Genomic DNA, 55,596 nt, shown 5'->3' with positions numbered 1-55,596 from the left:
CAACGTGTGGACCGCGGCAAAGATCAAGGTATCCGTCCTGCTCGTATGTTGAAATAACAGCATCAGCAGGCAGGTCATTGATAAGTTCAACCTTGTATGGTTCGTCAGCAAAAAGCTTGAGGGCTTCTTCTTTAGAAACTTCTTTACGAACAAATTCAGCGCCAGAAGCGAGAATCTTGCGCATTTCCTTTTCTACAGCAGGAAAGTCAGCTTCGGTGATTTTATGGTCGGTCGGAAAGTCAAAATCGTAGTAAAAACCGTTGTCGATAGCAGGACCGATTGCGATTTTAGTTCCCGGAAAAAGATTTTTAATTGCTTCAGCCATAACATGAGCACATGAGTGGCGAACGATCTGTAATTTTTCATTTTCAGCCATAAAAATATCCTCTGTTTTTCGGTGGTTGAACGGGTCAAAAATCTTGGGTTGAACCTGCTGAAACCACCAATTTTATATAACTTTATAAGAATACAATTTTACAGCGAAGTTTTCAATTATGGCAGTTACGGGGTCATTTTTAGTTCCAGCCCAGGCTGAAACTAAAAACCGGGCTTTCCGCAATTTTACAATATTTTTAATTTTGCGGAATATAATTCACTTTCTGTTCCGTAAAATTGAATTTTTCTTGAAAATGCGGAACAGCAATTGTATAATTAAGCCATGAAAGTATTGGAAAGAACGAATTTTTTACAAAAACTGATAAATTCCATAAACACACCTGACATCAAAGTCATTACAGGAATCCGTCGATGCGGAAAATCCAAACTTCTGGAAATGTTCATTGAATATCTTAAAATCAACATTTCAAACGCAAATATCATTCACATCAATTACAACCTTTTTCAGTTTTCAACACTAAAAAATGCTGCCGCACTGAATGAGTATGTTGAAAATCTCTATTCACCAGAAAAAGAAAATTTCCTCTTGATTGATGAAGTCCAACTTTGCAAAGATTTTGAACAGGCAATAAATTCGTTTCATGCGTCAGAAAAATATCGCATCTACATAACAGGCTCAAATGCCTTCTTGCTTTCCAACGATCTGGCAACATTGTTTACAGGAAGAACTTTTTCTGTAGAAGTTTTTCCTTTCAGTTTTAAAGAGTTTGTCTCGTATTTTGAATGCCAGGATTTACAGCAGGCCTTTGACCGATTTGCAATGGAAGGCGGAATGTCAGGTTCCTATTTGTATGAATCAATTGACGACAAATACAATTACTTAAATGAAGTTTTTGAAACCTTGATTGTCCGCGACATTCAGCAGAAATATAAAATCAAAAATGTTTCGCTTTTAGACACTTTGAATGATTTTCTTGTGGACAATATTTCGTCGGAAGTTTCAGCTAGAAGCGTCGCAAACACACTTACATCAAAAGGAAGCAAAACAGACGACAAAACAGTTTCATCCTACATCAAATATCTTTGTGCCTCTTATGCATTCTACAAAATCCGCCGCTATGACATAAAAGGAAAAAAATATCTTGCGAGTCAGGACAAATACTATCTTGCAGACCATTCTTTTAAATACGCAAAACATGGAACTAAAAACCTGGATTACGGAAAAATCTACGAAAACATAGTTTGCATGGAACTGTTACGCCGCGGTTATGAAGTTTACACAGGAGTTCTTTATCAAAAAGAAATTGATTTTGTAGCCATCAAGCGTGACGAAAAAATCTACATTCAGGTAAGCGATGACATTTCCCGCCCAGAAACAATGGAAAGAGAAACTGCACCACTTTTAAGCATAAAAGATGCCTACCCTAAAATGATAATTGCAAGAACAAAACATCCGCAGTATCAGTATGAAGGAATTGCCGTTTGGGATATTGCGGAGTGGTTGATGAACCGATAATAAATTATATGTCGATATAGTAATTTGGAGAAAATAATGGCAAAAAATAATATGAAACAATCTGTAGAACCAAACATTGCAGATCTTGCAAATGGCTGGATGAAATCATATAAACTGAATTACAAACTTGAGCAGGAATCAATTGGAAATTCTGAAATTGATAAGGCTCTTGATGAATATTTTTCTAAAAATGGTGGCGTTGGTGGAAACAGACCTGATGCAAAAATTTTACTCCAAGATAAAAATTGCGATTATTATCCAATCTTGATTGAATACAAAGGTTATAAAGATAAACTTGTAAAATTGGATAAAGAAGGTCATGTAGCTAATAAGAATTCTAAAAATGAACCTGACTTCAAAAATATAAATTCTTATGCCGTGAACGGTGCTGTTCATTATGCAAATGCAATTCTTCATTACACCAATTTTACAGACATTATTGCCATTGGAATGACTGGTTTTAAAAATGATTCTGGAAAACTGGAATATTCAATTGGTGTTTACTATGTTTCAAAAAGCAATTTTGGTGTTGGACAGAAAGTTGATGAATACACAGATTTTTCATTCCTTAAAAAAGAGAATTTCGATGCCTTTATTGAAAAAGTAAAAGCACTTTCTCTTTCTGATGAAGAAAAGGAAAAGTTAAAAGAAAAGCGTGAACAGGAAATAGGTGCTAGTCTTGTAAAACTCAATAATGATATTTATCAAAACGAGAAAGGACTTGGCGAAAATGACCGTGTTTATTTAGTAGCTGCTTCAATTATTGCAACTCTTGGTATTCCTAAGAAAGTTTCTCCTCTTGAAAAAGATGATTTAAAATCTTCTTTGGAAGAAGGAAACCGTGATGGCGATATTGTACTTCGTAAAATAAATGCATTTTTGAATGAAAAGCAGATTCCAAAAGATAAAAAAGATTTGATTGTTAGAACTCTGGCAAATACTTTAACTACAGAAAATATTAATAAAGTTGAAAATGGAGAAAGTCAGCTAAAGCGTGTATTCTCAAAAATTGTAGATGATTTGGGAATCTATTATAAAACAGATTTAACAACTGATTTTACTGGAAAGCTTTTCAATGAAATGTATAGTTGGCTTGGTTTTACGCAGGATAAATTGAACGATGTTGTTTTGACTCCTTCTTATGTTGCAACTTTGCTTGTAAAACTTGCCCGTGTTAATAAAGATTCTTTTGTATGGGATTTTGCAACTGGTTCAGCAGGTCTTCTTGTTGCGGCTATGAATGAAATGCTTGATGATGCAAAAAAGACTCTTAAATCTCCAGAAGAAATAAATAGAAAATCGGCAGAAATTAAAGCAAAACAGCTTCTTGGTTTGGAAATTCTTTCAAATATTTATATGCTGGCTACTTTGAATATGATTTTAATGGGTGATGGAAGTTCAAATATTTTGAATAAAGACTCATTGAATGATTTTGATGGAAAATACGGTTTTGGAAATACTAAAGATGCTTTCCCTGCTGATGCCTTTGTCTTAAATCCTCCATATTCTGCAAAAGGCAATGGAATGATTTTTGTAGAAAAAGCTCTTTCTATGATGAAAAAAGGTTATGCTGCGATTATTATTCAAGGTTCAGCTGGAAGCGGAAAGGCTGTTGAATACAACAAGAAAATTCTTGAAAAGAATACCCTTCTTGCAAGTATAAAAATGCCTATAGATTTGTTTGTTGGAAAATCCAGCGTTCAAACTTATGTTTACGTTTTCCAGATTGGTCAAAAACATCAAGAAGATGACACTGTTAAATTTATTGATTTTTCAAATGACGGTTACACACGAACAAACAGAAAAAAAGCCAGTGTAAACCTGAGAGATACAGACAACGCAAAAGGCAGATATGCAGAACTTGTAGATTTGGTTCGTTTTGGAAAAAAGAAACTTAATATTTTTACAGAACAGGAATATTACGAAGGAACAATTGACCCTCAAAAAGGCGATGACTGGAATCAATCTGCTCCTGTAGACACAAAACCAACTTTGGAAGATTTTAAGAAAAACGTTGCCGACTATTTAGCCTGGGAAGTTTCAAACATCATCAAAAACACCGCAGAGAACGACCGCCTGGGAAAATAGATTCCCCACTTAACGAAAAACTGAAAAATGTTAAGTGGGGAGAATTTAAGCTTGGAGATTTGTTTGAGATTTTAACTTACAAAAAACGATTTGACGCAAATAAAGTCGAATTAGTAGAAAATTGTGGTCATCCATATGTTGTTAGAACATCTTGTGGAAATGGACAAAAAGGATTCATTGATGAAGATGAAATTTATTTGAATGAAGGTAATACTATTTCTTTTGGACAAGATACAGCAACAATGTATTATCAAGAAGTTCCTTATTTTACTGGTGATAAGATAAAAATCCTGAAATCTAAACTGTCACGATTTGGAAAAACAAATGCTCAATTCTTTTTGGCAACTATGCGAAATTCTTTTAAAAATTTTACTTGGGGAAGTTCAAGTTTTAATGTTTCTATAATTGCTAATCAAAAAATCCAACTTCCCCTAAAAGAAAAATCGTTTGATTTTTCAAATCCGTGTGACAATATAAAAAACATCGACTTTGATTTTATGGAATCCTTTATACGCGAACTCGAAGAGGAGCGTATACGCGAACTTAACGCATGCCTTTTAGTCACAGGACTAAAAGACTATGCGTTAAGTGATGAGGAAGAAAACGCATTGGAAGCATTTAAGACAATGCAGTGGGGTGAATTTCGAATTGGAAATTTGTACAAAAAGTTAGAGCTACATAATAAAAATTTTGATAAAAGAGAAGATACATCTTCTGAGCAAACAAAAGAATATTCTTTACCAATTGTAAATGCAAAGCATGGTGATAATGGAATTATGTTTTATGGAAAGGAGAAAGTTTTTGATTCAGCAGAAATGACAATAGATATCGTTCAGAATGGTGCTATTGCAACTGGTGATGTTTATCCACAACCTCAAAGAACAGGAATACTTTGGGATGCGTATTTGATAAAAGCATTAGAGCATAAAGACTCAAAAGAGACATTATTTTTTATGACTTCTTCAATTCAAAAGTCCATAAAGCAAAAATTTTGTTATGAGTTTAAAGCAACTTGGGATAGAGTTCAAAAAGAGAAAATCTATCTTCCCACAAAAGACGGAAAACCAGATTATGCAATAATGGAAACATTCATAAAAGCAGTTGAAAAACTTGTAATAAAAGATGTTGTTTTGTATGCGGACAGCAAGATTGAAGCGACAAAGAATGTTGTAAAAAAAGATGTAGAATATAAAATTAATGAAGAAAAATATCTTTTGCATGTTGCTCAGGAGAAAAAGTGAAAAAAATGACAAACGAAGAATTAGATATAGCTAAAACTTTGGCTGTAAATGTATACAACGATGTACTTTCTCCGATAGCAAAACAGGCTGGCACAACTTTAGAAGAAGTTGGTAACCTCGTTTTTGCATTATTTCGTTATCCTGCAAAAATACTTACTTTAAGGATAGTAAATTGGTTTAAAAGAATTGAATCAGAAATTAATAAAGAGAATTTAATTGAAGCTGATCCAGCTATCACAATTTCAACTTTGCAAAATTTGGCGTTGCATCAGGATGAAAGTTTCTTAGGTGAAATGTTTTTTAATATTCTAAAATCTTCTGTTGATAAAACACAACAATGTAATTTAAGTCCTGCATTTCCAAAAATACTTGAACAATTGACAACAGATGAATGTATTTTCCTTGTTTTATTAAATGATAAATCCTATAAATTTAATAGAAACTTTGATTTGAATATTAGGAATCTAGCAACAAAAAATATTCAAATATTGTTGAATGAACTTCCTATGGAAAAATTCAACTTTCCTGAGAACTTATGGATTTATAAAGAACATTTGGAACATTTAAATCTACTAAAATATGATGATTATAAAGAACCTGACATGTCCGATGGTGATTTTGAAAATAACCAAAACATTACTGAATATGCAGAATTTAGATTAACTGAATTCGGAAAAATGCTTTGTAAAATCTGCGTTTCCGACAAATGCTATTCAATGTTGAATCAATTAGAAAATAATAAAACGAATGGTAGAAGAGAAGATTGAAAAGTGAAAAATGGCTGTAAGAGAAACCAAATGTAAAACGAACTTCTATTCTGCACAGATGAAGCAGGCAAAGCATCGCCTTCAATTGATTTAGTTTTCCGAATTGCAGAAGCTCTTTCCATCCACCCAGCAGACCTTTTCCTTCGCGACGCATCAAAAGCCCAAAACCGCGAACTATTTTCCAAATACCACGAATTGCTTTTAAATTGCGAACATCTTCCTGAATGCCATCAGAATACAGTAAACCAGCTGGTAAAATCCCTGGCGGAATCTGGCAACAGCACTGAATACAAGACTTCACATAAATAGATCAAGCAAAACTATCATTTTTTATCGTTCATACACGCCCGCAATAAAAAACGCCCGAGTTATAAACCCAGGCGTCTTATGTCATTAATCATTCTTTTTTATGTTTTCTAGTTCTTCTGCCGTAAATCCCGTACTCTTTAAAATAATCGAAAGGTCAACATTGTTTGCAAGCAGAATTTTTGCCGTCTCAACCCTTGCATCGTGGGCACCCTGGTCTATACCCTGCGAAAACCCATCATCATAGGCATAGCTTGCCTGGAGTTTTATTTCCTGTTCTACTGTCATGTGTTCTTTCCTCCATTCGCGAAGATTCTGGGTAAGATGCACCTGGTCCTCAATTGCTCTTGTAAGGTCATCATTTGCCTTGCGTCCATAAAAATATTCAAGCAGTGCACGGCGTTCTAAATTATTTTCCTTTTCCCAAGCCTTTACATTGTAGAATACTTTGCGACATTTGTCATTTAATGAAACCGACGGTTCTTCGATACAAGTATTTTCAAATGTATAAATGGGCAAGCCTTTTCCAAACAGATCGAAGAGACATATAAATAGAATGTAGGATTCCGGTAGATTCCTGTATAGATTTCCCTTGTCCAGAAAGGAAATGTCCTGCAGTCCCTGATAGTACCTAGTCCTTAGAGGCAGATCCTTTCTGTCATCACACTGCATCTCAAGAGTGAATGTCCTGTCGGAATCCTTTACATAAACATCCAGTCGTATTCCTTTCGAAAAAGGATCAGCACGCAGGTCTTTTTCTCGTTCCAGATACTCGATTTTTTCAATATTGATACCAAGCATTCTTTCGATGAATGAGCGGCAGATGTATTCATTTTTCATGACCGTTGCACACATGAAGTTGTCGGTAATCCTGATTTCTTTTGACATTTTTATACCTCGACTAAATTAGATTTCGGAGAACAAATTCCCCTAACCTATATATAACCGCTGAAATTATAAAAAGTGTAAAATCCGTAAAAAAAAGACATGTATAATGCCAAAAAGAAAATTACATTTTCCTAAAAAATAATTTCCATGCCACCGTCTTTTCACTATACTTTCACCATGAACATTTTTGTAACACGACATGGCGAAACTGAATGGAACACCCATTGGAAACTTCAGGGCCGAAGCGACACCGTACTCAATGAAAAGGGAAAGGAACAGGCTGCCCAGACAAAAATCGGTTTTGAAAACGCCGGGCTTTCTTTTGACAGGGTTTATTCAAGTCCATTAAAACGCGCCGTAGAAACAGCAATGCTCATGACAGGCAAAACAGAAAGCGAAATCATTAAGGATGACAGGATCATTGAATTCTGTTTTGGCAAGGCTGAAGGAAAGACACCGGCAGAAAGGGAGGCCGATCCTGAACTGAAGGACTTCCATAATTTTTTTGATGACCCTGAAAACTTTGTTCCCCAGGAAGACTGCGAGTCCTTTGATTCTGTGCTGACACGCACCGCCGCATTCTGGGAAGATGAAATCAAGTCCCTTGAAAATTCCGGAGTACAGAATGTTCTTGTCGTAACCCACGGTGGAACAATGCAGGCTCTTCTTCTTCACATCGACGGCCGTGAACTTAAAGACTACTGGAAATCAAAAATGGCAAACTGCACGCTGAACAAAATCGTCCTTGAAAACGGAAAGTTCAATCTGGAATACACGGGAAAAGTTTTCTACCAGGAAGATAAAAATTCCGCAGAAGGATTTTTTTCAAAGCCGTGTCCATAGAAAGTGCTGCTGCGCCGATTGAGCCAGTCGAAATCAAGCAGAAAAAATACCGGTAGTTTCGACCAGCTCAACCACCGCATTCCGTATAGCAATACAATTTACGGACATAACCTTTTTCAAAATAATTTCGGAAAAAAGCTGATGCCAGAAGTTTTAATCGGAACAAGCGGCTACGATCATCCAGAACTTAAGGGAAGTTTCTATCCCGCTGACTTGTCTCGCAAAGATTTTCTTTCATTCTACTCAACAAAGTTCAACGCCCTTGAACTCAACAGCACCTTTTACGGAATGCCTACTGCTGAAAGAATAAATTCCTTTTACGAAAGAACTGAAGGCAGAATCAAATTCACCGTAAAGCTTACAAGAGTTCTTACCCACGAAATCGACGGCCTTTGGAAAACCCACGCTGAAGAATTTAAATCCGCCGTGTTTCCCTTAATTGAAAAAAACTCCCTGGCAACGATCCTCGTTCAGTTTCCGGAAAGTTTCGGCTATTCAGAGAAAAACCGTTTTTATCTTTCTGATCTTTTGAAGGAACTTTACCCACTGCCATGCGTAGTGGAATTCCGCCATAAGGACTGGATAAAGGATTCAGTTTTTGAAGGCCTTGCAAAGCGAGACACCGGGATTGTTTTCTGCGACATGCCTCAGTTAAAGAATCTTCCAAACGGATTTTCACTCAAGACGCCGTTCATTGGCACCAACGCCTACATCAGGCTCCACGGAAGAAATGAAAATGGCTGGTATGCACACACTGCCGAAGGTGAAGAAACCCATCGATACGACTACGAATATTCAGCACCGGAACTCAAAAGTTTCATTCCCATAATCGGCAAGGCAAGGGATGAAGGAAAAACTGTCCAGCTGTATTTCAATAACCATCCAAAGGGGACAGGTTTTAAAAATGCCCTGGAACTTAAAGCAATGATTGAAGGAGAAAGTCTTTAGGACTATCATTTAGTTATGGAACAGGAAATGAATCAGGTTCAGAAAGAAATACTGAAGGCTATGGAACTGCATCCCGACAAAGCTCTTTGCACGGAAGCTTTTATTGTAAAAACCATCCGCGAAAATGCAAAAATTGATGGCAAGAATAAAGCAGGCCTTTCTTTGCTGGATGTTGAAAAAGTTGTGGAAGTTCTTGGTAATAAAGAAAACTTCTACTCAATCCATATAAATTCCGCCAACGACATTCTTGTAAAAAAGGATTCGGAAACAAAACTTACGGATGCCGATTCAAAACACAGAAGGCTTGCCTCTGAAAAATCCATGAGCGTTTTATCCAGCAAGGATTTTTCACAGACCAAAAAATCAAAGGGCAAACCGAAATTCAAAAGGACGGAAAGCAAGAAGCTCAATGTAAATGATTTTGCAATTGATTGAAAAAAGCCGGAAGCAATAGTTTCCGGCCCCTTTATTTTTAACCATCCTGCCTGTTTTCCACCGCAAGGTTTTTAATCCATTTTCCTTTTTTAAGCCAGATGGCGGCAATGGTAATCTTTACAAAATCCACAAACTTAATGCTTATGTACATCATTACCGGTCCTGCAGAAGTGCAAAAAGCCATAATGAAAATCCCAGGCAGGATGATGCCAAGATTCGTAATCCCATCTACAATCATTCCCATCATCGTATCCCCGCCTGCCCTTGAAATTGCAAACTGTGCATTTACATAAACCCATGCAGGCATAAAAAGTGCCATTGTAAAAACCATTTTTGAACAGATGCCCTGGGAGTCAATGCTCAGCCGTTTGAATACAACTGGAACAAGGAACATTGTCATGAGCCCAAAGACAGTCATGATGCATCCAAAAATGACAGCCCCGGTCAAAAGCCAGCGTTCCTTCTGCCTTGCTTCTTCAAGCTTTCCCTGTCCAAGGGTATGCCCAAGAATTACACTTGTTGCTGTTGTAATTCCGCCGAAGGCAACAAAGAAAAGATTGGCGATTGCAAAACTTGCGCTCATGCCGGAAACTACGTCAGCACCTCCCCTTCCGTTGTAAAGGGCAGTGGTTACTGTTTCTGAAAGAACCCATACCATTTCTGAAAATAAAATTTTCCATCCTTTCTGCAGAATCTCAAGTATGAGTTTGAAATTTATCTGCACCAGGTCGATTATGTGAATTACAAAGGCCGGTTTTTTCACATAGAGATAGACTATGAAAATAACCATCTCAACCAGACGCGCAATGATTGTTGCAATGGCGGCACCCCTTACTTCCAGTCGGGTAAAACCAAGATTGCCATATATCAAAACCCAGTTGAAGAAAGTATTTACCAGAGTTGCTATGACAGAAATTATTAAAGGTGCCTTTACTTCACCAATTTCGCGGAAGGAAGATGCAATGACCGTTGAAACCATCATGGGAATTCCTATCCATGCCATAAGGCGCATGTAGGCAACACCCTGATCAAGAATCAGATCAGCCTGAGTATTACCTTTTACCATAAGGCTTAGGAACTGACGCGGAATAACAAGACAAACATATTTGAAAAGAATGATGGCAAGGATTCCCATCATCAGCTTAAAGCAGAAGGCCTGCTTCATTCCCTTTTTATCTCTGGCACCGGAAAACTGTGTCATGTAGATTCCACCCGCCATGCAGATTGTATTCAGGAATACCATGAATCCAAAGAGAAGCTGCCCCGTAATGTTTACACCGGACATCTTTATGTCCCCAAGGCCGGAAACCATGAAATTGTCAATGAGGGAAACCATCGTCTGTATGAGCGCCTGAGCCATGACAGGAACCGCTATTTTCAAAGCATCCTTGTAAAAAGACACAGGTCCAAGATATTTGTTAAGTCCTAAAGTTTTCATAATCGGTAAATTCTTTCCTATGATTTTCTATTGGTTGGTTACTTCCACCACTGTTCCCTGTAGTTCTGAGGATTTAAGATGTCCACAGTCTCGCAGAGGTATGGAGTAATGTAATCCAGTTTCTTTTCTTCCGCCGCCTTCACAAAACGCAATACGGAATCATCCCAGCCGTTGGTGCTTAAGACGATGGCTCCCCAGTGGACAGGCATGGCAAGCTTAGCGCCCACATCAATGGCTTCCTGCACGCTTTGCTCTGGGAATGAATGGATTGAAGGCCATCTGACATTGTACTGACCGCATTCCATGACTGCCAGGTCAAAGTCACCGTACTTTTCATGTATCTTCTTAAAGTGCTCCCCATAGCCAGAATCTCCGCTCAGAAAAATCTGACGGTGAACATCCTTAAGAACATAGCCGTTCCATAAAGTTTCATTTCTACCAGTAATCCATCTGCCACTGAAATGCTGGGCAGGCGTTGCGGCAATCATGATTCCGTCTGACTCGATTTCCTCCCACCATGCCATGTTGGAAATTTTTTCCATGTCGAATTTCCATTTACGCAGATGGCATTCAACTCCAAGAGGCACGACATATTTATTTACCTTTGGCGCAAGTTTTTTCAGCGCCCTGTAATCCATGTGGTCATAGTGGTCATGGGTCAAAATCAATATATCTATTTCTGGAAGTTCCTCTATCGTTATGGAAGGATTTGAAAATTTCTTAGGACCTATCCAGGTCACAGGAGAAATTCTTTCGCTGAATACTGGATCCACAAGAATGTTCTTTCCATGCATCTGCATAAAAAGTGAAGAATGACCAAGCCATGTTATGGAAAAATTACTTTCATCAGGATTATTATCTATCTGCGGTTTTCTTACTGGAAGCTCAAAATCAGGTCTTGTGCCGTTCCCTGACATTCTGGCTGAATCATTGTCTTCCACTTTTTCCATCACGCTTACTTCAGGATCATTGTGAAAAACTTTGCCATCATAGTTGTAGGCACGTTTTTTATAGTTCTCCCTGTCAGCCTTGCTGGCTTTTCCTCCGACAGACGGAAGAAAGGGAACCGCAAAGGAAATTCCTGCGGCTATGAGAATCAATGTGATAAAAACTATCAGGTTTTTCATGTTTTAAAAATATCAGAAATCCGATGTTTGTTCATTACAGGAAAGGCTCACTTCTATGCCGCAAACCAGTCTTCCATCTTTAAGAAAGTTTTTTCCGCCATGTACGAGAAATCTTCCGTATTGTGGGTGACGAGAACCATTCCGTTTGAAATGGCTGTTGCCGCAATCTGGCTGTCATTATAGGGAAGCTTTTTTCCTGCCTGTTCCGCATTGCTTTGAACCTCACCGCAGATGGAAGCCGCAAACTCATCGTAGGGGATTATCTCAATGTTGTTCCTCAAGTTTTCAATAAATCCCATGACAGTATTCTTTCTTTTTCCATCAGGCATTCTTGAAACACTAAAAACCAGTTCCTGCCATGTGACTGATGAAATGGCACAATAATCCTTACGGACATTATAGTAATCAAGAACCTTCTCATTAGGTCTTTCCTTGGAAAATTCCGACACGATGTTTGTATCAAGCAGGTATATTTTTTTCATTTTCTTCCCCTTCCCTTTTCAGTCTTCAAATATTTTTCTGTTTGGATCAGGATAATATTTTGGCATTGGAGGAATTCCCTCATCATCCAGAAATCCTTCATTTTCTTTGCGCCATTTTGTCAACCAGCTTTCTGAGCTGCTTTTCCTGAATTTTTTTTCATAGTCATCATAGCTGATGATTATGGCAACAGGCTTGTTGTAACGAGTGATCTCAACAGGCTCTCCCTGTTCCGCCATTTCCACATAGGCTGAAAAATTGTTCCTTGCTTCATAGATGGATGTCCTGCACATACGGCACCTCCTTGCTGACACTTTCAAAATAGTAAATGTCACCAAGATAGTCAACCTTTAAAATGTTGGCTAACATTTTAACAACACATCGCCATCTCCTGTTTTCCAGCGATTGTTCATCTTCACGCACAAAACTATAATGAAAGCAGATGACGGACATACTCATAGGCACAAGCAGCTACGACCACCCAGAACTCGTCGGAAGCTTCTATCCCGCCGGCCTCAGGAGAAACCCACCGCTATGACTATGAATATTCAATTGAAGAACTAAAAAGCTTCATACCCATGATCAATTCCGCTCGTGATGAAGGGCGGACAGTCCAGCTTTATTTCAACAACCATCCAAAGGGAACGGGATTCATGAACGCAATGCAATTGAGTAACCTTTTGGATTTAAGTTTATTTACATAATAAACGAGATAATTATGATAAAGGACATAATCAAAGACCACATAGTCAACGACCTGATCAACGGAGATCTTCTCGAGATTTTCAGGGAACAGAACAAGCCCTTTCAGCAGATGATGTCATTTTACAAATGCGCCACCATGGAAGTTGAAACAAAATTCAAGGTGCTCAACGAAGAATTTTCCCTTGAATATGACAGAAACCCGATTGAATCAATCAAAACAAGAATCAAGTCACCTGAAAGCATCATATGCAAGCTTAAAAAACGAAACCTGCCTATAAGCGTCGAATCGATTACTGAGAACATAAACGACATTGCAGGTGTCAGAGTAATCTGCTCATTTCCAGAAGACATTTACCTTCTTGCCGAGTGCCTTGTAAAGCAGGATGACATTACCCTCATTGAAAAAAAGGATTACATCCAGCAGCCGAAGTGTTCGGGCTACAGGAGCCTTCACCTGATAGTCGAGGTTCCCATCTTCCTGGCGGAGGAAAAGAAACCTGTACGTGTAGAGGTTCAGCTTAGAACCATAGGAATGGATTTCTGGGCAAGTCTTGAACATAAGCTCATGTATAAGAAATCAGTTCCTGAAGATGTTGCGGCGGAACTTTCCCGTGAGCTTCTAGACTGCGCAAACATCAGCGAAAGCCTTGACCTTAGGATGCAGAAGATACGAAACCAGCTTGCACAGTACGACGACGAAAGCTAAAGCAGCAGATCCCTAAGTCTTTCATAGACCCTGTCGGCATAACGCTGTTTGATTTCCTTTCTTGAAAGACGGCTGACATCTTCCTTTATATGAAGATCATGGAATTCATTTCCAAACATTATGCAGCAGAAGGCTTCTCCCAGCACGCTGTCCTTGTTTGCAGGATCCACATTGCCTGTGGTCCCTGTGATCCCAATGGCAATGTCTGCCCCGTAGATTCTTTTGACTGTCTCCGCCATGGCACGTGCGCACTCAGCAGAATAGACTCCATGTTCTTCAATAATCTGCGCTGGAACTCCCGCCGCAACCTTCATCTCATTGCTGTATGTGACAAGACTCCCCTTGAAGACCGCGGAGGCTCCTGAAGTATCAGTAAACATGGACGCAAGAAGTCCACTGGTGCAGCTTTCCATGAAAGTGATGGAGAGATTTTTTTTTATGATTTTTTCTGTCACAGTCTCTGCGGTGTTCATAATCAACTGTCCCTAGTTTCCATGAGGTTATATTTTATGATTATCATTTGAAAAAAAAGAAATGACAAGCATGCTTGAGGTTCGAGCCAAACTGCATCTTGCAACCCATCTCCACCCTGAGGCATCGCCTCTGCATTTACTGTGGAAAGGACGCACCCAGCAGGACATGGCAAGGATCTCTACGAAAGCTGATTTTTATAACTCCTTATATTATTTTTCATTCAAAACCTTATCCAACCATTCAAGAAATACCTCACCGCTCCCAGGTGCCACATCCTTGGGCTCAACCCAGAAATGCCCCCTCTTTTCATATTCCGCATATACTGAATTCCTGCAGTATTTTTGCAGCAAAGGACCTGTGGTGCACCCCTGCTCATATATTCCCTTATCGTTCCTTGAAATGCCAAACCAGAATTGGATCGGAAGAATCTTGAGAAGTTCCCTATAGGTTATCTGATAATACCCGCTGCCAGAGATGACTGCCTTGAAAAGACGAGGTTCATAGCAGGCAAGCTTAACGGCGTAGTAAGCCCCCTGGCTGTGTCCAAAGGCAATGACATTCTTTCTGTCGATGCACTCATTCTGAATCATTACATTCTGTATGAGCATGCTTGTGTCATGGCAGTCGCTGTAATATCCACAGCGTGCAAGAAGAACAAGGACGGCACAATGACGGATATCCTGAATCTTTTTGTCGGTGAACATCCTTCCGTAGCGGCCAAGAGAAATTCCCTTGCTTTCACTTCCGTGGAAAATGACGACCATCGGCAGCCCTGCGCTTTCATTATGGCGGTCGTCTTTGAATTCAGGAGGTATATATAGAAAATAATCATAACCTGCATAGGTCTTTCGGAAATCCCATTTATCAGTTTCACATTTTTCCTCTGCCCAATAATAGTCAGGCTCAAAGGTAAGTTCTCCCAAAGTCCTTCTGGTATACAGAGCCTTTACAGCCAAAGCGAGAGCTGCAGACAAAAACACAACGATTCCTACGATGATAAAAATGATCCTGGTTCTTCTTTTCATATCTTCAATCATAATAACCTAATTTCGTTTCATGCTGAATGTAAATTCTGCAATTACTTTGTTATTATCCGCAAAACCGTGCTTTTTGGTTCAGCCTATGGTAAAATTGATGCATATGCCTTTTATTATCTTGAGGGCAATATTTTTCAATACAGGAGTCCAAAATGAAAAACCTTGGAGCAAAACCAATGATCTACCCTATGCCAGTCTTGATCCTTGCCACTTACGACAAGAACGGAAAAGCAAATGCAATGAACGCAGCCTGGGGCGGAATAGTTGAAGCAGACCAGATTTGCATATCCCTTTCAAAACACCTTACCACCGAAAATATCGATTTGAACAAGGCTTTTACCGTAAGCTTTGCAGATGTCGAGCATGTTGTTGCCTGTGATTATGTCGGAATCGTAAGCGGCAACGATGAACCTGAAAAAATGAAAAAGGCAGGATTCACTACACGGAAAAGCGAATTCGTCAACGCACCTGTCATCAATGAACTTCCTCTATGCCTCGAATGTGAATTCCTTAGAATTGACGGTGACTCGGCAAAGGATGAAATGCACTACATCGGAAAGATTGTAAACGTCTGTGCCGACGAGAAAATCCTTGACGAGACAGGAAACATCGACCTTACAAAGTTCCATCCGATCTGCTACGATCCAAGCGGTCACGGATACCATGAGATCGGAAAGAAAGTTGGGCAGGCTTTTAGCGACGGAAAGAAACTTTCCTGAGTTTTCAGTTTGCAAATTCTGAATTTTATTTTTATATTGGGATTATGATTAACTTTATTATTACGGTAATGCCATGGGTTTGGATCGGAGTACTTGTTGTTTCCATCATACTGGAAGCACTTACACTTGGACTTACAACAATCTGGGCAGCCATAGCCAGTGTTCCTCTCATATTTCTTGCCCGCACTTCGCTCCCCTTGAAGTGGCAGATCCTCATCTTTGTTTTCCTGACTGCAGGGCTTGCAATCTTTACAAGACCGTTCGTCGTCAAGTTCCTTAAGTCTGGCAAACAAAGCCCAGGAAACATCAACAGCCTGGACGGGCAGACAGTTCTTTGTGTTTCGCCTATCGCTGAATTCAAATTCGGAGAAGTAAAGACAAAGAACGGTGTTGTCTGGACAGCCAAATCGGAAGACGGAAATGAAATTCCTGCCGATTCAATATGTATCGTTTCAAGGGTGGAAGGAAACACCCTTGTCGTAAAAATCAAAACCACAGGAGAATAGAAAATGATTTATCTTATCGCAGCACTTGCATTCATCGTGTTCCTTCTTATCGTCACAAACATCCGCATTGTTCCACAGAGCCATGCCTATGTCATTGAACGACTTGGAGCATACAGCTCAACATGGCAGGTTGGACTCCATGTAAAGATGCCACTCATCGACAGAATGGCAAGCAGCATGAGCCTTAAGGAAAAGGTCCTTGACTTTCCTCCTCAGCCTGTCATCACAAAAGACAATGTTACCATGATGATCGATACCGTCGTCTATTTTCAGATTACGGATCCTAAGCTCTACACCTATGGCGTCGAGATGCCGATCAACGCCCTTGAAAATCTCAGCGCGACAACACTGCGCAACATCATCGGTGAACTTGAACTTGACCAGACACTCACAAGCCGCGATGTAATCAATACAAAGATGCGCTCAATTCTCGACGAAGCCACAGACCCTTGGGGAATCAAGGTCAACCGTGTCGAGGTAAAGAACATTGAGCCTCCACATGCAATCCGCGAGGCAATGGAAAAGCAGATGAAGGCTGAACGTGAACGCCGCGAACAGATCCTCATCGCAGAAGGACACAAGCAGTCTGCAATCCTCGAAGCAGAAGGAGAAAAGCAGTCCAAGATCCTTCAGGCGGAAGCTGCAAAGGAAGCTACTATCCTAGCCGCAGAAGCTGAAAAAGAAGCCGCAATCAAAAAGGCAGAAGGTGAAGCAGAAGCAATCCGTTCAGTTCAGGAAGCAACGGCAGCAGGTCTCAAGATGATCAAGGAAGCCGGAGTTGACGAAAATGTAATCCGCTTAAGAAGCCTTGAAGCTTTTGAAAAGGCAGCAGACGGAAAGGCAACAAAAATCATCGTTCCAAGCGACATCCAGAATTTCAGCGGTCTTGCAGGAGCAATTTCTGAGGTGGTAAAAAAATGAACGTTCACAAAAAAACATTTTACAAAATCCAAGCCGAAGGCATCATTGCAAAAATGAAGGCACGCGGAATGGAAGCTTTCTATTGCGACAACATTGAAGACGGCAAAAAAAAGGTTCTTGAACTTATCGGAGACGCCGGAAAATCCGTTGGCTACGGCGGATCAATGACCATCGATGAATGCGGTCTAAAAAACGACATTGCTGCCGCAGGCCACAACCTGATTAAGCGCGAAGAACTTTCTGTGGAAGAGGCAAATGTAAAAAACATCAATGCCGACACCTTCCTCATGAGTTCCAACGCTATCACATTGAATGGTGAACTTGTAAACATAGACAAAAGGGGCAACAGAGTCTGCTACCTTATTTACGGACCAAAGCAGGTAATCATCCTTGCGGGAATGAACAAGGTTACTGCTAATGTAGACGATGCCATCCGCCGTGTCCGTGCAGAGGCAACACCGCCAAATGCAGTACGTCTTAACCTGAACACACCATGTTCAAAAAATGGCCGCTGCGTTGACTGCGTGGGTGACAGCCTTTGCGCCAACATCGTAACAACAAGAACAAGCTGCCCACCTGGACGAATCAAAGTTGTTCTTGTTGGCGAAGAATTGGGATATTAAAAGAAAGCCCCAAAATCACATGAACTGTGTTTTTGGGGCTTTTCGTTTTATTCAGCAAATAAAAACTTTATTTTGTAAGATTAATCATGGTGTCGGTCAATTCTTCATAATACCAGGTACAATCATTTCTGTTGAACCAACCGTGACGTTCTGCTTTATTATTGCTGTTCGGATAAACAACCATATTGTCCCAAAGAATTACTGGAATACCTGCGGTTTTTGCTTTTGTGAAGTAATCTGTAATCCATTTTTTGCGGTCGTCTGTGTTGTTTTTGTCTGAAGCACTCGCCTCGCCCATTACAACACCGTAACCTTCATCAATGAAATTTGTCTTTATCTGTTTAAAAAGATATGTCAGTTCATTTGCGACTGAATCATCAAAAGTATCAACATCGCCCATTGCAAAATTGTATGGATCGTAAGCGTGGGTTGAAACGAGAAGCCTGCTTGTTGCACTATCTGTTGGAATTGTCCAGCCTGCAATATTCCAAGGACTTGCGGCATAAGCTGGAACCATCAAAAAGCGATTTTCGTTTCCGTTTACACTACGAATTGTTGAAATACAAGTTTCTTCGTAAGCTTTGATAATTGCATTGTAATCAGAAAGGTCACTTGGAGCTTCAAAACCGTTGTTTACACCGTCTCTGTAACGTGGTTCGTTTAAAACTTCAAATACAAGGCGATTATCGTATTGTGCAAAAGTTGTTGCGATTTGTGACCACACTTTTGTAAGATAAGTTTTTGATTTTGTCTGCAATTCCGAATCTTTATCTACACAATAGCCGTACATTGAATTCATTTCGGAACGAGTCAAATCATCGTGATGAACGTTCAAAATAACATACATATTATTTGAAATCGCCCAGTCAACGATTTGTTTTACACGAGACATCCAATTTGAATCAATCGGATAGTTTCCGTTATCAGCTGTAATGTGATTGTGCCAGGAAACTGGAATGCGAATTGTTTTAAAGCCTTTTGAAGCAACAGCATCAATCATCGCTTTTGTTGTTGCAGGCATCCCCCATGATGTTTCTGTACTAAGACCTTTATTTGTTTTTACAGCAGTTGAATCATGAGCATCCAAAGTATTTCCCAAGTTCCAGCCTATGACCATTGCTTTTGCCATTGCAAGTGATGTAGTTGGGAGGTCGCCTGCTGCCGGTGGATGATTGTTCTGTTCTTCTTCAACATAAATGTCTACAGAAGTAATGCACATTCCAAAACCAATGAGAGTAAATCCATTTGTCTTTATGGCTGCCCATTCTGATTCTGATGGAATGTAACTGAAAGTCTGTGCCGTTGAAGATGGTTTGTTAGTAATCTTAACAGCATACAAGGCATCAGCAGATGTTGAAGTTCTATCAATTGAACAATTTGTCTCCCTTCCTGCATAAAGCTCAGATGCTCCGCTCATGAACTTACAGTTATAGTAGCTCTCAGTTTCAGAATTTGATTTGTAAGTAAACTGAATTTCTGTAGAAGATGTAGCTCTTGAGAAAGCAGAAGCTTCTATTTTTAACTGAGATGTACCGCTCCAGCCTAAATCCTTTGTTCCTGTGAATACACTTACTTTTGTTGGAACACTTCCATTCTGATTTTCATTGTTGTCGTTGGAAGATGAGCCATCTGCACAAGACAAAACAGTAAAAGTTGTACCAAATGTGAATAAGGCACAGGCTGTTAATGCCAGAAACTTTGAAATTTTCATTTGTCCTCCTGTAGTTCAACTTTTTTATTATCCCTTGAGAACTTGATTTTCTCTCTAATAAATTTACTATTTATGTTAAATTTAATTAAAAAAAAACAAAAAACAAGAAAGAATATTAAAAACTACTGAAGGACAAGCCCTTTTTATATCTGGCCTTATCAGTAAGCCATATTAAAAATTTCAATCATATCGTCATAGGCCAGCGGCTTGTAACCTGCAAGTGTTCTTGTCTTGCCTCGGCTGCACTTAAACGCCAATGGCTCCAGGTCTTCTTTTTTTACCCCCAGTTCCCTAAGGCTCACTGGCATACCGATGGATCTGTAGAAATCCTCCTGCATCTTTATCGCCTTCAAGACAGTTTCTTCCTTGTGTTCAAAATCAATGTCCACATTCCACACATTTTTTGCATACTGAAGGAAACGATCCAGGGAATCCTTGTAGACATATCGTGCCCAGCTGCACCACAAGGCGGCAAGCCCTGCACCATGTGCTACTTCCGGATACATTCCGCTAACCTCGTGCTCAAACTGATGAACCGTAAGCTGGAAAAATCTTCCGCACTGGGTAAGCCCGTTATGGGCAAGGGATGATGCCCACATCATGTTGGCACGGGCCTCGTAGTTTTCAGGATTCTTGATGCATTCAACACCTGCACTGTTGATGGTCTTTATTACAGCTTCCGCAATGGAATCCGTAAGCTGTGTATCGGATCCAGGACAGAAGTAGCGTTCTATCGTGTGCATTGCAATGTCTACAGTTCCACATGCCGTTTGATAAGCATTGACTGAATATGTAAGCTCAGGATTTTCAATGGCAAAGTTCATCCTGTTAAAAGGGCTTCCATATCCGCGCTTGTCACCGTCCTCTGGATTTGTTATTACGCAGGAATTGGACATTTCGCTTCCAGCAGCAGAAAGGGTAAGGACACATCCTTTCTTCAATGTGGCCTTTGGCTGTGCCTTTCCAAGGTTGAAATCCCATACATCAACATCAGGATTTGCAACACCGTTTGCGATGGCTTTTGAAGAATCCAATACGGAACCTCCGCCGACTGCAAGGACAAAATCAACTCCTTCCTTTTTGCAAAGTTCAATTCCCTGACGCACGAGAGGAAGCTCTGGATTTGCCTTTACTCCTCCAAGCTCAACCCAGGCAATTTTTTCCGCATCAAGGGCTGCTGTTACCTTATCAAGAAGTCCGCTTTTTTTTGCAGAGCCACTTCCATAGTGAACAAGAACTTTTTTTGCGCCCAATGCTGCAACATATTTTCCTACATTCTCTTCTTCTTTTTTCCCAAAGTACACCTTAGTCGGTGTGTCATAAATAAAATTATCCATAATGAAATTGTAAAAGACATTTCCGCAGAATGCAATTGATGACACACGACAAAAAGCTTGAGCAGTTTGTCAGCGATGTCATCCTCAGCAATCCTACAAAACGAAGGGAGAATCCACAGTAATTACACTGAAGACGTCATTTTCACGACTGTTGATTGCGGCAAAAAGCTTTTCCTTTAATTCATTTTCATTCAGCCTGCAGTCATGGGGACGAACTATATCAAAGATAAGGTTGGTATGTTTTTCACCAGGCACCATCCTGACATCATGGATAGTAAACCGTCTGTCAATCTTATGGGCCTCTTCCAGAGCAATACTCTTAAGAACCTCAAGCCTTTTGTTGTTCGTGTCGATCGGGTCCATGTGCATGACCACACTGCAGTTGAATTTCTTAGACAAAGCAAATTCCGCGCAGTCGATGACTTCATGAAGGTCAAAAATATTCTGGTCTCCTGGAACTTCTGCATGGAGTGAAATCATCATCCTTCCAGGACCGTAGTCATGGATTAAAAGATCATGGATTCCCACAATCGGATTGAACTTCAAGGCTTCCTTTTCAATCTCATCCACGAATTCCTTTTCTGGCGGAAGTCCAAGAAGAGGATTGATTGTATCCTTGCATGATTCAATTCCACCTTTGAAAATAAAGATAGCAACGACAAGTCCTCCAATGCCGTCAACAGGCAGACTTGTAAAATGTCCTGCAACAACAGAAAGAATTACAACGCTTGTGGAAATCATGTCGCCAAAACTGTCCTTTGCGACAGCCTCCATTGCTGGCGATTTTATTTTCTTTGCAACGCTATGGTTATAGAGGTACATGTAAAGCTTTACTAGGATTGCAGCACCCATTATGCAGATGGAAAATATTCCGCCGTCAACGCGTTCAGGGTGAATTATCGAAACAACAGAGGACTTTACAAGTTCAATTCCCATAAAAAGAATCAGAAAGGAAACGATGAGCCCCGAAATGTATTCAAGTCTTCCATGTCCAAAAGGATGGTCTGCATCAGGTTTTTTTCCCGACAATTTGAAGCCGATCACCGACACAAGGGAAGATGCCGCATCACTCAGGTTGTTGAAGGCATCGGCAAGAATTGCAACGGAATTGGTAATGAGCGCACCTGTAAGTTTTGCCGCAAAAAGAAGCAGATTCAGAAATATCCCAAAGGCGGAACATAGGATTCCATACTGCTGGCGTACTATCGGATTCATGTAATCCTTTCGATTTTTAATGAAAATTCTTGAAAGTAAGTTTATCATATCTACATTATAGACCTTTGCTTCCTAAAGGAGAATGCCATGAAAAAGACAATTGAAATTAAAGCTGAACGCGCACAGTTTGTAACCATGACGGACATTTCATATGCCCAGGTTGACCAATGGTACGGCCACTGCAAGAAGGATCTGAAGCTTGACCTCATCTATCCTGAAGACCACACCAAGAAACGCTATCCATGCATAGTCTGGATTTGCGGAGGAGCCTGGCTTACAATCAACAAATCTGCACACCTTGCATACCTTTCCAAACTTGCCCTTTCAGGTTTTGTCGTTGCAAGCGTAGAATACAGAACAAGCAACGAAGCTTTCTTTCCATCGCAGATTCAGGATGTAAAGGCAGCCATCCGTTACCTTAAGGCAAATGCTGAACGTTATAGAATCAATCCAAAAAAGTTTGGAGTCATGGGAGAATCAGCAGGCGGACATCTTTCTTCACTTGCAGCTCTGACAACGGCAAAGAAATTTGATGTGGGAGATAACCTGAATCAGTCCAGTACAGTCCAGGCGGCTTGTCCATGGTACCCACCTGCAAACTTCAATTCATTTCCTCTTCCACCCGAGGAATATGGAATGGCAGCCCCAGAAAATCTTCTCCTTGGATGTGACCCAAAGAAAAATCCTAAGGCTGTAAAGGAAGCAAACCCAGTGGACTACATCACAAAGAAAGCCCCTCCTTTTCTGATCATCCACGGAAGCGACGACCATACTGTTCCTCATGCCCAGGGAAACGAGCTGCATGATGCCCTTGAAGCAAAGGGCTGCGATGTAACCTTGATTACCATAAAGGATGCAGACCACGCCGACATAAGGTTCTTTCAGGATCAGGTCTGGGATGAAATCATAAATTTCTTTACTTCAGTCCTAAAGTAACCACCCATTTCCTGCTGGTGTTGATGCTGTAGCCGAGGACAAGGTCTCCTATGGGAGTTGAAAAGGCCGCATAGGAACCGACACCCGCTTCAGGCTTTCCGCCAGCAAGGAATTTATTGTCAGGAGCGGCAGTATCGTAGAAAGGATCATAGCTATCGGATACTCCAACCTTGCCCTGTAATATCAGATAGAACGGCATTCCTATGAATGAAAAAATCCTCTGTCTATAGGAAACCTCCGCTATCTGGAAATCCCTTTTCAGCATCCCGAGTGGATATCCGCACATTCCTTCGATTCCACCGTAGTCGTTGTAGCCGATATTGAGTTCATAAGGAAAACGATTCCTGCAAAAGGAAAGTCCAAACCCAATCGATGTATTGTCTTTTTTGAGTTCAAAGCGCTGTTCGTAGGCAAACCGCAAAGAATAGTTCATGTCAAACTCTGGATTCTCGCTGTTGCTTTTACCGTAATAAACCGCCGATTCAACCTGAATGCCCCTGAGCTTCATGAAATTATTGTGAAGGGTTGTGTATATGATCTCATTGTATCCATAGGTGCTTCGGAACCAATGGTCCTGAGAGATCACCATGTCGGCTTCATTTGCCACACCAAGCCTTAAGGTAATCATGTCCGTATACTTGAACCTGAGGCCTAGGTTTCCAATGACACCACGGTCAGAATCAACAAGCCTGTCATTGAAAAAGAAATAGTTCTTTGGCTCAAGACTTCCATATTTAAAATCTCCGCCGATTTCACCGCTTACCTTGAATCCATTTATTGAGGCAACCTTTGGATAGAAAGTCGCATCGGCATGAACGATGTTTCCTGTCGTAACTCGTACCATTGCATCCACAGGATCAACAAGATTTATACCCACGGTGGAAGCAGGGTTGACCGTCACATATTTCTGGGCTGGAAGATTCGTTATGGAAACTGAAGGTGTTCCGCTAAGGAAAATCTTACTCAGCTCCTGATCATAATGGTTTGCCTTGAGGATAAGGTCGTATTCATCTGTTCCTTCAACTTTTTCAACACTGTACGAAAAATTGGAAAGATGATACTGGTTCTTCTTTTCCTTAAGTTCCATGGTAAGCTTATCTTTTGTTTCCCAATCAAGAATCTTGCCTTCAAATTGTTCAAAATCCCTCAATCTAGGTAAAGGTCCATCCTGAGAAAAAGACACATCCTTTATGATTACCTTTCTGATCCTAAGGTCAGGCAACCTGTCGTAATCGCTTACCCTATCATAATCAGGAACACTAATTGGATATCCCTGCTTTGAAAGATTGACCGCAATCTCGTGGAGCTTTTCCTTGTTTTCTTCAACACATTTTTCACCTGCGGCAACTATTTCCAAGGGATGAAAAAAATCAACGGTTCCATATTTTTTCAGATCTGGTTTTAGAACCAGAGTTGCAAGATGATACTGCTCAACAGCATTTGAAGAAATTATGAGGTTGATGATCTGTTCCGTTACGGTCACAAAGTCGGAAAGTGTGTTGGGATCCGTATCAAGAATGCTTGCAACATCCATGGCAATGACAATGTCGGCTCCCATTTCCCTGGCAAGCTGAACAGGAAGATTGTTCCTCAAGCCACCGTCCATGGCAAAGACTCCATTACCCAAGGGAGCAGGAGTAAAAATTCCAGGAAGAGAAATGCTTGCACGGACAGCATCCACCAGCGATCCGCTTTTTAGTACAATCTGCTCTCCTGTGGAAACGTTGGTCGCAATACATCGGAAAGGTATCGAAAGCTTATCAAAATCATCTACATTAAGAACACGGCTAAGATGGTTGCTCAGTTCCATGACGATGTTCTGGTCTCCGATAAGTCCAGGTGCTGAACCTATCCTCTTATTGTTGATTGAAAATGAAAGCGCCGTATCAGAATTGCTTCGTGATGAAAATGCTTCTGGAGGAACACGTTCAAGGGAAACCGGCCGTTCGCCAAGAACCTTAAGATAGTCCATCGAAAGAAGGATTTCCCTTATTTCTTTTGCAGAATAACCAGCGGCATATAGGGAACCGATGAGAGCACCCATGCTGGTACCAAGAATCATGTCAGGCTTGATTCCTTCCCTTTCAAGGGCCTCAAGAAGGGGAATCTCCGCAAGTCCTTTTGCTCCGCCTCCACTCAAAACAAGCGCCACCTTTGGTCTTGCAAAAACGAGGGATGAAAGAATAAGAATTATATATATAGAAAACAACCGTTTTATCTTCATTCCTGTAATATACCACAAATCACAGGCAGTGTCTTTTTTTCCTTTGTCAAGACCTTTGCATTCTTTACGAGGCACTGTTTTTTACATAAAATATTTGACCTATGGAATTTACAAAAGAAACAATTGACGCACTTCAGATCAATGAAGTTGAAATCATGAAAAAGGTTGCTGAGGAACTCAATATCCGTGTTCCACAGGTTAGCGCAGTAATCAGCCTGGTCCAGGAAGGCTGTACCATTCCTTTCATCGCCCGTTACCGCAAGGAAAAGCACGGTTCTCTTGATGAACTTCAGGTTCGTGAAAGCGACCATCTTTTCAATTCTTACAAGGCACTGGAAGAAACCCGCCTTGCAGATGTCCGAAAGGTTTTTGAACAGGGCAAGCTTACAGAAACTTTATACAACGCCTTCATGTCGGCAAAAACCCTTGCAGAGCTTGAAGACCTCTATGCTCCATTCAAGAAAAAGAAGAAGACTCGTGGCATGATCGCCATTGAAAAGGGACTTGAAGCCCTTGCCGATGCAATGTACGAACTTGATGACGCAGCACTCCTTGCAAAGGCGGCAGAATTCGTAAAGACCGACAACGAGGATGCTTCACTCAACGTTGAATCTGCAGAAGATGCAATCGACGGAGCAAAGGACATCGTTGCGGAACGCATTTCACAGGACAGCAAGAACCGCGAGGCTCTCCATGATCTTTACATGTCTACAGGAACAATGGTTACAAAGGGAATCGTTCCAGAAGGTGTTGATCCAGAAAAGGCAGAGCGTGAATCTACATACAAGATGTATTGGGATTATTCTGAACCACTCAACCAGGTAAAGCCACACAGAATCCTTGCCATCAACCGTGCAGAAAAGGAAGGCGCACTCGAAGTTACAATCGATGTTGATGTAGACGCAGCAATCAAGCTCATACAGAAAAAATTCAAGCTCAACAACAAGGCCATGGGAGAAGCAATTGAAGACGGAATCGTTCGTTCTTTGAGCCCAGCCGTTATCCGCGAAATCCGCAGCGACGAATTTGACGAAGCAGACGAACACGGAATCGGTATCTTCAGCGAAAACCTGAAGAACCTCCTCATGACACAGCCAATCAAGGGAAGCCGCGTTCTCGGCATCGACCCTGGTATCCGTACAGGAACAAAGTGTGCAGCCCTCGACGAAACAGGAAAATACCTTGGTTACTTCAAGTTCTTCCAGGTAACGGACCCACAGGACAGCTACAACCAGATCAACAACGCCATAGATAAGTACGACATCCAGGTTGTCGCAGTAGGTAACGGAACAGGAAGTCAGGAAGTTCAGGCAATCGTTACAAAGGTTATCAGCGAAAACTACAAGGACAGCGACGTCGTATTCACAGTCGTAGATGAATCAGGTGCTTCGGTTTATTCCGCATCTGACGTTGCCCGTGAAGAATTCCCTGAGCTTGACCTTACGATCCGCGGTGCCATTTCCATGGGCCGCCGCCTTCAGGACCCTCTTGCAGAGCTCGTTAAGATTGATCCAAAGGCCATTGGTGTTGGACTTTACCAGCACGACGTAAACCAGAAGAAGCTTTCAGACAAGCTCGATGAAGTTGTTGAATCCGTTGTAAACAATGTCGGCGTTAACCTCAACACGGCATCAGCTTACCTCCTCAAGTACGTTTCAGGAATCAACAGTTCCCTTGCAAAGAAAATCGTTGCTTACCGCGATTCAAACGGAAAGATCACAAGCCGCGAAGACCTGCGCAAGGTTCCAGGACTTGGACCAAAGGCATTCGAACAGTGTGCAGGATTCCTTAAGATAGCAGAAAGCGAAGAACCACTGGACAACACCTGGGTTCACCCTGAAAACTATCCTGTTGCAAAGGAAATCCTTCCTCTTGTCCAGAAGAACGAAAAGATCACTGCGGAACTCAAGAAACAGCTTGCAGAAAAATACGGTGTTGGTGAAACAACAGTTGCCGACATTGCGGAAGAGCTTGCAAAACCAAACCGCGACCCTCGTGACGGCTACCCTGCTCCTATCATGCAGAAGGGTGTCGTAAACTTTGAGGACCTTAAGACAGGCATGAAGGTAACGGGAAAGATCAAGAACGTCGTTGACTTTGGTGCCTTCGTAGACATCGGTCTCCACGAGACAGGACTCATCCACGTTTCAGAGCTCAGCGACAGCTTCGTTTCAAACCCAATGGATGTAATCAAGGTCGGTGACGTAAAGGAATTCACAATCATTGACCTGGACATGGACCGCAAGAGAATCAGCCTTTCACTCAAGAGCGATGCCGCAAGCCGCCTTACAGGTGAAAAGGGTTCTTCAACTTCAAGCGGAACTTCAACAGGCAAAAAGCGCATTGTCGTAGTAAAGAAGGGAACTGGAGCAAGTGGTGCAGCAGGTACAAAGCCAGCCGACCGCAAGCCAAGGGAACGCCAGAACTACGGCAGCGACGATGGCTATTCATACAACCCATTTGCCGCTTTGTTAAAGAAATAAAGAAAGCAAAATCATGCTGCAAGAATTGCGAAAGCAATTCTTGTCGGGTCCGCGAAAGCGAATCCCAATTTGCCGCATTGTTGAAAAAATAAAGCAAGCAATTAAAAACAAGGACCTAGGTCAACAAAACCTTCAATGATTTTAGATTTGTTCAGTGTACACTGAACAATGGAATTAATTCATTGGAGGTTTCTTTTAAGCTGGATTGCCTTAGTAGTTGGTGTATTTCTGATTTTAACGTCGTTATTTTAATGGACGATTGATAAAACATAATCACAATTTACATACCGAGGTCGTAAACAATTTCACGACCTCGATTTCTTAGAACAAATCCCCAATCTTATAAAGAATCAGCTGCTTTTTATATTTTTCATCAATTTTTTTATATCCTGATTTAGAAAAGAATCCATACTTGGAACAAATCAGCCCTGTATTGTTCACCTGCTGTATTTCATTCCAAATTAGATTTTTATCCAGTTTTTCATCTTTGAATTTAGCTTCGTAAAAAATGTATGAACCCTCATTTTCTGTAACAATATCGAACTCACCGTTTTTGTGATTCACTGGATCATCGTACCAATATTTTCCTATCCTTTCAAAAGAATCTTCCAGTTCCCCGGAACGATTTTTACGAATCAGAAACTGCCTGCAAATCTGTTCAAATGCCTTTGGCACGTAATGTTCTTCAAAATCCTTCTCAATGAACTTGTCATAAAAAGCATCAGAATCCATTACTGCAAGACGGGAAAGATTTCTGTAAATGTATTTGAAATAAAACAAGGTCAACTGATCAGAAACATAATATCCGGCTTTTTTCTTATTGTTTTCATCATTAATCGGAGACTCTTTTACAACAACATCCATTTTAATAAGCTTATCAAGAACATCAGCCAAAGTTGGCGAACTTGAAACCTGCGACTGTGACAGAATATCCTTAAACCTCACAACACCTTTTGCAAGAGTCTCAAAAACTTCATAGGCATTCTGCATTTTAGAAATTTCCGATTTAAGGTACATCTGAACTTCATTTTCAAATCGACTGTCAGGACTTGCAATCAAATCAATTATATTTTCGCGTACAGATTTTGATGAATCAATAAGCCTGTTATAGTAAGGAATTCCGCCAAAAACTGAATACAGCCGAACTTTATCCGCATCACTAAAATCTTTATAGAACAAAGACGAATCATAATAATCCATAGCCTTAAGATTCATGATCAGATCAAAGCGACCATAAAGGGGATTTTCTTCGGAAAGCAAAGACTTCATTGTTTCTACATAGGAACCGCAAAGTATCAGCTTTAATTTTGATTTTGACTTGTTGTTGTCAATTAGAGACTGAATTATGCTATCAAGTCCATCAACCACTTTCCTGATATATGGATATTCGTCAATTACTACAATCAATTCCTTTTGTTCAGCTTGCCTATAAAGAAACGAAAGTGTCGATTCAAAGGAACCCAAAGCCAACGGAGGAAGTCCAAAAGTTTCTGCTATGATTTCTGAAAATGACCCAACGTTATTAGATTCTGAGGTTTCCTTGCATTCATAATAGATTGAAGTTTTGCCGTTTCCTTTTAGGCAGTGCTTGATCAATTCAGTTTTACCCACACGGCGCCGGCCATAGACTAAAGCCGCTTTATTTCTATCTGAACTTAAAAACTTTTCGATAGATTTGACCTGTTCTTTTCTTCCTAAAAATGAATCTTCTTCCATAACCTGAACCTCTATTTTTACTCGAACAAAACCGAGTCGATTCTTTCCGAGTAAAATAATAACCCCAAAAGGAACTGTACGTCAATAAAATATGAATGACCAACAGAATCATCAACATTGGAAATTGAAAAGAAATAAGGTAAAAAAATCCGCTTTCATAAAAAAATATGGAAGCAGATTTTTTTTGCCTGCATGCATTTAAAAACATGGGGTCTGTCCCCCATGTCACAAGTGGCATTAAGAAAACCAAGAGTGTTGACGATTAAGCCAGAAAAGTCTATTCCGACAAAGAATAATGATAAGACCCCTTATCACGGACATAAATTGACGTACACTCAACAAGTTCGCCGTATGCATTATAATCATCGAAGATATAGTAAAGCATAGACATGTCCTTACCATTTTTACACTGAAGTATTCCACTGTTGTTTACAAAAGAAAAACTTTCGTAAAAGTTGTCACCATCAATAAGATAAACATGATTCCCCTGCATGTAAGAATCATCATAGTCATACATGAATTGATAACTGAAAACACCAAGTTCTTTGCCGTCAACAAGCCCGAGTTTATCATAGCTGATGTAATTGCCTGGATTTTCAAAAAGAGTATGTTCACCGGTGGAGTCAATGAACCTCTTCTTGTTTCCGGTTTTAAGATCGTAGAATTCATAGTAATCCGTCATTTCATTCTGTTTGCGCTTTATAATTACATTGAAAAAACTTTCTGTATTTGCGGCACCTTTAGTGATGGTGATGGCATTATTTGAAATGCAGTCTCCGGAAAGTATGCCTGTGCTGTTTGATTCTGAATTTAAGCTTTCAACAAGATAGTAATTGTAGGAAGTGTCATCAATTGTTTTTTTATATTGATCATCGAACATCTCAAGAATTGCAATAGATTCAGACGGAGACAGCGAAACCATTTCGCCCGTTACAGTTACAAGCTCACAGTTTTTTATTACTCTGTTAAGCCATATGCTTGTGTCCATTTTCAGCGGAATATTATTCTGGATGTAAATGATTTTACCTGAATCCAAATCTCCATCATAATTTTCTGAATCGGATTTTGAAATCTCTTTTATCAAAGCCTCATATTCCTTCAGCTCAAAGGAATTCATCATGTGTTTTTTTACGCTGGAATTTTTTGATTCATCCGCCATCTGCAATGCTGATTTACCCTTAGCATCTGTCCTATTCTTATCTGCATGCTGTTTAAGAAGATAATCAATTGCATCGGTATTTTCATTGACAACAGCTTCCATAAGAGGAGTCTTTCCATCATCAAGAGTAAAGTCTACACCAAGTGAAGTTATCAGAACGTTTGTTTCCCATTCAACTTCCCTGCCATTATGATATTTTTCAAAATCTGTAAAATCTTTCTTATAAAGATGGGGAATTATTTCCAGCGGATTTATTCTAATTGTATCTAGTGTTTCATTTTCAAGAATGATTCTGTACTGCCTTAAAAGAAACCGGTATGCCATATAGTTTAGCCCGGGATTGTTTTCTGCCACGGCTCTTTTTATCAGACGCTCGGAAAATGAATTTAGGTAATTTATATCATCCAGAGTCAATTTCCCAGGAATATACAAGTTGAAATCCTTTACATAATTCCAGACGGGTTTAATATCATCAAAAACAATATCGCAGACTTTAAGGTCAAAAGCAATGAATTCCAGTGGAATCCAGCTTTTCAGACCGGAATCTTTTACCTCCACAAAAGCAAATGGCCTGATTTCATAACCTTTGGTGCTTAAATCAATATCCTCAGTAACGAAATCAAGAATCAAAAGCTCTTTACCATATTCAAGCTGGAATTTTTCACCGTTATCATCAAGAACATTTCCGCTTCCAAAGTTTGGTTCCATGTAAAGGGATGCATTGTCACAGGCTCTTGCACTAAGCCCAATAAGCGGAGATTTTATCACGGTTTCGCTTTCCGGTTGTGGTAATAATTTCACCTCTGCTTTTTTTACGCAACCAGAAAACAAAAGATCTATAGCAATGATGATGGAAATATTTTTAACTTTCATAAAATATTTATTTTGATCTCCTGTATGTGTTTTTTTTTCTTTTGTAATGCCAACAATGGCCAAAACTTGATGAAAGCACTATAAGTTTAGTTTATAAAAAAGTATCTTATGGTACAATGTAATAATTGGGAGCTGATGATGAAAACAGTAACTTTAGGTTCACCAGGAATTACTTCGCCACAGAATGCTTTCGGAGCACTTTCAACTCAGCGTGATGATTTTGATATGGCAACAAAGATACTTCTGAAAATCTTCTTTATCTACCCCATTTGTATTTTTTCTCAATTCCTACTATTATGTTAGAATGAACGTTGTACTTGGTTCACCAGCAGCGCCTGGTATTGGAATCGGAAAAGCTTTTATTCTTCCTGAAGAGCAGGAACGAATCATCCCAAAACGCAAGATTTCTCAAGAAGAAGTTGAACCTGAATGGAAGCGATTTACTAATGCCTGCAAGGATGTTCAGAACGAACTTAATTCCCATATCCAGGATGAAAAAATCAGTAAGGACCAGCACGATGTACTCGAAACCTACCTTATGATGATCCAGGACCCCGTGTTCATTACTGAACTCAAGGCCTACATGGACAAGGAACTTTTCAACATAGAATTTTCCATCAACCTTAAGGTAGCCGATTATGCAGACATGCTTCGCAACAGCGGTAACGAATATCTTGCTGAACGTGCGCAGGATATTGAAGATGTCTTTAACCGCGTAATCGATGTTCTTCTTGACTATCACAGCTTTGACATTGAACAAATTCCGGATGATTCGGTCATCATCGGAAGAACAATGAAGACAAGCGACACCATAATCCTGAGCAAAAGAAAAATTGCAGGTCTTGCCCTTACGGAAGGAAGCAGCGCCTGCCATGTTGCAATCCTTGCAAAAAGCTATGGAATCCCGGTTGTAGTTGCCATCGACAACGCAGCCCACATTGCAAGTCAGGGTGACACAGTAATCGTTGACGGAAACATAGGCGAAGTAATAGTTCAGCCTGACATTGCTACAATCACAAGCACAAATACAAAAATCCTTGCAGAAGAAAAATACAGGGAACAGCTTAAAAAATACAAGGATGTCCCATGTAAAACTGAAGACGGAACTGAAATAAAGCTCTATGCAAACATCGGTACTCCAGATGAGGCAAGGACTGCCCTTGAAAACGGTGCGGATGGAATCGGCCTTTTCAGAACTGAATTCCTCTTTATGGATGCCGCCCAAAAGACAAGCAAGGAAACAGGTGCCTATTCAAATTCAATGAGCGAAGAAGCCCAGTTCCAGGCATATAAGCAGGTCCTTGAGACAATGGGCGATAAACCTGTCACCATCAGAACTCTGGATGTAGGTGGAGACAAGCTTGTTGACTCTGCGGAATTCCCAAACGTTCAGGAAAAGAATCCTCTCATGGGACTTCGTGCAATCCGCATGTCTCTTTATTGCCCTGCTGTTTTCAGAACGCAGCTTAGGGCACTTTACCGTGCAAGCGTATACGGCAATCTCCGCATCCTTCTCCCTCTCATCACCGATGTAAGTCAGGTTGAGACTGCTCTCGGAATCGCAAGGGGAATTCGTTCATCCCTTGAAGAAGACGGAATTCCATTCAACCCTGATGTTCCAATCGGCATCATGATCGAGACGGCAGCCGCCGCAATCTGTGCAGATGTTCTTGCACCTCACGCAAAATTCTTTTCACTTGGAACCAACGACCTTACTCAGTATATTCTTGGAATCGACCGAGAAAACAAGGCCGTCAATCCTCTTTACAACGAGTTCAGCCTTGCGGTTTTAAGAATGATAAAGAGCACGATTTTCAACGCAAATAAATTCAGCCTTCCACTTTCAGTGTGTGGAGAAATGGCAGGAAACAAGGAAAGTGCCATCATCCTTACGGGCATGGGAATCAGAAGCCTCAGCATGGCTCCATCCCACATCCCTGTCATAAAGGAAACACTTTCTCACTTCTCGATTTCTGAACTTGAAAACCTTTCAAACCGTTCAGTTCAGTAAAAGACAGGCAAAGACAAAAGGAATAAAATGAAAAAACAGAAGAAAGCAAAACCGGATTTTTCAAAACCAAAGCCGGTACAGGCTGTTGTAGAAGCAGAAGAAACCGTAGAGCAGCCTCAGGAAGAAAAAACAGAAAAAAAAGCTAAGACTGATGACGAAATCAGAAGCCAGAGAAAATCTCACACAGACAAATTCTATCCAGACAAGGTATACAACAACCTGCCTCTCATCGTAATTGCAGGTCGTCCAAATGTCGGTAAATCAACTCTCTTCAATGCACTTACACATACAAAGCGCGCAATTACTGATCCTACTCCAGGCGTTACCCGTGACCCTGTTGAAGGAACCTGCTTCCTTGACGGGAAACCAGTTCACCTTATGGATACAGGTGGATACAAACTTACCCGTGACTTAAAGAGCCGTGAAAGTGAGATGGATGACCTTGTAGTTGAAAAGACAATTGAGATGATCGACAGGGCAGACAGAATTCTCCTTCTCCTTGATGCAACTGAAATCACCGGTGAAGATGAAGAACTCATCCAGCGCCTACGTCCGTATTCTGAAAAGCTTATTGCGGCCGTAAACAAAACTGAAGGTGGTAGAAACGAGCACCTTGCTTACAACTACATGCAATTTGGTTTCAAGGAAATCTCATTGATTTCTGCAAGCCACGGTGACGGACTTTCAGCACTTCAGAAAAAAATGGTTGAAGGTCTGGACTTTAGCAATGTAACTGAAGGTGAGGATGAAGACCGTCCAATCCGCATTGCAATCCTCGGAAAACCAAATGTTGGAAAATCAACATTGAGCAATGCCCTTACTCATACGGAAGCTTCAATTGTTTCTGACTATGCAGGAACTACCCGTGATGTTGTTGAAGGAAGTTTCCGATACAATGGTCGCGACATCCAGATTCTTGATACAGCTGGAATCAGGCGCAAGAAGAAGGTTACAGAAAATGTTGAATACTATTCTGTTAACCGTGCCATCAAGACCCTGGACGAATGCGACATTGCCTTCATCATGATCGATGCAAAGGAAGGCCTTGCCGAACAGGACAAGAAAATTACAGCCCTTGCTTTTGAACGTGGCCGTGGCGTAATCTTCATTCTGAACAAATGGGATCTTCTTGAAGACCAGAGCAACAAGGCAATCCGCGAAACAAAGGACTGGATCCAGACAATGTTCGGACAGATGAACTGGGCTCCAATCGTAACCATGAGCGCAAAAAATCATGACGGCCTTAAGAACCTGATGAACACTGCCCTTGAAATCTACAGCCAGCTTACACGCAAGGTGGACACAGCCGCAATCAATATGGCACTCAGGGACTGGCTTGCAAACTATCCGCCTCCAGCAACAAAGGCTATCCACTTTAAGATCCGCTACATTACTCAGACAAGCGTGAACCCTGTAAACTTCTTGATTTTTGCTACACGCCCTGACAATGTTCCGCTTACCTATGTTTCATATCTTAAAAACAGAATCCGCGAAGACCTTGGATTTGACCAGATTCCGGTTCAGATTGAAATGAAGGCTAGCCGCCAGAAGTGGGAAAAGCGCGAAGAAGAACGCAACCAGCAGGACAAATAGTGGCTCAGTATTCTATCGGACAGATTGAAAAAATCTCTGGCGTAAAATCTCACATTCTCCGTTATTGGGAAGAAGTGATTCCAAGCATTACGCCTAAAAAAGAAATGTCCGGCAGAAGAGTCTATTCCCACAAAGATCTTGAGATAATCCTGCGATTGAAATATCTCATCTACACCAGAAAATTCACCATTGAAGGTGCACGCAACCAGATTATCCAGGATGCCCAGAACGTTCAGAAAAATCCTGATGCCGTAATGGCAATCCGTGAAATCCGTGCAGATCTAAGCGAACTGTATTTTACATTGCAATCATTAAGGAAACAGTAATGGCAGAAAAAATTGAATTGAAGTGGTATGAAAAAAAGCAGGGAATCCACATCAAGCAGAAAATCACTGCGGAACAGAAAAAAATAGATGCCGATGAAAAACAGCGCAGAAAGATTGAAGAAAAGAACAATTCCGAAAAACAGCAGAAACAGAAAAAAGAAAAGATAGAAAGAATCCAGAAACAGCAGAAGAAAAACTTTACTGCTGAAAGGATTTCATCCCTTTTTGACCCGACTGGAATTCCAAAAGATGCGGCTTCAATCATAGAAAAATTCGACGACATAGTGTCTTCCACACATCCTTTGAATTCAAAGCAGCGTGCACTTTTACCTCAGCAGATAGCAGCCCTAAGCCATAACCTTACGGACCAGCGCGGAGAACGCCGCATGGGATACATGAACGAAACAACCGCCTTGAGCGCATATGTTCATTATTTCCTCTGGTGGAACCTTGTTCGCCTTGTAAAACTTTTTTCAAACCTGGACAAATCTTTTTTTGATTTTAAGGAAGAATGTACTTTCGTTGATATCGGAAGCGGTCCTTTGACAGTTCCAATTGCACTTCTCCTTGCCAGACCGGAACTCAGGAAAAAGAATGTTACTTTCTACTGCCTTGACATTTCGCAGCAGGCACTTTCTTTTGGCGAAGACATTTTCCTTTCCGTTGCAGCACGCCTTGAAACTACTTCATGGAAAATCATCCGCGTAAAGGGAACCCTCGATTCATCAGTAAAGGACAAGGCAGATTTGGTAACCTGCGCCAACATGCTCAACGAGCTTCACGACGACGCAGACATGCCTCCTGACTTCCTTGCAAAAAAATATACTGACCGTTTGATTTCTTTTGTTGATGCAAAAAATACAAAGGCAAGAATTCTTTCGATAGAACCTGGCGACCCAAGGTCTGCAAGACTTGTAAGCCTCATGCGCGATGCCTTCATCAGAAAGAATTTCATTCCGGTTGCTCCATGCTGCCACTCGGAAACCTGTCCAATGGACGGAAAGAAAGGCGGCAAGTGGTGCAACTTTGCATTCGCCGCAGACAATGCCCCTGCAGACCTAAAACGCATTTCAGAAAAAGCCGACCTTGCAAAGGAAAGGGCAGTTCTTTCCTTTGTTGCCGTAGAACGTGGAGAACAGAAAGAAGAAAACCCATCCTTCATCACCATGAGAATCGCAAGTGATCCGATTAGACTTCCAGGTCACAGAACAGGTTACTATGCATGTTCTTCAAAAGGACTTCTTCTTGCCGTTACAAACCAGAAACTTTTCAGCGGAGAATTGATAAAAGTACCTGCACCAAGAAGACCAATGCCAACGGACACTAAATCTGGTGCGCTGATCATTGACCTTTAGAAAAGTTCCTGCACTTCTGCAAAAAGTATTCTAGGACTCTTGTATCTTCTCCCAGTTCTGGATGGAAGGAAATGCCCATTTGATTTTTGTATTCAACGGCAACAATTTTTTCATCCACTCTTGAAAGAACCTTCACATCCTCTCCAATTGCAGTGATTACAGGAGCCCTGATGAAAGTCATCTCGACATCACAAAGAAAACCAAAAGCCGACGTAGTCCTAAAGCTTCCCAGTTGTCTTCCGTAAGCATTCCGTTCAACAGTCACGGGAAGTGTCTGAAAATGTCTTGCTTCATCATTGCTTATGTTGCGGCTCAAAAGAATCAAACCTGCGCAGGTACCAAGAACTGGAAGCCCGCCTTCAATCAATTCTTTCAGCTGGTCAAACATTCCAAGTTCCTTTATCAGTTTACCTTGAACCGTACTTTCACCACCGGGAAGAATGAGGCCGTCCAGATTGCTTATGTCATTTTTATTTCTAAGCTCAACAACCTGACAGCCTAGTTTTTCAACCATCTTCTCGTGTTCAATGAAAGCCCCCTGAACAGCAAGAACACCTATCGTCATCATCTGCCCCTTTCTTCCATAATCAATTTGATTTCATTTTCATTTATGCCAACCATTGCTTCACCCAGATCTTCCGAAAGTTCTGCAATAAGTTTTGCATCCCTATAATTCGTAACGGCCTTAACGATTGCTGCAGCACGCTTTTCAGGATTGCCAGATTTAAAAATTCCTGAGCCTACAAAAACCCCTTCTGCACCAAGCTGCATCATCAAGGCAGCATCAGCTGGAGTTGCAACCCCACCCGCAGCAAAATTCACTACTGGAAGTTTTTTATTTTCGTGTACATACAGAACAAGTTCATAAGGCACCTGAAGATTTTTGGCAGCTTCAAACAGTTCATCCTCCCTCATGGAAGAAATCCTTGCAATTTCGGAATTCATTTTCCTCATGTGTCTGACGGCCTGAACAATGTCGCCAGTTCCAGGTTCACCTTTCGTTCTGATCATGGAAGCACCCTCGTTAATTCTGCGCAAAGCTTCTCCAAGATCTCTTGCACCACAAACAAAAGGAACCTTGAAATCCTTTTTGACGATATGGTAGACATCATCTGCTGGAGAAAGAACTTCAGACTCATCTATGTAATCAATTTCAATTGCTTCAAGAATCTGGGCTTCAACAAAATGTCCAATGCGGCACTTTGCCATAACAGGAATTGAAACTGCTTCTTGAATTCCCCTGATCATTTTTGGATCGCTCATTCTTGAAATTCCGCCTGCAGCCCTGATGTCGGCAGGAATCCTTTCCAAAGCCATTACAGCACAAGCCCCTGCCTTTTCTGCAATCCTTGCCTGCTCTGGTGTCGTAACATCCATAATCACTCCGCCTTTCAGCATCTGTGCAAGACCCTTGTTCAAATCGAATTGTGTATCCTTCATTCTGTTCACCTCTCTAAAAAAGGCTATGTCCGAAATTGTGTTGCTGCGCCGATTGAGCTCGTCGAAATCAAGCACACTAAACTAAATAATCGGTAGTTTCGACTGGCTCAACCACCGCATCCAGTATAGCAACACTTTATGCTGACATACCCTTAAAAAAATATGTTGAAATATTGCGAAAAAACTGATATTAAATAAATGTTCAATTTGAATAAATTTTAGATGCCAGAGAATTTCAGGACAAAATGCTTACCTACGACTTTTCAAATCTTACAGGACCACTTTACAGGGAACTCTACCAGAAAATACGGCAGGACATACTGAACGGAACCATCAAAACAGGTGAAAAGCTGCCTTCAAAAAGAACCCTTGCGCAAAATCTTGGTGTCAGTACCATTACGGTTGAAAATGCCTATGACCAGTTGATAAGCGAAGGCTATTTATACAGCGAAGTAAAGCGCGGATATTTTGTAAGCGACATAAAGAAAATTGCGGTGCCAAAGGTAATTCAAAAGCCTGAACTCAACATCATGACCAACGAAAAAAAATCCTGGTACTTTGATTTTTCTTCCAACACCGTGGAAGCAAAAAACTTTCCTTTCTCAGTGTGGGCAAAATTAAGCCGTGAAGTCCTGTCTGACATGCAGTCGGAGGTCCTGCAGATTTCACCAAGCAACGGAACGGAATCCTTGAGAAAAGCAATTGCAAATCATCTTCTGTCTTTCCGAGGAATGAGCGTAGATCCAAACCAGATCATCATTGGCGCTGGAACCGAAAACCTTTACGAAATACTCATCAAACTGCTGGGTGACAGAAAAACTTACTGCATTGAAAATCCAGGCTACATAAAGATCAGAAAAGTCTACGAAATAAACAAGGTCAATTATGTATCTGCAAACCTTGATGAAAATGGAATCAGCATTGAAGAACTTAAAAAATCAAAGGCAGATATTGCTCATATAAGCCCTAACCATCACTTTCCGACTGGAATCACAATGCCAGTTTCACGCCGCTACGAAATCCTAGGCTGGGCTAACGAAAAGAAAGACAGATATATTATTGAAGATGATTACGACAGCGAATTCCGCCAGAACGGAAATCCCATTCCAACCTTGCAGAGCATCGATGCCTTTGGGAAAGTAATCTACATGAACACCTTCTCAAAATCCATTGCATCAACAATCCGTATCAGTTACATGGTTTTGCCAGAACAGCTTGCAAACCTTTACTATCGAACCTTGAATTTCTATTCCTGCCCAGTACCGACCTTTGAGCAGTATACCCTCTCAAAATTCATAGACGAAGGATATTTTGAAAAACACATCAACCGCATGAGGCTTTATTACCGCCGAAAAAGAATTACGGTTTTAAATATCCTCAAAAAAAATCTTTCCGACAGAGAATGTTCAATCATTGAAAGCGACTCAGGGCTCCATTTGATTTTAAAACTCAACTGCAGCATTTCCGACGAAGAACTTAAAGCTTCCCTTCTTGAAAAGAGCATAAACATCAACATGCTTTCGGAATACTACATCTGTCCAAAAGAAAACCTCCAGCACATGTATCTTCTGAACTACTCAAACATCAACCTTGAAAAGTTTGAAAAGACCATGAAGGTGCTGAAGGAAATTATTGCAAAATAACATTAAAACTAATTATGATTGAATAAGGAATTAAAAATGGAAAAAGAACTTGAATTGTCCACTATAGAATCTCAGGTTGCTGATGCAGTTCAGCAGGTCATTGATGCTCACCCGATAGCGAAGGGGTCAATTTTTGTAATCGGCTGTTCTTCAAGCGAAATCGGCGGTGGCCTCATTGGTCATGCTTCAAGCGAAGAAATCGGAAAAGCTGTTTTTAACGGCGCAAAGAAAGCCTGCGATAAAAATGGCATTTATCTTGCCGCCCAATGCTGCGAACATTTAAACCGTGCCCTCGTAATTGAAAAAGAATGCGCGGATAAATTCAGCTATGAGGAAGTCTGCGTTGTGCCTTGGCTTAAGGGAGGCGGATCTTTTGCAACGGCTGCCTACCACGGTTTAAAAAATCCTGTGGTTGTGGAACACATCAAGGCTGCTGCTGGAATCGACATCGGAAGCACACTCATCGGAATGCATTTAAAGGATGTTGCGGTTCCATTCCGACTTAAGGACTGCCACATCGGGAAAGCCTATGTGACTGCCGCCTACACAAGACCAAAACTCATCGGCGGCGAAAGAGCAAGGTACGATTAGTCTTTGTAAAGCATCGCAAGCTTGTCTTTATAAAGTTCTGCAACGCGGTAGCGCATCATTTCCTGCTTTGCAGAAAGTTCAACGCCAACTTCAAACGGCTTTGTAATCAAGGCAATCTTGTTGATCCTTTCGTAGCTCTTGAATCCGTTCTTTGCACTTACTTCTTCAAAAACAATACTTTCAAGAAGCTTTTTGATAGATTCCATTCCGCAGAGTTCTTCAAAAGAATTGAACTTGATTCCGTTTTCATTTGCATAGGTTTCAACAGCATCCTGTTCAGGAAGAATAAGTGCAGTCAAATATTTCTGGTCAACGCCCTTGTCATTTACGCCGAATACAACCGATGTTGCAATGAAAGACGATTCGTTGATCTTTGCTTCGATTGGAAGAGGTTCAATATTTTCTCCACCCTGAAGAACAATCGTATCCTTCTTGCGTCCACGGAGAGTTATTTCGCCGTTAACTGAAAGGATTGCAATGTCACCTGTGTCAAACCATCCGTCAACAGTCATTACTTTTTCAGTAAGGTCAGGTCTCTTGTAGTAACCCTTCATCACGCAGTTACCCTTGATCTGCAATGTTCCCTTGCGACAGCGGCCAAGTATGATTCCGTCATCATCAACAACACGGGCTTCAATTCCGCGGAAAGTTGTACCTACATTTCCGAAAATTGGATCCGCAATAGGACGAACGCTGACGATAGGAGCTGTTTCTGTAAGTCCGTATCCTTCTACGATTTTGATTCCTGCTGCCCAGTAAAAATTGTCTACGGCTGGAGGGAATGCACCGCCACCAGAAATTCCTGCACGGAAATTCTTTCCGACCATTGCTTTTATTTTTCTGAAGATGATGAGCTTTCCAAGAAGCCTCAACGGATACAAAAGGAGCCAAGGCCAAACAAGAACAGGCCACCAGAACCCAAGGTAATCGTTGCCGAATCTAGACTGCTTTCTACGGAGTTTGCGGTCAATCTTACACCACAAGACTGCTTCGCTTACAAAGAAACGGAACATCAGTAGTGTAATTCCACCCGCTTTCCTCATCTTGCGCCAGATGCCATCGTAAACTGCTGTCCAAACTCGAGGAACTGCAGGAAGCAAAACAGGATTGAGTTTCTGAAGATCCTGAAGAAGAATTGTACCGATTGGCTTTGTATAACAGAGGGTTGCACCCTGACAGATTACGATGTATTCAACTGCACGCTGGAAGGCATGCCATACAGGAAGAACAAGAAGTGCCCTTTCGCCAGGGTTAAGGAAAATGCGTTCTGTAACTTCATCAAGCTGGCAGAGAATGTTTCCGTGGGTAAGCATTACTCCCTTTGGTGTTCCTGTTGTTCCTGATGTAAAGATGATTGTTGCAAGATCATCTATCTGTCCCTTTTCAAGTTCCTGTTCAACCGTATCAGGATGAGCCTTTCTCCATTCATGACCTGCCTTAAGAAGATCCTGAAACTGAAGGCACTTGATTCCCTGGGCCTCGCAATTTGCCTTCATTTCGTCTGAAACAGGATCAAAGGCAATTGCAGTATCAAGAGTAGGAACATTTTTCTTTATGTTGAGGAGTTTCTTTATCTGTGCTTCGTTTTCCGTAATGCAGATTTTAACTTCAGAAAATGAAAGGATGTATGAAAGGTCGCTTTCTGTTGCATCGCACCCGCGTGGAGTATCGATGGCACCGATGGAAAGAAGTCCAACATCAGCCTGTTCCCATTCTTCACGGTTGTCTGCAATGAGTCCGATTCTGTCACCGCGCTGAACACCAAGGTCAAGGAGTGCACCTGAAAAATCCATTGCGTTCTGGAACATGTCATGGTAGTTGACTTCCCTGTAGCCTCCATCTTTTGTATGGGAAAGCTGTGCCGAAACTTCAGGCCATTTTTCTGCCGCCATCTTTACAAGGCGTGGCAATGTGTCTCCAAAGCGTAATGCGTAGTCCATTTTATTCTCCCCCTTTAGGTGAAAAATGACAAAAACTCAATTTTTGTAGAGTATAAAAACTATCCTATAGATATACAATGAAATTTCGGCTGAATTCGGCTCAAAATTTAAGCAAAAGTCAGTATTTTATAATATTTAGACAGTATTTTTTGCAACCTTACCCGCGCTTTCCGTGTCTAATATAAATCCGCCTCATCTGGCGAAAGCCTTGTCAATTATTTACCCTTCATCAAAACACTTTCGCCACAAGAATCGCCCTGCGATTCTTGTAAGTTCCACTAAATATTGGCACGGTTCCGTGCGTAAGCCGATCTCCCACAAAAAAATTCAGACGGCATACACTTCAACAGAGAAAATAGATGCTCTATAAAAGCTTCAAAAATCGGCGGAGCAAAGGTTCGCATTAAACTGCGACTTGAGACGCAGTCTCACAGGCGAAAGCCTTGTCTATATATTTGCCCTTCATCAAAACACTTTCGCCACAAGAATCGCCCTGCGATTCTTGTAAGTTCCACTAAATATTGGCACGGTTCCGTGCGTAAGCCGATCTCCCACAAAAAAATTCAGACGGCATACACTTCAACAGAGAAAATGAAAGCTCTATAAAAGCCTCAAAAATCGGCGGAGCAAAGGTTCGTGACAAACCACGACTTGAGACGCAGTCTCACTGGAGTGGGCTTGTCACGGTTCTTTGCGTAAGCCGATTTTTGAATATTTTCTAAATAGCATTCATTTACTTTCCGATATAAAATGTATGCCGTCTAAACAGAACAGTTATGCAAAACCTGACTACTGGTCTCAGAAAGCCTTCAAGGAAGGTTACCCTGCAAGAAGCGTCTACAAGCTCCAGGAAATCGACCAGAAATTCGGAATGCTCAAGAAAAGCAGCGTAGTCCTTGATCTTGGCGCAGCCCCTGGCAGCTGGACAACATGGCTCCTACGCAACATAAGCGAAACAGGAAAAGTAGTCTCATGTGACCTTAACCCCCTTGCAAAGGATGTGAGGGCAGACAACCTTGTATTCTTCCAGGGAGACCTCCTGAGCGAGGAAATCCGTGAAAAAATCAAGGCGGAAGGACCGTATGACCTGGTAGTATGTGACGCCGCTCCTTTGACGACAGGAAACCGCGTGGTAGATACCCTTCGGTCGAAAGCTTTGGTCGAAATGGCAATCTGGTATGCCCAGACAATGCTCAAGCCAGGCGCAAATTTCTGCGTAAAGATATTCCAGAACGGCGACCAGCAGAAGCTCCTAATGAAAATGAGGGAAACCTTTACGCAGGCAAAGGGATTCAAGCCAGAAGCCTGCCGCCAGGAATCCTTTGAGACCTATCTCATCGGTCTTGGAAAGAAGTAAAAAACTGAATAATAGCTGAATGTATTTGAGGTAATAGAGATTATGTGGTACAATAGTTACAAAATGAAGGCTTATTTAAAATATGGTTTGGTATGCGGAACCGCAATCTGTGGAATTGCCGCATTCGTAACAGGCATCACATTCGGAATCGTTCACTTCAGGAATTCAGTCGGCCGCGGTGGTTTTGACGCACAGGTTTCAAACCACATCGAAAAAGAACTGGTTGCAGAATCTTCCATAGAGGGGCTCGATCTTGCCGCAGACGAACTTAGACAGGTCGACAGCGAACTATCGTACATCTCATACCGCATCAAAAAAGGTGACATGATCGGCTTTATCGCAGATGAATTCGGTGTTACTCAGGACACGATCATCAGCGTAAACAACATCCACTCCTCACGCCTCATTCAGATTGGTCAGTACCTTAAGATTCCTTCAATGCCAGGAATCCTCTATACAGTCCACAACGACGGTGAAACAATCGCTACAATTGCAGAAAAATACAAGGTAGAGGCTGAAAAATGTTCATCAGTCAACAACATCAGCCTTGACGAATCCCTTAAGGCTGGAAAACAGCTTTTTGTTCCTTATGCTGAACTGGACTGGGTGACAAGACAGGAAATCAACGGAGACCTTTTCACAAGACCTATCAAGAACCGCTACTACTTCACTTCAATGTTCGGATGGCGTAAAAATCCTTTCGACGCATCAAAAAGAACATACCACGGCGGAATCGACATGGCTTGCGGTACAGGAACCAGTGTCTATGCGGCTTTGCCAGGAAAGGTAGTAACTGCAGGCTGGAGCGATGTATACGGAAACTACGTCGTAATTGCCCACCATTCAGGATACAAGACCCTTTACGGCCACATGAGCGAGATAACCACCAAAAAGGGTGCATTCGTAGATACAAACACAAGAGTCGGTCGCGTAGGCAGCACAGGCATGTCTACAGGTCCACACCTTCATTTTGCAGTCTACAAGAACGGTCGTTCAGTAAATCCTGCAAATCTCTGGAAATAGAATTCAATTTTCTACCATAAAATGAACTTAAAATGCGGTGTCGGGCATGGCAACCTGGATTCTCTGGTGCCGAATCTTGAAACCACCGCATATTTAGTTTGAACTCCTTTATTTAGACCAGCTCAATCAGCGCACAGACACCCTCGGCAAGCGTTCTCATTTTTTTTCAATAAATCTCGCCGAAAGTTTACAAATCGAATTTTCCGCTTTATAATAACATATTATGTCAGATTTGCTTACAGACTCGCAGTTTACCGAGTTCAGAAAACTTATTTATGATGCCAGCGGAATCACATTCTCAGAAACAAACCGCTCAATTCTCGACAGCAGACTGAAGGAACGCCTGCGCGACAAGAATTTGGAAAACCTTGACGCCTATTACAAGATCATTACAAGCGACAAGGAAGAATTCAAGCTGTTCCTTGACAGCATTACAACAAACCTTACAAGATTCTTCCGTAATCAGCCTCACTTTGATGCTCTTATAAACTACGTTATTCCACACGTCATTGAGAACAAGAAGAAAACAGGCGACACAAAGATCAAGATCTGGAGTGCTGGTTGTTCAACAGGCGAAGAACCATATACCCTCGCCATGCTTCTCAAGGACAAGCTGCCAGCCCCTTACACTTTCGAAATCATCGCTTCGGATATTTCCCTTAAGTCGCTTATGGTTGGACAGCAGGGATTCTATCCTGAGTCCCGCATCTCGGGAATTCCGCAGAACTACCTTGCATCATACTTTACAAAGACGGACAAGGGTTACCAGGTTAAGCCAGACCTGATGAAGACCATCAAGTTTGACTACCATAACCTTCGCTATGACATGGGTGCAAGAAACCTGGACATAGTTTTCTGCCGCAACGTTCTCATCTATTTTGATGAACCTGCCCAGAAAAACACCATCGACAATTTCTGGAAATCAATGGCAAAGAATTCATACCTGTTCATCGGACACTCTGAAAGTCTGTTCGGAATGGACACTAAATTTGAATTCCTTAAGACACCATGGGCCTGCCTTTACCAGAAAAACGAAGCGTAGGACAATAAAGACGGCTGCCTGGTATCTTCCGAGCAGCCAATTTTTTTAGAGAGGTTTATATGGACGATATTGAAGTACTTGTTTGTGACGATTCAGCTTTGATGAGAAACCTTATTACACGTATCATCGAAGGAACAGATGGAATGAAGGTCTGCGGAACGGCAATGAATGGTAAATTTGCCCTTCAGAAGCTGGAAAGCCTTAAGCCTGACCTGATCCTTCTCGACATTGAAATGCCAGAGATGAACGGTGTTCAGTTCCTTGAAGAAAGAAAGAAGAAAGGGCTCAATGTTCCAGTAGTCATCCTCTCTTCAATCGCAACAGAAGGCGCCAGCGTTACAATGAACTGTCTCGAGCTTGGTGCAAGCGACTTCATCACAAAGCCATCGGGATCTACATCTTCAAGCATTTCTTCTGTAGGAAGCGCAATCATTGAAAAGATAGCCTCGTACGGAGGAAGATACGCAAGACTACACGGCAAGCAGATTCCAAGCGCCGAACACTACATGCAGCAGGCGAAGCTCAAGGAAATCGAAGCTCAGGCTGTAAAGGACGGGATCATTGAAAAGCCAAAGGATTCTCCTGTCAAGGCTGAACCTTCTTTCTCTCCTACGCTTTTCTCTTCTTCTACAAAAAAGAAGGATCCTGATGTTATCACACCTGAACGAGAAGGTGGTCCTATCGATATCGTTGTCCTTGGAATCTCTACTGGCGGACCTAATGCCCTCCGTGAGGTTTTCAAGAACCTTGATCCAAAATTTCCAAAGCCAATCCTCGTTGTCCAGCATATGCCAGCAGGGTTCACAAAGGAATTCGCAGCAAGCCTTGATAGGATATGCCCTCTAAACGTAAAGGAAGCGGAAGATGGCGACCCTATCCATCCAGGACAGATTTACATCGCCCCTGGCAACTACCATATCGTCATTGAAAAATCCACACTCTGCAATGTAATCCGACTTTCGGATGCAGACCTTAGGAACGGACATAGACCTTCCGCAGACTGGCTCTTTGAAAGCTGTGCAAAAATCTACAAGAACAGGGCCCTTGGCGTAATCATGACTGGCATGGGACGCGACGGTGCAGTTCAGCTTGCAGAAATGAGAAAGCAGGGTGCATGGACCATCGGTCAGGATGAAGAATCGTCTGTTGTCTACGGAATGCCTCGCGTAGCATGGGAGCTTGGAGCCGTTCAGAAGCAGGTTTCCCTTGAAAAGATGGCAGAAGCAATGAACAACATCGTAAAGGAACATTCAAAATAAAAAGCAAAAAGGGCTGTCTTAAAAGTATGATTTACGGTGGTTGAGCCTCATGTCGAAACCACCACATTTAGTGTAGCAGTCATTTCGACAAGCTCAATGAGCACTACACTAAATACTTATTGGACAGCCCTTTTTTTTTACCAGCTGGAAGAAGCTCCTCCTCCGCCAAAGCTTCCGCCGCCGCCAGAAAATCCACCACCACCAAAGCCGCTGCCTCCACCGAAACCGCTGCCACCCCAATGGTCACCACCTCCAAAGGAACCCATAGGAACAAAGAAAATACCCCGCCTATGGCGCCTTAACGTTGATGTCATTGCGCTGAAAAGCATAAGGACCCAGATGATTATGAACAGCAGCACTGGAAAAGGAATTGAAGTCCTTGATTTCGTTTCCGACTTTACGCCGTCAGCCGTAACCATCGACTCATCTCCAGAAATGATTGCCGCCATCAGTCTGACACCTTCAGTGATTCCACCTTCGTAATCACTGGATTTGAAGGCAGGTACGATTACATTGCGAAGGATCCTTGCACACTTTGCATCGGTAAGAACTCCCTCGGTACCGTAACCTGTCTCTATGCGGACTGCATGTTCCTTCATGGAGACCACAAGAAGCGCACCGTTATCGACCCCTTTCTGTCCTAGAGCCCATTTTTCCGCATGCCTCATGCTGAAGGATTCAATATCCTCTCCGCCCATGTCATCTACAACAAGAACACCTATCTGAATTCCCTTGGTATCGTTCAAGTCAACAAGAAACCTGTTCAGTTCATCAAAACCTGCCCTGGAAAATACGCCTGCCGCGTCGACTACAGGAGAAGAAAATTCCATAGCCCTATGTTCAGTCAAAGCCGATGATGAGGCATTTCTTGAAACCGATGTCTTTGATTCAGTCTTAGTGACTTCCTTTATGATGAAGCTTGGAACACCGATCATGAAAAAAATAAGTATGAGAATTCCAATAAAATCGTTTCCACTTGCCTTTTTTGACATTCTAATTCTCCAGTATCACAAGTCCGTCATCTAGCTGATTTTTCTTTTCTCCATCGGATGGGAAATTTTCCGCAAGCAGCTGACCGCATTTTTCCACAGCAGAAAGGAAAGCTTCCTTTGAACTTCCGCCATTCATATTCTCTGCAATTTCATCAGCAATTATGTTCCAAAGATCCTCCGTAACTTTCTCACTGATGTGCCTGTCCGCAACAATCCTAACCTGCCGTTCAAACCATGAAACAAAAATCAGAATTCCACTGTGGCTGTCGGTGCAATAAACTCCGCTTTCCGCAAAATGCCTTAAAGCACGGTTGGTGACAGCTCTTTCCTTTACGGACGCAGGAATTACAAGAGAATCTATAGTCGGAATGTTGTATAGAAAATAAAGAACCACAACTGCGATGGTACTTAGTCCTGCATAGAAAAGGGAAAGATACCATGGTTCAATGTCCCAGAAACGGGATGAAAGCCATGCATAGATCTGGGAAGACATGGGAAAAACGCAGAGAAACAACGCAAGCGCCGTAATGCCAGCAGAAGCAAGCTCCCATTCCGCATAGGTATCGCTTTCCGCGGTTACGGCAAGGGCAATTTCTCCGCAGGTCCTGCTTTCAGCCTTTGCTACAGCTTCCCTGATTTCTGCAAGATCCTTTTCAGTCAGATTCAGTTTTTTATTCAACTGCTTTGTCGTCATCTATCTACCTTAATCAAAGGAAACTGCAGGAGCCTTCTGGGTTCCTTCTTCTGCCTGGAAATATGCCTTCTTTTCAAAGTGGAACATTTTTGCAGTGATTACGCCCGGAAACATCTGGATCGATTTATTGTATGCGCCTACTGCATCGTTATATCTTTTGCGCTCTGTAGAAATCCTGTTTTCAATTCCTTCAATCTGACTCTGCAGGTCAAGGAAATTCACGTTGCTCTTAAGCTCAGGATAATTTTCCGTGAGTGCAAGAAGACGACCAAGACCAGAACTGAGTTCCTTCTGTGCCTTCTGGAAGCTGGCGAATTTTTCAGGATCGTCCGTTATGGATGAATCAACGGATACTGTTCCGCCAAGCTTTGCTCGGGACTCTGCTATTTCGGTAAAGACCTTTTCTTCATGCTTGGTGATTCCTTTTACAGTGGAAACAAGATTAGGAACAAGGTCGGCACGTTTCTGATATTGGTTCTCAACGTTTGCCCACTGCTGTTCCACGGCTTCCCTCTGGGAAACAAGACCGTTATATCCACAGCCTGTAAACATAAAAACTGAAGCAAAAGCAACGCTTATGACAGTAACAATCTTTTTCATTTTAACCTCTTTCCTTTAAAATTAGAAAAAAAAGCCCAGATTGTCAAAGGGAATACCATGGACGCCGCAACTTGTAATAATTGGAAACCATTACTTTCTACCCTTGAATTTATACTATTTTCTTTCTATACTTTAACCCAAATATTTAATTTTTGAGGTTCCCTATGGCAGGATTAGAATACGATTTTTCAGTTACAAACCTTGGAGAATGCAAGATCAAGTCTCCAATCGAACTTTCGCGCCATCATGGTGATTTCCGTGCAACATTCGTTCGCGATGATGCATATGTTCGCCGCGTTGTTAACTCTTATGACGAAAAACCAGAAGCAATCACATCGGAGGCAAACCACCTTGAGAAGGCTGGTCCTCGCGAATACATCTACTTTGATCCTCAGCATGTAACAGCAGGTATCTGTACTTGTGGCGGTCTCTGTCCAGGTCTCAACGATGTTATCCGTGCCGTAGTACGCACACTCTGGAACCGCTATGGTGTACGCCGCATCAAGGGAATCAAGTTCGGTTACCAGGGATTCTTTGAATCAAACGGTTTCGAACCAGTTGACCTTAACCCAGACAACATTGACGAAATCCACAAGATCGGTGGAACATACCTCGGTACATCACGCGGTGGCGGAGACAGGACATCAGAAATCGTTGACTCTATCGTAAAGATGGGAATCAACATGATGTTCATCATCGGTGGTGACGGAACACAGCGCGGTTCATTGGACATCGCAAACGAGGTTCAGCGCCGCGGACTCAACATCGCAGTCGTAGGTATTCCAAAGACCGTTGACAACGACCTTCAGTTCATCGACCGCTCATTCGGTTTTGAAACAGCAGTTCAGCAGGGTACAAAGGCAGTTGCTTCAGTTCACATGGAAGCTCACTCACAGATCGGCGGTATCGGTCTTGTAAAGCTCATGGGACGCGAATCAGGATTCATCGCAGCATGTACAGCAATCGCAAGCCACGAAACAAACTTCTGTCTCATCCCAGAAGTACCATTTGAACTTGACGGACCAAACGGCCTCCTTGCCCACCTTGAAGAACGCCTCAAGAGACGCGGACACGCAGTCATCGTCGTAGCAGAAGGTGCAGGCCAGGATCTTCTTGAAGCAACAGGTCAGACAGACGCTTCAGGAAACAAGAAACTTGCAGACATCGGTACATTCCTCCGCGACAAGATCAACGCCTACTTCAAGGAAAAGAAGACAGAAATCAACCTCAAGTACATCGATCCTTCATACGAAGTTCGTGCAGCTGTTACAAACGCAAACGACAGCATGTACTGTGAACGCCTTGGAAACTACGCCGTTCATGCTGCAATGGCAGGAAAGACAAAGATCGTAATAGGTCTTGTTCACGACAAGTATGTCCACCTTCCAATCAGCATGGCAACCCTCAGCCGCAACACTGTTGACCCAGAAAGCTCACTCTGGCGTGACGTTCTTGACGCTACACTCCAGCCTGTATACATGGTAAACAACATGGAGACAGTTACAGAAAAGCTCAAGAAGGCAAAGGAAGAAACAGACGCTAAGGCTCGTGCCCGCCTTGAAAAAGTAAGGAACATGTAATTTCCCGTTTCGGGTGATATAGAGGGATGCTGGAATTTCCATGGAATTCTGGCATCCCTTTTTTTATCGTCTTCTTGCTTTTGAGAAAAGTGTGAATTACAATTGAAACTAAAGGTATCAAGAATTATTGAACAATTCTTGTGATGAAAGTTACAGAAGGTCCTGGTTTCTAGAGTAATAAAGCTTTCGTCAAGGAGATATTATGAATTTCAGAAAATCCATTTCAATATTCGTTACATCGACGCTTGTACTCGCATTGGCTGATGCCGCAACAATCACCCTCCAGGCATCCGACGGTCCCGTAACGATCAATGTCCCTGACGACCTTGCTCCCCTCATCGAGCAGAACAAGGGAAAAATCGAAGAATCCCTTAAGACAAATAATGTAAATAAAGCAACAGTCTCTGGCTATGAAACCCAGATTACCCAGGTATATGACGACTACAAAGCAAAGTATCCAAATGCAACTTCGCCATTCACCGATACCGTCGGCAACCTGAATGTTCTATGCGATGAGCTTGTAGATACAATTCCAAACACACAGGGAATCCAGAACATATATGCAGATGCATGGATCGGAAAGCTCATTCCTAGTGCCCATTTCGGAGCTGGAGTCAACGTAGGAGCCTCTTCACTTGATATTTCTTCACTCAAGAAAACCGCCTCGGCATTGGACATCAATGTAGGCGACATTCCCGACAACCTTGCATTTCCTACGATCAATGCGGATCTTCGTGTAGGTGGAATTCTTCTTCCATTCGACATCGGGATCGCCGTGATGAAATTCGATTCTTCCACAATCGGAGCCCTTGAAAAAGCAATAGATCCTATGAGCTTTGACTATTTTGTAATAGGCGGAGATTTCCGTTACGCTCTGCTGAAAGGCGGAATGCTCAAGCCAAAGGTTTCCATAGGTGCTGGCTACTACTACACAAGCGGAAAGCTGTCGGTTAAGAACGACCAGGCCAGCGCTTCCCTTGGTTTTTCTTCACAGGCATACCTTCTTGAAGCCCAGGCTTCCATAAAGCTTCTGTTCCTCATCCCATTCGTTGGAACCAAGCTCATCTACTCAAAGACCGATGTTGACTGGACAGTCGATGCTCAGTGGAAGAACATCATTACGACTGGTGCATCAGATTTTGGAAACATGGTCGACCAAGGAATTCTTCCTTCTCATTTTAGCGGTAAATCAAACAGCACTTCTTTCCATCCACAGGTTTTCGGTGGAGTTGGATTTGATTTCTTTGTACTTTCCGCAACAGTATCTCTAGGCTACGACATCAAGTCAAAAATCGTTTCAGGAGCTGTAAGCACCCGTCTTTCATGGTAGGGGTACTTGAATTCACCTATGAAAGATGTGTTATAATCAGGACAGCCAAAAGGAGCTTTCCAATTTGGGGGTCTATCCATGAAAAAATTTTGTTTTTTGAGTTCCATCTTTGTACTAATCTTTATATCCTGTTCGCTCAATCAGGAACAGAAGGGAAGCCTGTCCATCACTTTGCCTGAAGCTGGCACCACACGAAGCCTGCAGGAAGATGTAGTAAAATTTCAGGTGACGGTAAGCGGCCCTACAGCACATACAACTCCATTCATTGCGCCTGGAACAGTGATCCCGATAGATGATCTCATTCCAGGTTTCTACACGGTTTCAGTCTATGGCTATGACAACAACAGCAAAAAGATCGCGCAGGGAACAAATACCGCAGCTGTCGAAGGCGGCATAAAGAATGATGTCACTGTAGAGATTTCAAGGGCACCTCAAGATCCTTGGGAATATGAGCCTCATTTGCCAGAATTTGAAATTCCCCAGGAAGGAGTTTTTGCACAATTTTTCTCATCTGGATCTAATAGCGTAAACATAGATCAATCCAACAATCCTTATATTTTTAATACAGAAGAACCTACAAAAGATATGTTCATCGTTGCAAAGGACGGAGTTCCTATTACAGAATTTACTCCTCGACTGGCGGAAGGTTTTTCATATAGCAATGTTGGACAGAATAAGGTAGATATCTTTGATTCTGACAACAATTTCATTACTGACTGTTATTATAACAGTCGCTACATGTTGAAAGAGACAAAAATCACCAGCATCACAGACCTTCTGACAGATAAGATTCCAATAACGATAAGCATTGGTAAATCGAATGGAGGATTGACAAAATCCGATGGAACAAGTTTGCAAATCGAAAATGCTACTGTTACAACTGTTACTGTAACTTCGTATACTTCGGGAAAGATATTTATAAAGACAAATACTTTTGAGGTTTCTTCTGCCAGTATAACACTCAATAAATCCGACTTAGGTATTACTACTTCAGGAAGTTATTTTCTTACAGTTGCCTTACTACAAAAAGCAAAGGAATCATATACTGACTGCTTTAATGTTGGAAGCGATGCTATTTCTTATAAAAGCATAACCGTTGAGTAGGCTATATTTTGTATTTATAAAACCATCCTGCAGGCTTGATGTCATTCACTCCATTGTGCCGCTGATGGATCCTTTCATGGTAGACTGCTAAATAAGCCGTTACGGGACTTTTCAAAAATTGAATTTTTTTATCTGTACATATATAATATGTGCAGATGGTACTTTCTAAAGGCGAAAAAGTAAACTATTCCGTAATGGCTGCGATTTTCATCGTGCTTGCCCTTCTCTTCAAGTCCTATGTTCTTTCTGACCAGACCCAGAAAATGAACAGGGAATCTTCCAATGTTTTTTTTGATTTCCAACAGAGAGACGAAGACAACATCTGGCCCCTCAACATCCCAAACCATCCGCTCATGCATGGAACCGTCTATGAGTCAAAAATCATCAACCGTTCGGCACACAATATCTCCGACTGGAAAATGACCATCACCATCACAAAGCCTGTATACCTTACCAGCTGCTGGAATGGAAACATTGAGATCCATCAGAAGACAAAGGGAAAGACAATAGTTCAGCCTGCCGTAAAATTACATGGCAGAGAATACGAAGAACTTAAGCAGCTTAAGGTCAAGAAATTCTGCGCGCCAAGAAAGCCTCTCCTCATCTACCTGAACCCAGGGGACAAGCTTATCTACTATCCAGACGACGAATATTCTGAATGCGTCATTCCAGCCCACACAGAAAACGACTTCCATTACTCGGAAATTGGATTCATCTTCCACAAGAACGACACTGAGCCACTCAACATGGATTTCGATTTTGCCAAAGCATACATAACCTACCATATGGAAGACAATGTTTCCGACAACATAATGCTGTATATCCTTGGCATTCTTTTCATTCTGTGGATTTTCACCCTCACATTCCAGATCAGAATCAAAATCATCAAGCTGGCAAAGATGAAGGAACGGGAACACGACAAGCAGACGATTGAACAGGTCATGACCGTGTTTACAAAATTCATAGATGCAAAGGACATCTACACAGGTGGACATTCTGAACGGGTTGCATCCTACGCACGAATGATCGCTAAGGAAGCCGGTCACGACGATGAATACTGCCAGAAGATTTTCTATTGCGGACTTCTGCACGACTGCGGAAAAATTTCCATTGGCGACACCTTACTCTCAAAGCCAGGAAGCCTTACCGACAAGGAATTCAAGATTGTACGCGCACACACCTTCAAGGGATATGAACTCTTGAAATCCCTTTCTTCCATTCCAGAAGCCTGCCAGACAGCGCTTTACCACCACGAGCGTTTTGATGGAACAGGATACCCAGAGCATCTGAGCGGAAAATACATTCCTGAATCCGCAAGAATCGTTGCTGTTGCAGATTCCTACGACACCATGAATTCAGAACGTTACTACAGAAAGGGATATCCAAAGGAAAAGATTCTTGAAGAACTTAGGGAAAACAGCGGAACACAATTTGATCCAGAATTCGTAAATGCATTCCTGAGCCTTGTAGAAAAAGGAAGAATTTAACGAAAGCAGCTACCACAGTTTAGAAGTGAAACCTTCTGCAACTTCCGCCACATAAAACATATTGGTTTCAGAAACAAAAAACTGCCAATGCCCACCCGCATCGGCAGAGAAAACATCCCAACCAAAATTTTGTCTAATCAATATAGCATGGGAATTTGAAAATATCAAGAAAAAGACTATCCAAAAAATATACATTTATCTTCGCATGAAACCGTCATTTTTTATTTTTCTGCGGTTATATATATATGTAAACATCGAGAAAAATGCTTCTCGAAATTCATATGACCGAGGTTGATAATGAAAGAAAAACGACGGCAGAGGATCCTTGATATAATCAGGAACCTGAGGCTGATGGACGATGCCTTCATGACGAGGTTCTTCGACGGGAATCTTGAGTGCACTTCCCTCGTCCTGCAGATCATCATCGGAAAGAGCGACCTCAAGGTCCTTGAGGCAAAGAGCCAGTTCTAC

At 41.7% G+C, this 55,596-nt stretch carries 48 protein-coding genes and 1 pseudogene; 29 read left to right on the top strand and 20 right to left on the bottom strand.

Annotated features, from left to right (window positions below; genetic code table 11):
* Window positions 1-376: pseudogene (locus tag ACKI39_RS05590) on the bottom strand (threonine--tRNA ligase); the annotation flags it as partial.
* 282 nt (window positions 377-658) lie between these two features.
* On the opposite strand from ACKI39_RS05590, the gene ACKI39_RS05585 reads away from it, so the two are divergent.
* From ACKI39_RS05585 to ACKI39_RS05570, 4 genes are read left to right on the top strand one after another with little or no spacing between them, the layout of a single operon-like run.
* Window positions 659-1,852 (top strand): ATP-binding protein, encoded by a 1,194-nt coding sequence (locus ACKI39_RS05585; protein WP_407398468.1) that lies wholly within the window; start codon window positions 659-661, stop codon window positions 1,850-1,852.
* 36 nt (window positions 1,853-1,888) lie between these two features.
* Window positions 1,889-3,940: an N-6 DNA methylase gene (locus tag ACKI39_RS05580; RefSeq protein ID WP_407398466.1), complete on the top strand. Its 2,052-nt coding sequence runs from the start codon at window positions 1,889-1,891 to the stop codon at window positions 3,938-3,940.
* A complete protein-coding gene (locus ACKI39_RS05575) occupies window positions 3,883-5,181 on the top strand; it encodes a restriction endonuclease subunit S (RefSeq protein ID WP_407398472.1) in 1,299 nt (432 codons plus the stop codon). The genes ACKI39_RS05580 and ACKI39_RS05575 overlap by 58 nt, the downstream gene beginning before the upstream one ends.
* Window positions 5,182-5,186: 5 nt before the next feature.
* On the top strand, window positions 5,187-5,948 hold the full coding sequence (locus ACKI39_RS05570; protein WP_407398464.1) for an Abi-alpha family protein: 762 nt from the start codon (window positions 5,187-5,189) through the stop codon (window positions 5,946-5,948).
* Between the two features lie 393 nt (window positions 5,949-6,341).
* Here ACKI39_RS05570 and ACKI39_RS05565 read toward each other — a convergent pair whose 3' ends face one another.
* Window positions 6,342-7,142, bottom strand: a complete 801-nt coding sequence (locus ACKI39_RS05565; RefSeq protein WP_407398462.1) for an Rpn family recombination-promoting nuclease/putative transposase — start codon at window positions 7,140-7,142, stop codon at window positions 6,342-6,344.
* A 177-nt stretch (window positions 7,143-7,319) separates the two neighbouring features.
* Between ACKI39_RS05565 and ACKI39_RS05560 the strand changes: the two genes are divergently transcribed.
* The 3 genes from ACKI39_RS05560 (at window position 7,320) to ACKI39_RS05550 (ending at window position 9,368) form a co-directional block, all read left to right on the top strand.
* Window positions 7,320-7,985, top strand: coding sequence for a histidine phosphatase family protein (locus ACKI39_RS05560; RefSeq protein WP_407398460.1), 666 nt, complete (start codon window positions 7,320-7,322; stop codon window positions 7,983-7,985).
* A 141-nt stretch (window positions 7,986-8,126) separates the two neighbouring features.
* Window positions 8,127-8,933 carry a DUF72 domain-containing protein gene (locus tag ACKI39_RS05555; RefSeq protein ID WP_407398458.1) on the top strand — a complete coding sequence of 269 codons (807 nt, stop codon included), beginning with the start codon at window positions 8,127-8,129 and terminating at the stop codon, window positions 8,931-8,933.
* 15 nt (window positions 8,934-8,948) lie between these two features.
* Window positions 8,949-9,368, top strand: a complete 420-nt coding sequence (locus ACKI39_RS05550) for a hypothetical protein (protein WP_407398456.1) — start codon at window positions 8,949-8,951, stop codon at window positions 9,366-9,368.
* A 37-nt stretch (window positions 9,369-9,405) separates the two neighbouring features.
* On the opposite strand, the gene ACKI39_RS05545 is transcribed toward ACKI39_RS05550, so the two are convergent.
* Genes ACKI39_RS05545 through ACKI39_RS05530 form a run of 4 tightly spaced genes read right to left on the bottom strand, consistent with a single transcriptional unit; the run spans window position 9,406 to window position 12,706 of the window.
* The gene (locus ACKI39_RS05545; RefSeq protein ID WP_407398454.1) at window positions 9,406-10,806 is read right to left on the bottom strand and encodes an MATE family efflux transporter; all 1,401 of its coding nucleotides are present in this window, start codon (window positions 10,804-10,806) and stop codon (window positions 9,406-9,408) included.
* Window positions 10,807-10,844: 38 nt separating this feature from the next.
* A complete protein-coding gene (locus tag ACKI39_RS05540) occupies window positions 10,845-11,933 on the bottom strand; it encodes an MBL fold metallo-hydrolase (RefSeq protein WP_407398452.1) in 1,089 nt (362 codons plus the stop codon).
* Between the two features lie 53 nt (window positions 11,934-11,986).
* The gene (locus ACKI39_RS05535; RefSeq protein WP_407398450.1) at window positions 11,987-12,415 is read right to left on the bottom strand and encodes a type II toxin-antitoxin system VapC family toxin; all 429 of its coding nucleotides are present in this window, start codon (window positions 12,413-12,415) and stop codon (window positions 11,987-11,989) included.
* Between the two features lie 18 nt (window positions 12,416-12,433).
* Window positions 12,434-12,706, bottom strand: coding sequence for a type II toxin-antitoxin system Phd/YefM family antitoxin (locus ACKI39_RS05530; protein WP_318718086.1), 273 nt, complete (start codon window positions 12,704-12,706; stop codon window positions 12,434-12,436).
* Window positions 12,707-12,916: 210 nt separating this feature from the next.
* Here ACKI39_RS05530 and ACKI39_RS05525 point away from each other — a divergent pair, with 210 nt between their 5' ends.
* On the top strand, window positions 12,917-13,117 hold the full coding sequence (locus ACKI39_RS05525) for a DUF72 domain-containing protein (protein ID WP_407398470.1): 201 nt from the start codon (window positions 12,917-12,919) through the stop codon (window positions 13,115-13,117).
* A gap of 14 nt (window positions 13,118-13,131) precedes the next feature.
* Complete coding sequence (locus tag ACKI39_RS05520) at window positions 13,132-13,824, top strand: GTP pyrophosphokinase (RefSeq protein WP_407398448.1); 693 nt, start codon at window positions 13,132-13,134, stop codon at window positions 13,822-13,824.
* On the opposite strand, the gene ACKI39_RS05515 is transcribed toward ACKI39_RS05520, so the two are convergent.
* Complete coding sequence (locus ACKI39_RS05515) at window positions 13,821-14,297, bottom strand: CinA family protein (RefSeq protein ID WP_407398446.1); 477 nt, start codon at window positions 14,295-14,297, stop codon at window positions 13,821-13,823. The two genes, ACKI39_RS05520 and ACKI39_RS05515, sit on opposite strands and share 4 nt — an antisense overlap.
* A 210-nt stretch (window positions 14,298-14,507) precedes the next feature.
* Window positions 14,508-15,323: a prolyl oligopeptidase family serine peptidase gene (locus tag ACKI39_RS05510; RefSeq protein ID WP_407398444.1), complete on the bottom strand. Its 816-nt coding sequence runs from the start codon at window positions 15,321-15,323 to the stop codon at window positions 14,508-14,510.
* Window positions 15,324-15,487: 164 nt separating this feature from the next.
* On the opposite strand from ACKI39_RS05510, the gene ACKI39_RS05505 reads away from it, so the two are divergent.
* Genes ACKI39_RS05505 through ACKI39_RS05490 form a run of 4 tightly spaced genes read left to right on the top strand, consistent with a single transcriptional unit; the run spans window position 15,488 to window position 18,104 of the window.
* Entirely contained in the window at window positions 15,488-16,054 is a 567-nt protein-coding gene (locus ACKI39_RS05505) for a flavin reductase family protein (RefSeq protein ID WP_407398442.1), read from the top strand.
* A 44-nt stretch (window positions 16,055-16,098) separates the two neighbouring features.
* Window positions 16,099-16,560 carry an NfeD family protein gene (locus tag ACKI39_RS05500; RefSeq protein ID WP_407398440.1) on the top strand — a complete coding sequence of 154 codons (462 nt, stop codon included), beginning with the start codon at window positions 16,099-16,101 and terminating at the stop codon, window positions 16,558-16,560.
* 3 nt (window positions 16,561-16,563) lie between these two features.
* Window positions 16,564-17,481 carry an SPFH domain-containing protein gene (locus ACKI39_RS05495; RefSeq protein WP_407398438.1) on the top strand — a complete coding sequence of 306 codons (918 nt, stop codon included), beginning with the start codon at window positions 16,564-16,566 and terminating at the stop codon, window positions 17,479-17,481.
* Window positions 17,478-18,104 carry a lactate utilization protein gene (locus ACKI39_RS05490; RefSeq protein ID WP_407398436.1) on the top strand — a complete coding sequence of 209 codons (627 nt, stop codon included), beginning with the start codon at window positions 17,478-17,480 and terminating at the stop codon, window positions 18,102-18,104. The genes ACKI39_RS05495 and ACKI39_RS05490 overlap by 4 nt, the downstream gene beginning before the upstream one ends.
* Window positions 18,105-18,171: 67 nt before the next feature.
* Here ACKI39_RS05490 and ACKI39_RS05485 read toward each other — a convergent pair whose 3' ends face one another.
* The 3 genes from ACKI39_RS05485 to ACKI39_RS05475 form a co-directional block, all read right to left on the bottom strand.
* Window positions 18,172-19,815 (bottom strand): glycoside hydrolase family 5 protein, encoded by a 1,644-nt coding sequence (locus tag ACKI39_RS05485; protein ID WP_407398434.1) that lies wholly within the window; start codon window positions 19,813-19,815, stop codon window positions 18,172-18,174.
* Window positions 19,816-19,973: 158 nt separating this feature from the next.
* Window positions 19,974-21,152 (bottom strand): iron-containing alcohol dehydrogenase, encoded by a 1,179-nt coding sequence (locus ACKI39_RS05480; RefSeq protein ID WP_407398432.1) that lies wholly within the window; start codon window positions 21,150-21,152, stop codon window positions 19,974-19,976.
* 93 nt (window positions 21,153-21,245) lie between these two features.
* Entirely contained in the window at window positions 21,246-22,415 is a 1,170-nt protein-coding gene (locus ACKI39_RS05475; RefSeq protein WP_407398430.1) for a cation diffusion facilitator family transporter, read from the bottom strand.
* A gap of 39 nt (window positions 22,416-22,454) precedes the next feature.
* Between ACKI39_RS05475 and ACKI39_RS05470 the strand changes: the two genes are divergently transcribed.
* Window positions 22,455-23,303: an alpha/beta hydrolase fold domain-containing protein gene (locus ACKI39_RS05470; RefSeq protein ID WP_407398428.1), complete on the top strand. Its 849-nt coding sequence runs from the start codon at window positions 22,455-22,457 to the stop codon at window positions 23,301-23,303.
* Here ACKI39_RS05470 and ACKI39_RS05465 read toward each other — a convergent pair.
* Window positions 23,284-25,527 carry a patatin-like phospholipase family protein gene (locus tag ACKI39_RS05465; RefSeq protein WP_407398426.1) on the bottom strand — a complete coding sequence of 748 codons (2,244 nt, stop codon included), beginning with the start codon at window positions 25,525-25,527 and terminating at the stop codon, window positions 23,284-23,286. The genes ACKI39_RS05470 and ACKI39_RS05465 overlap by 20 nt on opposite strands.
* A gap of 101 nt (window positions 25,528-25,628) precedes the next feature.
* Between ACKI39_RS05465 and ACKI39_RS05460 the strand changes: the two genes are divergently transcribed.
* The gene (locus tag ACKI39_RS05460; RefSeq protein WP_407398424.1) at window positions 25,629-28,010 is read left to right on the top strand and encodes a helix-hairpin-helix domain-containing protein; all 2,382 of its coding nucleotides are present in this window, start codon (window positions 25,629-25,631) and stop codon (window positions 28,008-28,010) included.
* A gap of 321 nt (window positions 28,011-28,331) precedes the next feature.
* On the opposite strand, the gene ACKI39_RS05455 is transcribed toward ACKI39_RS05460, so the two are convergent.
* A complete protein-coding gene (locus ACKI39_RS05455; RefSeq protein ID WP_407398422.1) occupies window positions 28,332-29,726 on the bottom strand; it encodes an ATP-binding protein in 1,395 nt (464 codons plus the stop codon).
* A 277-nt stretch (window positions 29,727-30,003) separates the two neighbouring features.
* The gene (locus ACKI39_RS05450; RefSeq protein ID WP_407398420.1) at window positions 30,004-31,758 is read right to left on the bottom strand and encodes an ankyrin repeat domain-containing protein; all 1,755 of its coding nucleotides are present in this window, start codon (window positions 31,756-31,758) and stop codon (window positions 30,004-30,006) included.
* A 304-nt stretch (window positions 31,759-32,062) separates the two neighbouring features.
* Between ACKI39_RS05450 and ptsP the strand changes: the two genes are divergently transcribed.
* From ptsP to ACKI39_RS05430, 4 genes are read left to right on the top strand one after another with little or no spacing between them, the layout of a single operon-like run.
* Window positions 32,063-33,769 (top strand): phosphoenolpyruvate--protein phosphotransferase, encoded by a 1,707-nt coding sequence (gene ptsP, locus ACKI39_RS05445; RefSeq protein ID WP_407398418.1) that lies wholly within the window; start codon window positions 32,063-32,065, stop codon window positions 33,767-33,769.
* A 27-nt stretch (window positions 33,770-33,796) separates the two neighbouring features.
* On the top strand, window positions 33,797-35,362 hold the full coding sequence (der, locus tag ACKI39_RS05440) for a ribosome biogenesis GTPase Der (protein ID WP_407398416.1): 1,566 nt from the start codon (window positions 33,797-33,799) through the stop codon (window positions 35,360-35,362).
* The gene (locus ACKI39_RS05435) at window positions 35,362-35,688 is read left to right on the top strand and encodes a MerR family transcriptional regulator (protein WP_407398414.1); all 327 of its coding nucleotides are present in this window, start codon (window positions 35,362-35,364) and stop codon (window positions 35,686-35,688) included. The genes der and ACKI39_RS05435 overlap by 1 nt, the downstream gene beginning before the upstream one ends.
* Window positions 35,688-37,043, top strand: a complete 1,356-nt coding sequence (locus ACKI39_RS05430) for a small ribosomal subunit Rsm22 family protein (protein ID WP_407398412.1) — start codon at window positions 35,688-35,690, stop codon at window positions 37,041-37,043. The genes ACKI39_RS05435 and ACKI39_RS05430 overlap by 1 nt, the downstream gene beginning before the upstream one ends.
* On the opposite strand, the gene pdxT is transcribed toward ACKI39_RS05430, so the two are convergent.
* Both pdxT and pdxS read right to left on the bottom strand, forming a co-directional pair.
* The gene (gene pdxT, locus ACKI39_RS05425) at window positions 37,030-37,611 is read right to left on the bottom strand and encodes a pyridoxal 5'-phosphate synthase glutaminase subunit PdxT (RefSeq protein WP_407398410.1); all 582 of its coding nucleotides are present in this window, start codon (window positions 37,609-37,611) and stop codon (window positions 37,030-37,032) included. The two genes, ACKI39_RS05430 and pdxT, sit on opposite strands and share 14 nt — an antisense overlap.
* Complete coding sequence (gene pdxS, locus ACKI39_RS05420; RefSeq protein WP_407398408.1) at window positions 37,608-38,483, bottom strand: pyridoxal 5'-phosphate synthase lyase subunit PdxS; 876 nt, start codon at window positions 38,481-38,483, stop codon at window positions 37,608-37,610. Before pdxS ends, pdxT begins: the two co-directional genes overlap by 4 nt.
* Window positions 38,484-38,728: 245 nt before the next feature.
* Between pdxS and pdxR the strand changes: the two genes are divergently transcribed.
* A complete protein-coding gene (pdxR, locus tag ACKI39_RS05415; protein ID WP_407398406.1) occupies window positions 38,729-40,126 on the top strand; it encodes a MocR-like pyridoxine biosynthesis transcription factor PdxR in 1,398 nt (465 codons plus the stop codon).
* A gap of 36 nt (window positions 40,127-40,162) precedes the next feature.
* The gene (locus ACKI39_RS05410; protein ID WP_407398404.1) at window positions 40,163-40,717 is read left to right on the top strand and encodes a TIGR01440 family protein; all 555 of its coding nucleotides are present in this window, start codon (window positions 40,163-40,165) and stop codon (window positions 40,715-40,717) included.
* Here the strand turns inward: ACKI39_RS05410 and ACKI39_RS05405 are convergent.
* Window positions 40,714-42,657 (bottom strand): AMP-dependent synthetase/ligase, encoded by a 1,944-nt coding sequence (locus tag ACKI39_RS05405; protein ID WP_407398402.1) that lies wholly within the window; start codon window positions 42,655-42,657, stop codon window positions 40,714-40,716. The two genes, ACKI39_RS05410 and ACKI39_RS05405, sit on opposite strands and share 4 nt — an antisense overlap.
* A 754-nt stretch (window positions 42,658-43,411) precedes the next feature.
* On the opposite strand from ACKI39_RS05405, the gene ACKI39_RS05400 reads away from it, so the two are divergent.
* The 4 genes from ACKI39_RS05400 to ACKI39_RS05385 all read left to right on the top strand — a co-directional run bounded on the left by ACKI39_RS05400 (window position 43,412) and on the right by ACKI39_RS05385 (window position 47,338).
* Entirely contained in the window at window positions 43,412-44,014 is a 603-nt protein-coding gene (locus tag ACKI39_RS05400; protein ID WP_407398400.1) for an SAM-dependent methyltransferase, read from the top strand.
* Between the two features lie 63 nt (window positions 44,015-44,077).
* On the top strand, window positions 44,078-45,037 hold the full coding sequence (locus tag ACKI39_RS05395; RefSeq protein WP_407398398.1) for a peptidoglycan DD-metalloendopeptidase family protein: 960 nt from the start codon (window positions 44,078-44,080) through the stop codon (window positions 45,035-45,037).
* Window positions 45,038-45,260: 223 nt separating this feature from the next.
* Window positions 45,261-46,079 (top strand): CheR family methyltransferase, encoded by an 819-nt coding sequence (locus ACKI39_RS05390; protein ID WP_407398396.1) that lies wholly within the window; start codon window positions 45,261-45,263, stop codon window positions 46,077-46,079.
* A gap of 59 nt (window positions 46,080-46,138) precedes the next feature.
* Window positions 46,139-47,338 (top strand): protein-glutamate methylesterase/protein-glutamine glutaminase, encoded by a 1,200-nt coding sequence (locus ACKI39_RS05385; protein WP_407398394.1) that lies wholly within the window; start codon window positions 46,139-46,141, stop codon window positions 47,336-47,338.
* A gap of 137 nt (window positions 47,339-47,475) precedes the next feature.
* Here the strand turns inward: ACKI39_RS05385 and ACKI39_RS05380 are convergent, their stop codons facing one another.
* From ACKI39_RS05380 to ACKI39_RS05370, 3 genes are read right to left on the bottom strand one after another with little or no spacing between them, the layout of a single operon-like run.
* The gene (locus ACKI39_RS05380) at window positions 47,476-48,330 is read right to left on the bottom strand and encodes a TPM domain-containing protein (protein ID WP_407398392.1); all 855 of its coding nucleotides are present in this window, start codon (window positions 48,328-48,330) and stop codon (window positions 47,476-47,478) included.
* A gap of 1 nt (window position 48,331) precedes the next feature.
* Window positions 48,332-49,024: a TPM domain-containing protein gene (locus tag ACKI39_RS05375; RefSeq protein ID WP_407398390.1), complete on the bottom strand. Its 693-nt coding sequence runs from the start codon at window positions 49,022-49,024 to the stop codon at window positions 48,332-48,334.
* A 9-nt stretch (window positions 49,025-49,033) separates the two neighbouring features.
* Window positions 49,034-49,624, bottom strand: coding sequence for a LemA family protein (locus ACKI39_RS05370; protein WP_407398388.1), 591 nt, complete (start codon window positions 49,622-49,624; stop codon window positions 49,034-49,036).
* 164 nt (window positions 49,625-49,788) lie between these two features.
* On the opposite strand from ACKI39_RS05370, the gene ACKI39_RS05365 reads away from it, so the two are divergent.
* From ACKI39_RS05365 to ACKI39_RS05350, 4 genes are all read left to right on the top strand, one after another.
* Window positions 49,789-51,204 carry an ATP-dependent 6-phosphofructokinase gene (locus ACKI39_RS05365; protein ID WP_407398386.1) on the top strand — a complete coding sequence of 472 codons (1,416 nt, stop codon included), beginning with the start codon at window positions 49,789-49,791 and terminating at the stop codon, window positions 51,202-51,204.
* Window positions 51,205-51,406: 202 nt separating this feature from the next.
* Complete coding sequence (locus ACKI39_RS05360; protein WP_407398384.1) at window positions 51,407-52,534, top strand: hypothetical protein; 1,128 nt, start codon at window positions 51,407-51,409, stop codon at window positions 52,532-52,534.
* A gap of 78 nt (window positions 52,535-52,612) precedes the next feature.
* Window positions 52,613-53,638 (top strand): hypothetical protein, encoded by a 1,026-nt coding sequence (locus tag ACKI39_RS05355; RefSeq protein ID WP_407398383.1) that lies wholly within the window; start codon window positions 52,613-52,615, stop codon window positions 53,636-53,638.
* Between the two features lie 155 nt (window positions 53,639-53,793).
* Window positions 53,794-55,125, top strand: a complete 1,332-nt coding sequence (locus tag ACKI39_RS05350; RefSeq protein ID WP_407398381.1) for an HD-GYP domain-containing protein — start codon at window positions 53,794-53,796, stop codon at window positions 55,123-55,125.
* Window positions 55,126-55,596: the final 471 nt, after the last annotated feature.

This window comes from Treponema sp. (assembly GCF_045641405.1).
Lineage (GTDB): Bacteria > Spirochaetota > Spirochaetia > Treponematales > Treponemataceae > Treponema_D.
The sequence above is the reverse complement of the archived record's forward strand: the minus strand, read 5'-3'. Positions and strand labels throughout refer to the sequence as shown.

Coding starts and splice junctions, on each gene's coding strand:
- ACKI39_RS05475 (WP_407398430.1), bottom strand. CDS start 22,415: ATGATAAACTTACTTTCAAGAATTTTCATTAAAAATCGAAAGGATTAC.
- ACKI39_RS05540 (WP_407398452.1), bottom strand. CDS start 11,933: ATGAAAAACCTGATAGTTTTTATCACATTGATTCTCATAGCCGCAGGA.
- ACKI39_RS05355 (WP_407398383.1), top strand. CDS start 52,613: ATGAAAAAATTTTGTTTTTTGAGTTCCATCTTTGTACTAATCTTTATA.
- ptsP (WP_407398418.1), top strand. CDS start 32,063: ATGAACGTTGTACTTGGTTCACCAGCAGCGCCTGGTATTGGAATCGGA.
- ACKI39_RS05385 (WP_407398394.1), top strand. CDS start 46,139: ATGGACGATATTGAAGTACTTGTTTGTGACGATTCAGCTTTGATGAGA.
- ACKI39_RS05500 (WP_407398440.1), top strand. CDS start 16,099: ATGATTAACTTTATTATTACGGTAATGCCATGGGTTTGGATCGGAGTA.
- ACKI39_RS05465 (WP_407398426.1), bottom strand. CDS start 25,527: ATGAAGATAAAACGGTTGTTTTCTATATATATAATTCTTATTCTTTCA.
- ACKI39_RS05410 (WP_407398404.1), top strand. CDS start 40,163: ATGGAAAAAGAACTTGAATTGTCCACTATAGAATCTCAGGTTGCTGAT.
- der (WP_407398416.1), top strand. CDS start 33,797: ATGAAAAAACAGAAGAAAGCAAAACCGGATTTTTCAAAACCAAAGCCG.
- ACKI39_RS05505 (WP_407398442.1), top strand. CDS start 15,488: ATGAAAAACCTTGGAGCAAAACCAATGATCTACCCTATGCCAGTCTTG.
- ACKI39_RS05365 (WP_407398386.1), top strand. CDS start 49,789: ATGGCAGGATTAGAATACGATTTTTCAGTTACAAACCTTGGAGAATGC.
- ACKI39_RS05515 (WP_407398446.1), bottom strand. CDS start 14,297: ATGAACACCGCAGAGACTGTGACAGAAAAAATCATAAAAAAAAATCTC.
- ACKI39_RS05360 (WP_407398384.1), top strand. CDS start 51,407: ATGAATTTCAGAAAATCCATTTCAATATTCGTTACATCGACGCTTGTA.
- pdxR (WP_407398406.1), top strand. CDS start 38,729: ATGCTTACCTACGACTTTTCAAATCTTACAGGACCACTTTACAGGGAA.
- ACKI39_RS05495 (WP_407398438.1), top strand. CDS start 16,564: ATGATTTATCTTATCGCAGCACTTGCATTCATCGTGTTCCTTCTTATC.
- ACKI39_RS05405 (WP_407398402.1), bottom strand. CDS start 42,657: ATGGACTACGCATTACGCTTTGGAGACACATTGCCACGCCTTGTAAAG.
- ACKI39_RS05565 (WP_407398462.1), bottom strand. CDS start 7,142: ATGTCAAAAGAAATCAGGATTACCGACAACTTCATGTGTGCAACGGTC.
- ACKI39_RS05530 (WP_318718086.1), bottom strand. CDS start 12,706: ATGTGCAGGACATCCATCTATGAAGCAAGGAACAATTTTTCAGCCTAT.
- pdxS (WP_407398408.1), bottom strand. CDS start 38,483: ATGAAGGATACACAATTCGATTTGAACAAGGGTCTTGCACAGATGCTG.
- ACKI39_RS05380 (WP_407398392.1), bottom strand. CDS start 48,330: ATGTCAAAAAAGGCAAGTGGAAACGATTTTATTGGAATTCTCATACTT.
- ACKI39_RS05585 (WP_407398468.1), top strand. CDS start 659: ATGAAAGTATTGGAAAGAACGAATTTTTTACAAAAACTGATAAATTCC.
- ACKI39_RS05555 (WP_407398458.1), top strand. CDS start 8,127: ATGCCAGAAGTTTTAATCGGAACAAGCGGCTACGATCATCCAGAACTT.
- ACKI39_RS05400 (WP_407398400.1), top strand. CDS start 43,412: ATGCCGTCTAAACAGAACAGTTATGCAAAACCTGACTACTGGTCTCAG.
- ACKI39_RS05570 (WP_407398464.1), top strand. CDS start 5,187: ATGACAAACGAAGAATTAGATATAGCTAAAACTTTGGCTGTAAATGTA.
- ACKI39_RS05395 (WP_407398398.1), top strand. CDS start 44,078: ATGAAGGCTTATTTAAAATATGGTTTGGTATGCGGAACCGCAATCTGT.
- ACKI39_RS05370 (WP_407398388.1), bottom strand. CDS start 49,624: ATGAAAAAGATTGTTACTGTCATAAGCGTTGCTTTTGCTTCAGTTTTT.
- ACKI39_RS05375 (WP_407398390.1), bottom strand. CDS start 49,024: ATGACGACAAAGCAGTTGAATAAAAAACTGAATCTGACTGAAAAGGAT.
- ACKI39_RS05350 (WP_407398381.1), top strand. CDS start 53,794: ATGGTACTTTCTAAAGGCGAAAAAGTAAACTATTCCGTAATGGCTGCG.
- ACKI39_RS05490 (WP_407398436.1), top strand. CDS start 17,478: ATGAACGTTCACAAAAAAACATTTTACAAAATCCAAGCCGAAGGCATC.
- ACKI39_RS05535 (WP_407398450.1), bottom strand. CDS start 12,415: ATGAAAAAAATATACCTGCTTGATACAAACATCGTGTCGGAATTTTCC.
- ACKI39_RS05450 (WP_407398420.1), bottom strand. CDS start 31,758: ATGAAAGTTAAAAATATTTCCATCATCATTGCTATAGATCTTTTGTTT.
- ACKI39_RS05550 (WP_407398456.1), top strand. CDS start 8,949: ATGGAACAGGAAATGAATCAGGTTCAGAAAGAAATACTGAAGGCTATG.
- ACKI39_RS05580 (WP_407398466.1), top strand. CDS start 1,889: ATGGCAAAAAATAATATGAAACAATCTGTAGAACCAAACATTGCAGAT.
- ACKI39_RS05560 (WP_407398460.1), top strand. CDS start 7,320: ATGAACATTTTTGTAACACGACATGGCGAAACTGAATGGAACACCCAT.
- ACKI39_RS05430 (WP_407398412.1), top strand. CDS start 35,688: ATGGCAGAAAAAATTGAATTGAAGTGGTATGAAAAAAAGCAGGGAATC.
- ACKI39_RS05485 (WP_407398434.1), bottom strand. CDS start 19,815: ATGAAAATTTCAAAGTTTCTGGCATTAACAGCCTGTGCCTTATTCACA.
- ACKI39_RS05455 (WP_407398422.1), bottom strand. CDS start 29,726: ATGGAAGAAGATTCATTTTTAGGAAGAAAAGAACAGGTCAAATCTATC.
- ACKI39_RS05520 (WP_407398448.1), top strand. CDS start 13,132: ATGATAAAGGACATAATCAAAGACCACATAGTCAACGACCTGATCAAC.
- ACKI39_RS05470 (WP_407398428.1), top strand. CDS start 22,455: ATGAAAAAGACAATTGAAATTAAAGCTGAACGCGCACAGTTTGTAACC.
- ACKI39_RS05390 (WP_407398396.1), top strand. CDS start 45,261: ATGTCAGATTTGCTTACAGACTCGCAGTTTACCGAGTTCAGAAAACTT.
- ACKI39_RS05545 (WP_407398454.1), bottom strand. CDS start 10,806: ATGAAAACTTTAGGACTTAACAAATATCTTGGACCTGTGTCTTTTTAC.
- ACKI39_RS05460 (WP_407398424.1), top strand. CDS start 25,629: ATGGAATTTACAAAAGAAACAATTGACGCACTTCAGATCAATGAAGTT.
- pdxT (WP_407398410.1), bottom strand. CDS start 37,611: ATGATGACGATAGGTGTTCTTGCTGTTCAGGGGGCTTTCATTGAACAC.
- ACKI39_RS05510 (WP_407398444.1), bottom strand. CDS start 15,323: ATGAAAAGAAGAACCAGGATCATTTTTATCATCGTAGGAATCGTTGTG.
- ACKI39_RS05480 (WP_407398432.1), bottom strand. CDS start 21,152: ATGGATAATTTTATTTATGACACACCGACTAAGGTGTACTTTGGGAAA.